47 protein-coding genes, 1 tRNA gene, 1 pseudogene and 1 riboswitch (1 of these 50 running past the window's edge) are annotated in these 57671 nt (G+C 66.1%); of the genes and pseudogenes, 20 read left to right on the plus strand and 29 right to left on the minus strand.

The annotated features are described in order from the left end of the window. Positions 1–90, plus strand: a pseudogene (locus IHE49_RS18540) (cell envelope biogenesis protein OmpA); the annotation flags it as partial. Between the two features lie 143 nt (positions 91–233). Further along, positions 234–983, plus strand: coding sequence for a pseudouridine synthase (locus tag IHE49_RS17040; protein WP_192160171.1), 750 nt, complete (start codon positions 234–236; stop codon positions 981–983). A 3-nt stretch (positions 984–986) separates the two neighbouring features. Here the strand turns inward: IHE49_RS17040 and kbl are convergent, their stop codons facing one another. Continuing rightward, on the minus strand, positions 987–2180 hold the full coding sequence (gene kbl / locus IHE49_RS17045) for a glycine C-acetyltransferase (RefSeq protein WP_192160172.1): 1194 nt from the start codon (positions 2178–2180) through the stop codon (positions 987–989). Between the two features lie 141 nt (positions 2181–2321). Continuing rightward, on the minus strand, positions 2322–5936 hold the full coding sequence (locus IHE49_RS17050; RefSeq protein WP_192160173.1) for a DUF748 domain-containing protein: 3615 nt from the start codon (positions 5934–5936) through the stop codon (positions 2322–2324). Between the two features lie 219 nt (positions 5937–6155). Between IHE49_RS17050 and IHE49_RS17055 the strand changes: the two genes are divergently transcribed. After that, positions 6156–6707 carry a hypothetical protein gene (locus IHE49_RS17055; protein ID WP_192160174.1) on the plus strand — a complete coding sequence of 184 codons (552 nt, stop codon included), beginning with the start codon at positions 6156–6158 and terminating at the stop codon, positions 6705–6707. 57 nt (positions 6708–6764) lie between these two features. Here IHE49_RS17055 and tdh read toward each other — a convergent pair whose 3' ends face one another. Together tdh and IHE49_RS17065 are read right to left on the minus strand one after the other, a co-directional pair. Beyond that, the gene (tdh, locus tag IHE49_RS17060; RefSeq protein WP_192160175.1) at positions 6765–7799 is read right to left on the minus strand and encodes an L-threonine 3-dehydrogenase; all 1035 of its coding nucleotides are present in this window, start codon (positions 7797–7799) and stop codon (positions 6765–6767) included. Between the two features lie 81 nt (positions 7800–7880). After that, positions 7881–8600, minus strand: a complete 720-nt coding sequence (locus IHE49_RS17065) for a hypothetical protein (RefSeq protein WP_192160177.1) — start codon at positions 8598–8600, stop codon at positions 7881–7883. Between the two features lie 197 nt (positions 8601–8797). Between IHE49_RS17065 and miaA the strand changes: the two genes are divergently transcribed. The 8 genes from miaA to msrA all read left to right on the plus strand — a co-directional run bounded on the left by miaA (position 8798) and on the right by msrA (position 16161). Further along, positions 8798–9748: a tRNA (adenosine(37)-N6)-dimethylallyltransferase MiaA gene (gene miaA / locus IHE49_RS17070; protein WP_192160179.1), complete on the plus strand. Its 951-nt coding sequence runs from the start codon at positions 8798–8800 to the stop codon at positions 9746–9748. Positions 9749–9889: 141 nt separating this feature from the next. Continuing rightward, positions 9890–10168, plus strand: coding sequence for an RNA chaperone Hfq (gene hfq / locus IHE49_RS17075; RefSeq protein WP_192160185.1), 279 nt, complete (start codon positions 9890–9892; stop codon positions 10166–10168). Positions 10169–10240: 72 nt separating this feature from the next. After that, complete coding sequence (hflX, locus tag IHE49_RS17080; RefSeq protein WP_192160189.1) at positions 10241–11617, plus strand: ribosome rescue GTPase HflX; 1377 nt, start codon at positions 10241–10243, stop codon at positions 11615–11617. 159 nt (positions 11618–11776) lie between these two features. Then, a complete protein-coding gene (gene hflK, locus IHE49_RS17085; RefSeq protein WP_192160191.1) occupies positions 11777–12859 on the plus strand; it encodes an FtsH protease activity modulator HflK in 1083 nt (360 codons plus the stop codon). Continuing rightward, positions 12856–13728, plus strand: coding sequence for a protease modulator HflC (gene hflC / locus IHE49_RS17090; protein ID WP_192160193.1), 873 nt, complete (start codon positions 12856–12858; stop codon positions 13726–13728). Before hflK ends, hflC begins: the two co-directional genes overlap by 4 nt. A gap of 55 nt (positions 13729–13783) precedes the next feature. Continuing rightward, positions 13784–15076, plus strand: a complete 1293-nt coding sequence (locus IHE49_RS17095; protein WP_192160195.1) for an adenylosuccinate synthase — start codon at positions 13784–13786, stop codon at positions 15074–15076. A 123-nt stretch (positions 15077–15199) separates the two neighbouring features. After that, positions 15200–15646 carry a peptide-methionine (R)-S-oxide reductase MsrB gene (gene msrB / locus IHE49_RS17100; RefSeq protein ID WP_192160197.1) on the plus strand — a complete coding sequence of 149 codons (447 nt, stop codon included), beginning with the start codon at positions 15200–15202 and terminating at the stop codon, positions 15644–15646. Continuing rightward, complete coding sequence (msrA, locus tag IHE49_RS17105; protein ID WP_225578530.1) at positions 15646–16161, plus strand: peptide-methionine (S)-S-oxide reductase MsrA; 516 nt, start codon at positions 15646–15648, stop codon at positions 16159–16161. The genes msrB and msrA overlap by 1 nt, the downstream gene beginning before the upstream one ends. Positions 16162–16284: 123 nt before the next feature. Here the strand turns inward: msrA and IHE49_RS17110 are convergent, their stop codons facing one another. Then, positions 16285–17130 (minus strand): hypothetical protein, encoded by an 846-nt coding sequence (locus tag IHE49_RS17110; protein WP_192160202.1) that lies wholly within the window; start codon positions 17128–17130, stop codon positions 16285–16287. Positions 17131–17236: 106 nt separating this feature from the next. Then, on the minus strand, positions 17237–18487 hold the full coding sequence (locus tag IHE49_RS17115) for a S8 family serine peptidase (protein WP_192160204.1): 1251 nt from the start codon (positions 18485–18487) through the stop codon (positions 17237–17239). 120 nt (positions 18488–18607) lie between these two features. Between IHE49_RS17115 and IHE49_RS17120 the strand changes: the two genes are divergently transcribed. Then, on the plus strand, positions 18608–19099 hold the full coding sequence (locus IHE49_RS17120; protein ID WP_192160206.1) for an RNA polymerase sigma factor: 492 nt from the start codon (positions 18608–18610) through the stop codon (positions 19097–19099). After that, positions 19096–19839 carry a hypothetical protein gene (locus IHE49_RS17125; RefSeq protein WP_192160208.1) on the plus strand — a complete coding sequence of 248 codons (744 nt, stop codon included), beginning with the start codon at positions 19096–19098 and terminating at the stop codon, positions 19837–19839. Before IHE49_RS17120 ends, IHE49_RS17125 begins: the two co-directional genes overlap by 4 nt. 26 nt (positions 19840–19865) lie before the next feature. On the opposite strand, the gene IHE49_RS17130 is transcribed toward IHE49_RS17125, so the two are convergent. The 3 genes from IHE49_RS17130 to IHE49_RS17140 all read right to left on the minus strand — a co-directional run bounded on the left by IHE49_RS17130 (position 19866) and on the right by IHE49_RS17140 (position 22181). Then, positions 19866–20084: a hypothetical protein gene (locus IHE49_RS17130; protein WP_192160210.1), complete on the minus strand. Its 219-nt coding sequence runs from the start codon at positions 20082–20084 to the stop codon at positions 19866–19868. A 67-nt stretch (positions 20085–20151) separates the two neighbouring features. Beyond that, on the minus strand, positions 20152–20922 hold the full coding sequence (locus tag IHE49_RS17135; protein WP_192160212.1) for a LytTR family DNA-binding domain-containing protein: 771 nt from the start codon (positions 20920–20922) through the stop codon (positions 20152–20154). Further along, positions 20919–22181 (minus strand): histidine kinase, encoded by a 1263-nt coding sequence (locus IHE49_RS17140; protein ID WP_343227599.1) that lies wholly within the window; start codon positions 22179–22181, stop codon positions 20919–20921. The genes IHE49_RS17135 and IHE49_RS17140 overlap by 4 nt, the downstream gene beginning before the upstream one ends. A gap of 215 nt (positions 22182–22396) precedes the next feature. On the opposite strand from IHE49_RS17140, the gene IHE49_RS17145 reads away from it, so the two are divergent. Beyond that, on the plus strand, positions 22397–25051 hold the full coding sequence (locus IHE49_RS17145) for a M1 family metallopeptidase (RefSeq protein WP_192160216.1): 2655 nt from the start codon (positions 22397–22399) through the stop codon (positions 25049–25051). A 944-nt stretch (positions 25052–25995) separates the two neighbouring features. Here IHE49_RS17145 and IHE49_RS17150 read toward each other — a convergent pair. The 3 genes from IHE49_RS17150 to gcvP form a co-directional block, all read right to left on the minus strand. Further along, a complete protein-coding gene (locus tag IHE49_RS17150; protein WP_192160218.1) occupies positions 25996–27159 on the minus strand; it encodes a PatB family C-S lyase in 1164 nt (387 codons plus the stop codon). Positions 27160–27354: 195 nt separating this feature from the next. Beyond that, positions 27355–29502, minus strand: coding sequence for a 5-histidylcysteine sulfoxide synthase (ovoA, locus tag IHE49_RS17155; protein ID WP_192160220.1), 2148 nt, complete (start codon positions 29500–29502; stop codon positions 27355–27357). 229 nt (positions 29503–29731) lie between these two features. After that, positions 29732–32653 carry an aminomethyl-transferring glycine dehydrogenase gene (gene gcvP / locus IHE49_RS17160; RefSeq protein ID WP_192160222.1) on the minus strand — a complete coding sequence of 974 codons (2922 nt, stop codon included), beginning with the start codon at positions 32651–32653 and terminating at the stop codon, positions 29732–29734. A gap of 35 nt (positions 32654–32688) precedes the next feature. After that, a riboswitch (glycine riboswitch) is annotated at positions 32689–32782 on the minus strand. 163 nt (positions 32783–32945) lie between these two features. Here gcvP and IHE49_RS17165 point away from each other — a divergent pair. Next, complete coding sequence (locus IHE49_RS17165) at positions 32946–33356, plus strand: VOC family protein (RefSeq protein WP_192160225.1); 411 nt, start codon at positions 32946–32948, stop codon at positions 33354–33356. On the opposite strand, the gene IHE49_RS17170 is transcribed toward IHE49_RS17165, so the two are convergent. Both IHE49_RS17170 and IHE49_RS17175 read right to left on the minus strand, forming a co-directional pair. Beyond that, entirely contained in the window at positions 33353–33970 is a 618-nt protein-coding gene (locus tag IHE49_RS17170) for an HAD-IA family hydrolase (RefSeq protein ID WP_225578531.1), read from the minus strand. The genes IHE49_RS17165 and IHE49_RS17170 overlap by 4 nt on opposite strands. A gap of 76 nt (positions 33971–34046) precedes the next feature. Next, positions 34047–34131 (minus strand) — tRNA-Leu (locus IHE49_RS17175). 160 nt (positions 34132–34291) lie between these two features. On the opposite strand from IHE49_RS17175, the gene rnr reads away from it, so the two are divergent. Genes rnr through IHE49_RS17190 form a run of 3 tightly spaced genes read left to right on the plus strand, consistent with a single transcriptional unit; the run spans position 34292 to position 37838 of the window. Beyond that, on the plus strand, positions 34292–36838 hold the full coding sequence (rnr, locus tag IHE49_RS17180) for a ribonuclease R (protein WP_192160286.1): 2547 nt from the start codon (positions 34292–34294) through the stop codon (positions 36836–36838). Next, a complete protein-coding gene (gene rlmB / locus IHE49_RS17185) occupies positions 36835–37581 on the plus strand; it encodes a 23S rRNA (guanosine(2251)-2'-O)-methyltransferase RlmB (protein WP_192160229.1) in 747 nt (248 codons plus the stop codon). The genes rnr and rlmB overlap by 4 nt, the downstream gene beginning before the upstream one ends. Then, the gene (locus IHE49_RS17190) at positions 37578–37838 is read left to right on the plus strand and encodes a hypothetical protein (protein ID WP_192160230.1); all 261 of its coding nucleotides are present in this window, start codon (positions 37578–37580) and stop codon (positions 37836–37838) included. The genes rlmB and IHE49_RS17190 overlap by 4 nt, the downstream gene beginning before the upstream one ends. 134 nt (positions 37839–37972) lie before the next feature. Here IHE49_RS17190 and phoU read toward each other — a convergent pair whose 3' ends face one another. From phoU to rnt, 6 genes are all read right to left on the minus strand, one after another. Then, complete coding sequence (gene phoU, locus IHE49_RS17195) at positions 37973–38704, minus strand: phosphate signaling complex protein PhoU (protein ID WP_192160231.1); 732 nt, start codon at positions 38702–38704, stop codon at positions 37973–37975. A 125-nt stretch (positions 38705–38829) separates the two neighbouring features. Further along, positions 38830–39645 (minus strand): phosphate ABC transporter ATP-binding protein PstB, encoded by an 816-nt coding sequence (gene pstB / locus IHE49_RS17200; protein ID WP_192160232.1) that lies wholly within the window; start codon positions 39643–39645, stop codon positions 38830–38832. Beyond that, positions 39638–40507 (minus strand): phosphate ABC transporter permease PstA, encoded by an 870-nt coding sequence (gene pstA / locus IHE49_RS17205; RefSeq protein WP_192160233.1) that lies wholly within the window; start codon positions 40505–40507, stop codon positions 39638–39640. Before pstA ends, pstB begins: the two co-directional genes overlap by 8 nt. Next, a complete protein-coding gene (gene pstC / locus IHE49_RS17210) occupies positions 40507–41466 on the minus strand; it encodes a phosphate ABC transporter permease subunit PstC (protein WP_192160235.1) in 960 nt (319 codons plus the stop codon). Before pstC ends, pstA begins: the two co-directional genes overlap by 1 nt. A 151-nt stretch (positions 41467–41617) precedes the next feature. After that, complete coding sequence (gene pstS, locus IHE49_RS17215) at positions 41618–42631, minus strand: phosphate ABC transporter substrate-binding protein PstS (protein WP_192160288.1); 1014 nt, start codon at positions 42629–42631, stop codon at positions 41618–41620. Between the two features lie 161 nt (positions 42632–42792). Then, positions 42793–43449 carry a ribonuclease T gene (gene rnt / locus IHE49_RS17220; RefSeq protein ID WP_192160236.1) on the minus strand — a complete coding sequence of 219 codons (657 nt, stop codon included), beginning with the start codon at positions 43447–43449 and terminating at the stop codon, positions 42793–42795. Positions 43450–43648: 199 nt separating this feature from the next. Here rnt and IHE49_RS17225 point away from each other — a divergent pair, with 199 nt between their 5' ends. Continuing rightward, a complete protein-coding gene (locus tag IHE49_RS17225) occupies positions 43649–45340 on the plus strand; it encodes a hypothetical protein (RefSeq protein ID WP_192160237.1) in 1692 nt (563 codons plus the stop codon). 408 nt (positions 45341–45748) lie between these two features. On the opposite strand, the gene IHE49_RS17230 is transcribed toward IHE49_RS17225, so the two are convergent. The 3 genes from IHE49_RS17230 to IHE49_RS17240 all read right to left on the minus strand — a co-directional run bounded on the left by IHE49_RS17230 (position 45749) and on the right by IHE49_RS17240 (position 51789). Further along, positions 45749–47191, minus strand: coding sequence for an efflux transporter outer membrane subunit (locus IHE49_RS17230; RefSeq protein WP_192160238.1), 1443 nt, complete (start codon positions 47189–47191; stop codon positions 45749–45751). A 190-nt stretch (positions 47192–47381) separates the two neighbouring features. Next, positions 47382–48560, minus strand: coding sequence for an efflux RND transporter periplasmic adaptor subunit (locus IHE49_RS17235; RefSeq protein WP_192160239.1), 1179 nt, complete (start codon positions 48558–48560; stop codon positions 47382–47384). Then, complete coding sequence (locus tag IHE49_RS17240; protein ID WP_192160240.1) at positions 48550–51789, minus strand: efflux RND transporter permease subunit; 3240 nt, start codon at positions 51787–51789, stop codon at positions 48550–48552. Before IHE49_RS17240 ends, IHE49_RS17235 begins: the two co-directional genes overlap by 11 nt. A gap of 565 nt (positions 51790–52354) precedes the next feature. Between IHE49_RS17240 and IHE49_RS17245 the strand changes: the two genes are divergently transcribed. Continuing rightward, entirely contained in the window at positions 52355–52495 is a 141-nt protein-coding gene (locus tag IHE49_RS17245; RefSeq protein WP_192160241.1) for a hypothetical protein, read from the plus strand. A 28-nt stretch (positions 52496–52523) separates the two neighbouring features. Here IHE49_RS17245 and IHE49_RS17250 read toward each other — a convergent pair whose 3' ends face one another. The 6 genes from IHE49_RS17250 to metG form a co-directional block, all read right to left on the minus strand. Next, the gene (locus tag IHE49_RS17250) at positions 52524–53912 is read right to left on the minus strand and encodes an ATP-binding protein (protein WP_192160242.1); all 1389 of its coding nucleotides are present in this window, start codon (positions 53910–53912) and stop codon (positions 52524–52526) included. Positions 53913–53922: 10 nt separating this feature from the next. After that, a complete protein-coding gene (locus IHE49_RS17255; protein ID WP_192160244.1) occupies positions 53923–54588 on the minus strand; it encodes a response regulator in 666 nt (221 codons plus the stop codon). 85 nt (positions 54589–54673) lie between these two features. Next, positions 54674–55312: an endonuclease III gene (gene nth, locus IHE49_RS17260; RefSeq protein WP_192160290.1), complete on the minus strand. Its 639-nt coding sequence runs from the start codon at positions 55310–55312 to the stop codon at positions 54674–54676. Between the two features lie 127 nt (positions 55313–55439). After that, a complete protein-coding gene (locus IHE49_RS17265) occupies positions 55440–56051 on the minus strand; it encodes an RnfABCDGE type electron transport complex subunit B (RefSeq protein ID WP_192160293.1) in 612 nt (203 codons plus the stop codon). Beyond that, positions 56044–56496, minus strand: coding sequence for a DUF2007 domain-containing protein (locus IHE49_RS17270; RefSeq protein ID WP_192160247.1), 453 nt, complete (start codon positions 56494–56496; stop codon positions 56044–56046). The genes IHE49_RS17265 and IHE49_RS17270 overlap by 8 nt, the downstream gene beginning before the upstream one ends. An 11-nt stretch (positions 56497–56507) precedes the next feature. Beyond that, positions 56508–57671, minus strand: partial view of a methionine--tRNA ligase gene (gene metG, locus IHE49_RS17275; RefSeq protein ID WP_192160255.1) — the 3' portion only. The gene runs 936 nt beyond the window's last position; the window shows 1164 of its 2100 coding nt (coding positions 937–2100); its start codon lies beyond the right edge, outside the window; the stop codon is at positions 56508–56510.

Here is a 57671-nt window from a genome sequence, read left to right on the forward strand (position 1 = left end):
GGTCACGGCGAAGACAACCCGATCGGCGACAACGCCACCGATGCGGGCCGTGCGCAGAACCGTCGTGTGGAATTGCAGGTCCAGCAGTAATCGGACTTGTTGCAGTGTCACGAAAAAGCCCGGCGCATGCCGGGCTTTTTTTGTGGGTACTGCGGCCACGGATGACCGCCCGTTTGGTTCTCGTGATCATGGATGATTGCAATGGGGTGTTCCGACGCCATTTGAGCTTGCCGATGACTCGTGTACGACAATCCGAACCGCCAGGCGGCAAACGACACGGTGTTGCCCGCGCACTGAGCAAGCTGGGTGTGTGTTCGCGCAGCCAGGCCGAGGTGGCGGTGCGGGCAGGGCGTGTTGGCGTGGATGGCCACCTGGTGCACGATCCCGAGCATCCGGTAGATGCTGGCCGGCAGAAGATCAGTCTGGATGGCGTAACCGTGGTGGCGACCCAGCGCGTCTATCTCGCCCTCAACAAGCCGCGCGGCATCGTGGTGAGCGCAGCGGACGAACGCGGTCGCGATACCGTATATGACCTGTTGCGTGACGCCGGTTTGCCATGGTGCGGGCCGGTCGGCCGGCTGGACAGGGCCAGCGAAGGCCTGCTGCTGCTCAGCAATGACAGCGTATGGGCGGCCGGCATCACCGAACCGAGTACGCATCTCGACAAGACCTACCACGTGCAAGTGGCGGGGCAGCCGGATGCCGATACCCTTGCGGCGATGCTTGCCGGTGTTCGCGATGGTGCGGATTTGCTCAAGGCGCGCAGGGTCGCGTTGCTGCGTGCGGGCGAGAAGAACGCCTGGCTGGAAGTGCTGTTGGACGAAGGCCGCAATCGGCACATCCGCCGCCTGCTGGCGGCGCTGGGCTTCGAGGTGCTGCGGTTGGTGCGCGTTGCCATCGGGCCCCTGCAGCTTGGCGAGCTTGCCAAGGGGCAATGGCGCCACTTGAGTGCCGCCGAAGTGGTGGCACTCAAGACGCGTTGAGCATCAGATCACGCCAAGCTGTTTACCCACCTTGGTGAATGCCGCGATGGCGCGATCCAGGTGTTCGCGCGTATGCGCCGCGCTCATCTGCGTGCGTATGCGGGCCTGCCCTTGGGGCACCACTGGGTAAAAGAAGCCAGTGACGTAGATGCCTTCGTCTAGCAGGGCTGTGGCCATCGCCTGTGCCTTGGGTGCGTCGTAGATCATCACGGGCACGATGGGATGCACGCCAGGCTTGATGTCGAAGCCGGTCTTGGTCATCTGCTCGCGGAAGTAGCGGGTGTTTTCCTGCACCTTGGCGCGCAGATCCCCCGCGGAGGCAAGCATGTCGAATACCTTGATCGCCGCGGCCACCACATGCGGCGGCAGCGAGTTGGAGAACAGGTACGGCCGCGAGCGTTGGCGCAGCATCTCGATCATTTCGGCGCGGCCGGTAGTGAAGCCGCCCAGTGCACCGCCCAGCGCCTTGCCCAGCGTGCCGGTGAAGAGGTCGATCTTGTCCATCACGCCGTTGACTTCGGCCGAGCCACGGCCGGTTTCGCCGAGAAAGCCGGTGCAGTGGCATTCGTCGATGTGTACCAAGGCGTTGTACTTCGCGGCCAGCGCGGTGATCTGGTCAAGCTTGGCGATGAAGCCGTCCATCGAGAATGCGCCGTCGGTGGAGATCAGCTTGGTGCGCGCACCGGCTGCGTCGGCGGCCTGCAACTGCTTCTCCAGGTCGGCCATGTCGCTGTTGGCATAGCGGAAGCGCTTGGCCTTGCACAGGCGGATGCCGTCGATGATCGAGGCGTGGTTGAGCGCGTCGGAGATCACCGCGTCTTCCTCGCCCAGCAGCGGCTCGTACAGGCCGCCGTTGGCGTCGAAGCAGGCGGCGTAGAGGATGGTGTCCTCGGTACCGAAGAAGCCGGCGATCTGCCTTTCCAATTGCTTGTGCAGGTCCTGCGTGCCGCAGATGAAGCGCACGCTGGCCATACCGAAGCCGTGCGTGTCCAATGCATCCTTCGCGGCCTGGATCACGTCGGGATGGTCGGCCAGGCCGAGGTAATTGTTGGCGCAGAAATTCAGCACCTTGCGGCCGCCTTCCAGCTCGATTTCCGCGGACTGCGGCGAGACGATCACGCGCTCGGCCTTGAACAGGCCCTGCTCGCGGATGGATTTCAGTTCGCTGGCGTAGCGCGCTTGGCCGGGGTAGCTCATGGTGGAGTTCCGCTCATGGGGAAAGCGCCTATTGTCGGCCTTTTTGCGAGCGCCATCCATGGCGGCCGTACGCGTGGCCGATGCGGATGTGATGCAGAGACCACATCCGGCGATTTTCCCCGTGACGGAGGCCTCTCGTTTTCAGTGCAGGCCGAAGTCGACGCGCGTGGTCTTGCCCGCGTCATCGATGCCCTTGGCATCGACCTTTGGCGCCAGCACGAACACGCGATTGTCGGCGAGCTTGCCGCGCAACGCGGCGCGCACCGCATCGGCCCTGCGTTCGGCAAGGTGGCGCAGCGCGTCTTCGTCCACCGGCATGTTGGTTTCCAGCAACTTGCGCATCACGTCCGAGGGCTGCGATTTGGTGAGGCCGATGGCGTCGCGCGGCTTGGGGAACTTGGCGTGCTTGTAGGCCTTCTTCAGGTATTTGTCGTACTGGTCCGGTGTGAGCTTGGCAAGGTCGGCGCCTTCGCCAGCCTCCTGTTGCACCAGGTCGTCCACCATCACCTTGCGCAGGCCGCTTTCGTCGAACTTCGGATCGACACGGCCAGTGACGTCCAGCTTCAGAGCGGTTTTCTGCTGGAGGATCTTCACAATCTGGTCCAGCTTTTCCTGCGCCTTGGCGTCCAGCACGGCCGAGCCGGGGGCGAATTCCACATAGCCCAGATCCTGCTGCTTGCCGCCGCCACCCATGGCCGAGGCGATCAGCCGGAACGGGGAGGTCACCGCACGGCCGATCAGGTTGACGAAGGCATGCCAGATCAGTCCGCCCACGCTGAACTGCGGGTCGTCCAGCGAGCCGGATACCGGCACGTCCACGTCGATGTTGCCGTCGGCATCCTTCAGCAGCGCCACCGCCAGCTTCACCGGCAGGTGGCTGATGCTGGGGCCCTGGATGGCGTCGCCGAAGGTGAGCTGGGTAATGAAGATATGGTTGTCGGCGTTGAGCTTGCCGTTGTCGAGCTGGTAGTGCACGTCCATCGTCAGCCGGCCCTTGGTGATCGGATAGCCGGTGTACTTGCCCGAGTACGGCGACAGGTGGGTGAGCTCCACGCCATCGGCCTTGCCCTTCACGTCGAGGGATGCCGTCGGTGCCAGCGGGTTGATCGTGCCGGTGATGTTTACCGGCGCGTTATCGTCGAGCTGGCCCTGCAGGTCCATGTCGGCGGGCGGGCCGCCCGCAGTGCCGAACGCGCCAACCTTGCCGGCTAGGTCGGTGATGTTGGCCGTGTAGTTCGGCTTGATGAAGTTGTCGGTGTAGTTGAGGTGGCCGCGTGCCAGCGTGATGCCGCCGATCTGGATGTCGGCGGCGGGTGCCGCGGCGGTGCCGGCGGGGGGAGGCGAGGCTGTGGTAGCGGCAACCTGTGGTTTCGCCGCGGGTGCCGCGGGGTTCTGCCGTGTCTGGGTCACCGAGACGGGAGCGGCGGCCGGGTTGGCTACCACGTCCTGCATATTGGTGCGGCCATTCGTATTGATGATGACGCGGGCATAGAAATCGTCCAATGCCAGACCGGCTACCGACACATGCGGCACGTCTTCGCCCATGTGCACCGTCAGGCCGCTGGCGTCCAAGGAGTTCCAGCGCAGGAAGTCGTCGCCGGTGAGCTTGTCCTGCACGCGCACGTTGCCCAGTGTGACGCCGCCGCGCCAGTCCATCAGCGCCTGTGGCTGGTGGTCGCGGTAACGCAAGCGACCATCCGCGCTGAGCGTGGCGCTGGTGAGTGTCACGTTGAGCGGCACCGTGGCCAGCGATTGCAGCGGGGCGATGTCTAGCCGCGTGGTGCGTACGCGCAGGTTGGCATCCAGCGGTTGCGGGCGCAGCGTGCCGTCCACGCGCAGGCTGCCGCGGCCGATGCCACCTTCCAGTGCCAGCTTCAACGGCTTGCGCATGTCGCTGGAAAGATCATCGAAGTTGGCGTGTGCCAGCTTGAGCGCGGTGCGGTTGTTCTTGCCGGCAATGCGCGGATCAGTGAGCGCCAGCGTGCCGTCGATGCCGACGTGGGCGATGCTCCAGTGCCAGCTGGGCGAGGGTGGCGATGGTTTGTGCGAGCCATGCGTCGGCTCGGACTTCATCAGGTCGGTCAGGTCGATGTTGCCGTTCTGCAGGCGCCGCGCCTCGACCTGCAGGCCGTGCAGGGTTACGTGATCGAGTTGCGCTGTGCTGCTGGCGAGATCGAGCTGCGTGATGCCGGCTTCCAGCGATTGCCATGCGAGCGGCGTGCGCTTGCCCTGCTGCAGGGCGAGGTCGTTGATCGTTGCAGTGGTGGTTCGCAGCGTGAGGTTGAAATTCTTGCCCCAGTCCGCGAGCAACCGGCCATCCGCAGCCAGCGTGCCCTTGGCCAGTTCGGCATTGAGCATCGGTGGCGCCAGCGGCAACAACGGCGGCAGGCCCACTCCTTTCAGGCCCAGCTTGCCGTCGTAGCGGCTGTTCGCCACGTCGAGCTTGCCGCTCAACGCGAGGTTGCCGCCGTTCAGCGTGGTGGCGATATCGAGCGCAGCCGGTGGTGCGGCGATCGTGGACAGGCCGCGCAGCGTGCCGTGGATGTTTTCCAGCGCCAGCGTGGCGGGCTTGTGACCGCTGGCGTCGGTGTATTCGAAACGGCCGCCTTGCAGGGTCAGCGCGGCGATGCCCACTTCGGTGGCAGGCGTGGCGGCCTTGGCCGGTGCAGCGGGCTTCGCGGAGTCGCCGCCGGTCAGCGCATCGAAATTGCTGTGGCCGCCGGCCGTGCGGGTGTAGTGCAGGCTGAGGCCATTGAGCAACATGGCGCCGAGACGGTAGCGCGACAACAGGGGCTCCACGTCGGCCAGCGCGGCGTCGGCGTGGGCCAGTTCAAGCAGCGGTGCGTTGTCGGGCGTGGCCAGTGCGAAGTCGTCGAGTTGCAATTGGCCGCCAAGACGAATCTGCGGGCCGGACTTTGCCTGCACGAACTGCAGATCGAGCTTGCCGGACAACTGGCCGCTGGGTATCGCCACCGGCAGCTTCGCCGGCACGTAGCCGAGGTAGCGCGGCAGGTCGAGGTGATCCAGCGAGAAATTGATGTCCGACTCGAGGCTGTCCGCGAACGGCTTGGTCTGGCCGGCGATGCGCAGCGGGCTGCCGTCCACGTTCATAGCCAGCAGCGGCTGCACGAACACGTCGGTGTCGCGCGGCAGGTTGGCGATGAAAGGGATGCCGACCTGCAGGTGGTCGATGCGGTGCGTGGCGTTGGACACCGCGTCGGCGAACGTGATGTCGCCGTCGGTCACGCTGATGTTGGACAGCGCGAAGCGCGCGGGTTGGTTGTCCGGCTTCGGCGGCCCGCCGGAGAACTTGGCGATCAGGTCGGAGAAGTTGAACTGCTGCGGCGCGGTACGCGCGATGTGCAGCTGCGGATGCTGCAGCGAGAGTTCGTCGAGGATCGGCGCCAGGCGGAACAGCGAAGTCCACGAGGCATTGACCACGGCGCGGTCGATGTCCACGAACGGCGAATGACCGTCGCGGTCGCCGATGTGCAGCTTGTCCAGTTCCAGCCGCAGGGTGAACGGATCCAGGTGCACCGCGTCCACACTGACCGGGCGGTCGAGCAGGGCGGTGAGCCGGGTCTGCAGCTGGCTCTTGATGATCGGCGGCGCGACCAGGAAACCGAGCAGGCCGAACACGACCAGCACGATGCCAATCACCAGTGCGGTCTTGCGCGTGCGCCGCGAGCGATACAGCCGCTCGGCGCGGTCGCGCGCCATCGCCAGAGGGGAAGCTGCTGGGCGAGGATCGTTCATGATCGCGGTATCCCGTTGCGCGTCGACCGTGAAAGTTTACGTGAAAGGAAAATCGGCGGCGTGGCCCACCTCCTTCGCGCTTCGCTGCGGCCTGCATGGTCTGTTGCAGGGAGTGGAAACCCACGCCAAACGCAAGGACATGCACCAATTGACCGCTTCAATCCCCGGGAGTAGAAGTCCGGATAGCCACGACAACGCGGCATTTGCAGGAGCGAAGCCATGAAACGTGCAAATGGTGTATTGCTTGGTCTTGCCGTGTCGATGTTGTTCGGAGCGAGTGTCGCCGCCCACGATGCTTCGCCGGCAAGCCTTCCCCAATCGGCAGCCAGTGGCGCCACCCAGGCGCAGTCCGGCGCGGTCACGAATATTCCCCTGCTGGTGATCGTGACCAACAAGGGGCAGGTTCGCGACATCCAGCATGCGCAGCGCCTGCCCACGCAGGTGAACCGGTTGCTCTGGAGCAGCGTGCAGGACTGGACCAGGTCACCCGCACGCGTCAACGGCAAGCGTGTCACGGCGCAGGTTTACATGGATGTGACCTTGCACGCGGAGCCGCGGGCCGACGGCAGCTCCAGCGTCTATTTCACCTTGGCCTCCGTCGGCCCGGTCATGCGCGGCTACTGGAAAATGCGCGGCGACCGCATCAACGGTCCGTGCGAGAAGGTGACGGGCAACATGACCGCTGGCGTCGGCGGTGCTGGCGCCTGGTGCACGTTCAAGCTCACGGCGGGAATTCCGTCGACGGCGACCGGGACACCTTCCGCCAAATGACAACCATGAAAAACGGGCCGGCTTCAGGAGCCGGCCCGTTTCGCTTGCGTCAATGCATCAGTTCCAGGAACAAACGACCTTGCCGCAGGTGCCGGCATCCATCAAGTCGAAGCCCTTCTGGAAATCGTCAATGTGGATCTGGTGGGTCAGCACCTTCTGCAGCGGGAAGCCGGTGAGCACCATCTGGGTCATCTTGTACCAGGTCTCATACATCCTGCGGCCGTAGATGCCCTGCAGGGTGAGGCCCTTGAAGATCACCCTGTCCCAATCGATGCCGGCGCCCTTGGGCAGGATGCCGAGCAGGGCGACTTTGCCGCCGTGGTACATGCAGTCGAGCATGTCGTTGAAGGCGCGCGGGTTGCCGCTCATTTCCAGGCCCACGTCGAAGCCTTCCATGTGCAGATCCTTCATCACGTCCTTCAGCGAGGTGTTGGCCACGTTCACCACGCGGGTGGCGCCCATGTCCGCTGCCAGCTTCAGGCGGTAGTCGTTGACGTCGGTGACCACCACGTTGCGCGCGCCCACGTGCTTGGCGATGCCGGCGGCGATGATGCCGATCGGGCCGGCGCCGGTGATCAGCACGTCCTCGCCGATCAGGTCGAATTCCAGCGCGCAGTGCGCGGCGTTGCCGTAGGGGTCGAAGAACGCGGCCAGCTCGGACGGGATCTGGTCCGGGATCGGCCACAGGTTTGAGGCCGGCATAGTCATGTATTCGGCGAACGCGCCGTTGCGGTTCACGCCGATGCCGATGGTGTTCGGGCACAAGTGCTGGCGGCCTGCGCGGCAGTTGCGGCAGTGGCCGCACACGATGTGTCCCTCGGCCGAGACACGGTCGCCCACCTTGTAGCCGGTGACGCCGGGACCGATTTCCACGATGCGGCCGACGAACTCGTGACCGATGGTGAGGCCGGGCTTGATGACGCGCTGGCTCCACTCATCCCATTTGTAGATGTGCAGGTCGGTGCCGCAGATCGCGGTTTTTTCCAGCTTGATCAGCACTTCGTTGGGGCCGACCTCGGGCACCGGCACCTCTTCCATCCAGATGCCTTTCTCGGCGTGGCGCTTGACCAGGGCTTTCATCGTCTGCGGCATGGGGAATCCAATGGCTGGCCCGAACGGGCGGGGAAGACCACGATTATAAATCCATGGCCGGCATCGCCGCCCACAGGCCGGTTACTGGTCGACGCGCACGTAGTTGCGATGGAACACCACCGGCCGCTGCAGGAAGCCGGGTTGCCATTGTTCGGTGACTTGCAGCGTGTGGCCGTCGGCGGAACGCGACCAGATTTCGTCGAGATGACTGCCGTCGTTGAATTGCAGGGTGAACTGCAGGTCTTGGCCGGCGTCCAGCCGGTGGGCGATCGCATTGCCGTCGAGCGTGTGCTGATCATGGCCGTTCAGCGGCATGGCCAATTGTTCGCCATTCTCCAGCCGTGCCTGCAGAGCATTGGCATCCTGCTGGACGATCAGCACGGAGTCGTTGGCCAGCGTGGGCGGCAGCTTGAGCAGGTCGGCATCGTCGGACGAATTGCTCGATGACGTGCTGTCCGTCTTGTTGCCGCCGCGACCGTGGCCACCACCCATGTGGCCGCCGCCCATGCCGCCGCCGCCCATGCCTCCACGGCCGCCACCATGGCCCCCGTGGCTGCTCGGCTGGGATGTGCTGGCGCTGGACGATGCGCTGGCCGGCGCCACGGTAGGCGATTGTTCGCGCCGCAATTCGCTGCGCAGCATGGCAGTGACCTGGTCCGGGCCGTCGCTGCCCTGGTCGCTGAGGCGCCACAGGCCATTGAAGTCGGGCAACGCGGTGGCCTGCTGCGAGATGGCCCAGGTGCTTGCGGCAAGCAGGGCAACGGCGAGGAGTGCGGATGTGAGGGCATTGGGCTTGGGCATGCAGAGGCAAACGCGCGAGTCGATATGCCGATTACCTGCGAGCTGCGGTTCTATCCACAGCGGATGTGGATACGCGCGGGACAAGTATGTGGACAACTCCGGTTCGCGCTGCTGCGACAGACACTTGCCTCGCATTGATGAAGTTTTGCGCAGGTGCGTTCGGCTACGCTTGCGCATCTTTTGCCGCATCGCCACGCATGAGCCTCGACGCACGTCCCCTCGCGGTCTTCCTGATGGGCCCTACGGCCTCTGGCAAGACCGCGCTTGCCTGTGAGCTGGCGGATCGCTTTCCGCTGGGGCTGGTCAGCGTGGATTCGGCGCTGGTGTATCGCGGCCTCGACATCGGTGCGGCCAAGCCGGATGCGGCCACGCTGGCGCGTTATCCGCATGCCCTGATCGACATCCGCGATCCGGCCCAGCCTTATTCGGCGGCGGAATTTCGCGACGACGCGCTGGCGGTCATGCGCGAAATCACGGCACGGGGCAGGGTGCCGCTGTTGGTGGGGGGCACCGGGCTGTATTTCCGGGCCTTGCAGCACGGACTTTCCGAATTGCCCGAAGCCGATCCGGTGATCCGTGCGCGCTTGACGGACGAAGCCGCGCGTATCGGTTGGCCGGCCATGCATGCGCGACTGGAGCGGCTCGATCCTGCCGCCGCAGCGCGCATCGGCCCCAACGATGCCCAGCGTCTGCAGCGCGCTCTTGAAGTGATCGAGTTGAGCGGACGGCCGTTGTCCGAATTGCAGCGTGGCGGTCACGGCGAGGTGTTTCCCTGGCGCGTACTCAAGCTGGCACTGTTGCCGACGGATCGTCGGCCGCTGCATGCGCGCATCGCGCGGCGCTTCGATGCCATGCTTGCCGACGGCTTTCTCGACGAGGTGCGCGTTCTGCGCGAACGCGGCGACCTGCATGCCGACCTGCCCGCGATCCGTGCGGTGGGCTACCGGCAGGGCTGGGAATATCTGGCCGGCCAAGGCAATGCCGTCGACTTCCGCGATCGCGCCATCTTCGCCACCCGCCAGTTGGCCAAGCGGCAGATCACCTGGCTGCGCTCCGAGCTGGATGCGCGCGTGTTCGATCCGGAGCTTGCGCCGCCACTCGTGCAGGCTACCGAAGCGGCGCGCCTGTTTCTCGGGACAGCGCACTGAAGCGGTGGCCATTCCGTGCGCCGCGACCCGGAAAACCCCCTTCCTTCAAGCCCTTGAACCCGGTTAACATCGATTCCGTTGAACCGGGGCGCCTTTGGCGTTTTTTCCCCGGTTCGGGTGCCGCTTAGGGGAGAACAAGAAATGTCCAAGGGACAATCGCTGCAGGATCCTTTTCTCAACGCCTTGCGTCGCGAGCGCGTGCCGGTGGCCATTTATCTGGTGAACGGCATCAAGCTGCAGGGCACCGTCGAGTCCTTCGACCAGTTCGTGGTGCTGCTGCGCAACCAGGTCAGCCAGATGGTGTACAAGCATGCCATCTCCACCGTGGTGCCCAGCCGCAATGTGCGCATCGGCACCGGCCATGAAGGCCACGAGGCGCATGTCGATGCCGCTCCCGCGGGCGACGCCACGGATGCTTGATTGACGGCCGGCTGGCCCATATGAAGGTGGGGTCGTCCCGACTCCGCCCAATCGCAAAGGCCACCATCCCACGTGTTTGATCGTCAGAAGAAAGGCGAACGCGCCGTACTCGTGCTGCCGCACGCGCGTGGCGGCGGCGATGCCGAACGCCGCGCGGACGAGTTCGCGGAACTGGCCAGGTCGGCCGGCGCCGAGGTACTGGGCAGTGTCTCCGCGCGTGTCGAAGCGCCCAATCCGCGTTTCTACGTCGGCAGCGGCAAGGCCGACGAAGTGGCCGAGATGGTGCGCGCGCTGGGTGCCGACCTCGTGCTGGTCGACCACCTGCTCAGCCCGGTGCAGGAGCGCAACCTCGAAAAACATCTCAGTGCGCGCGTGGTCGACCGTGCCGGCCTGATCCTCGACATCTTTGCCCAGCGTGCGCGCTCGCACGAGGGCAAGCTGGAGGTCGAGCTGGCCCAGCTCAAACACGTTGCCACCCGGCTGGTGCGCGGCTGGACGCATCTGGATGCCCAGCGCGGCGGTGCGATCGGCAACCGCGGTCCCGGCGAGACCCAGTTGGAAACCGACCGTCGCCTGCTCGCCGAACGGGTGAAGCAGCTCACCAAGCGCCTCGAAAAAGTGCAGACCCAGCGCGGCCAGCAGCGCCGCGCGCGTTTGCGCAACACGGTGCCGCGGGTGGCGCTGGTGGGCTACACCAACGCCGGCAAGTCCACCCTCTTCAACGCGCTCACCGCTGGCGGGGTGTATGCCGCCGACCAGTTGTTCGCCACACTCGATCCCACCGTGCGCCGGCTTGACGAGCTGACCTGTGGCCCGGCAGTGATCGCCGACACCGTAGGCTTTGTCCGCGAATTGCCGCATGACCTGGTCGCCGCGTTCCGCGGCACCTTGGCCGAGGCGCGCGATGCCGATCTGTTGCTGCACGTCAGTGACGCCGCCGACGAGGAGCGCGAAGCGCTGCGTCGCGTGGTCGACCAGGTGCTGGAGGAAATCGGCGCGGGCGAGGTGCCGCAGTTGCGCGTCTTCAACAAGATCGATTTGATGGGAGGGGACGACGGTGCCAGTACCGCCACTCCTCAGGAAGGGGCGGCTTCGGATGCGATGGCCCGCGAGAAGGCCATGGAGCCCCGCATCGATCGCGATGCTTCCGGCAAGCCGCAGGCTGTATGGCTGTCTGCCGCCACTGGCGCAGGCATCGAACTGTTGCGCCAGGCGCTGGGCGAGCTGCTCGGTGGCGAACGGGTGCAGTCCGAGTTGCGCCTGCCGCTGACGGCAGGGCGGCTGCACGCGCGGCTCAAGGCCATCGGCGCGATCGCCGGCGAACAGGTGGACGAGCATGGCTGGTGTCTGCGCATCGACGCCCCACGCAGCGTGATCGCGCCGCTCAACGGTGGCAGCACGGCGGAAAACGAGCTGCTGCGCGGCTTGCTGGGTAGCGCGACATCCTGATTTCGCGCGGCTCTGCTAGAATGCCAGCCGTTTGTGCGACCGAAAAAGTCTGGTCGCCACATCGACGGCAATCCCTTTACGCCTCATGCGATTTCCTTTACCCACGATGCGTTCCGGTGCAGCTTGCCGGCCTCCCAAGCGCCCCCCAGGAGACTGACAATGGCTTGGAATGAACCCGGCGGCGGGCAACGCGACCCTTGGAACCGGCAGCGTCCCAACGATGCCGGCCTTTCGCCGAACCGGTGGCTGAAGAACTTCGGCAAGCATTTCGGCAAGCTGGGTCGCGGCCCCGGCGGCATCCTCATCGCGATCGTCGTGATTGCCGCAGTGTTCCTGCTGATGAGCAGCTACACCATCATCGACGCGCGCCAGGTCGGCGTGGTGCTGCGTTTCGGCGAATACTCGCGAACGCTGCCGCCGGGCTTCCACCTCAAGCTGCCCAGTCCCGTCGAGACAGTGGACAAGGTCGAGGCCACGGGCATCCGTTCGGTCAACGACCGCGTTTCCATGCTCACCCGCGACGAGAACATCATCACCATCGATTTCACCGTGCAGTACCAGGTGGACGATGCGTACAAGTACCTGTTCTCGGTGAGCGACCCGGACGGCAGCGTGAGCGCGGCCGCCGAGGCTGCGGTGCGCTCGGTGGTCGGCGGCAGCGACATGGACCAGGTCCTCTCCGCCGATGGTTCGACCCTGGTGACCGAGGCGCAACAGGCGCTGCAGAAGACGCTGGACGGCTACAACAGCGGCCTGCGCGTCACCGAGGTGAGCTTCCAGAACGTGGCGCCGCCGGCCGAGGTGAAAGATGCCTTTGATGACGTGAACAACGCACGCGAAGACAAGCAGAGCATCGAGAACGCAGCGCTGGCCTACGCCAACAAGGTGGTGCCGGTGGCGCGCGGCGACGCGGCGCGCATCGCCCAGGAGGCCGAAGGCTACAAGGCCGAGCGCATCGCACGCGCGCAGGGCGATACCGCGCGTTTCGACCTGCTGCTCAAGGAATACAAGGCCGCACCTGCAGTGACGCGCAAGCGCCTGTGGCTGGAGACGATGGAAGAGGTGGCGGCCGACAACACCAAGGTGGTCGATGGCTCCGGCGGTCGCAACATCATCAACCTGCCGGCCACCCATCGTGCGCACGCCGCTTCGGACGACGGCGGCAAGGCCGCCGCGGTAGCGGCACCCGCAGCGGCGGCCTCCGCCAGCGATGCCGTCTCGGACAAGGGAGCCCAGCCATGAAGAGCGTCGTTGCGATCCTCGTCGTCGCCCTGCTGGCGTTGCTCGGTTTCAACAGCGTGTTCGTGGTCGACGAAGGGCAGAGCGCGTTGCTGCTGCAGTTCGGCCGCATCGTGCACGCCGACTACCAGCCCGGCCTGCACGTCAAGCTGCCGGTGATCCAGCAGGTGCTGCACTTCGACAAGCGCATCCTGTCGCTGGATGCGCAGCCGGAGCGCTATTTCACTTCCGAGAAGAAAAGCGTCAATGTCGATTTCTACGTGAAGTGGCGCATCGCCGACAATGCGCTCTACTACCGCGCCACCGGTGGCGACCAGTTGCAGGCTACGCAGCGACTCACCCCTGTCGTCAAGGATGCGCTGCGCTTCGAGTTCAACGCGCGCACCTTGCAGGAGCTGATCTCCGGCGGCCGCAAGGACATCACTGAGCGCGTGCGCCAGCAGACCGATGCCTCGGCGCGCAAGAACCTCGGCATTGCCGTGGTCGACGTGCGCATCAAGCGCATCGACCTGCCGGACGAAGTGAGTGAGTCGGTGTACAAGCGGATGAAGGCTGAACGCCTGCAGCTCGCCAACGAGTTGCGCTACACCGGCCAGGAAGCGGCGGAGAAGATCAATGCCGACGCCGATCGCCAGGGCAAGGTGCTGCGCGCCGACGCCGAGCGCGATGCCGCCAAGGTGCGTGGCGAAGGCGATGCCGAGGCCGCGGCGATTTATGCGCAGTCGTACAACCAGGATCCCGAATTCTTCGCGTTCTACCGCAGCCTCGCCGCCTATACGAAGGCGTTCAAGGACGGCAACAGCGTGCTGATCCTGAAGCCCGATTCCGAATTCCTGCATTACTTCGGCAACCCCGACGCGGCCAAGCATTGACGCCATCGCGGCCATCGGCGAGCTATTTCAACTTTGCAAATTGAGTGAGAACACCATGGGCAAGTCAGTCGTAATCCTCGGCGCGCAGTGGGGCGACGAAGGCAAGGGCAAGATCGTCGACCTGTTGACCGAACGGGTAGGCGCGGTGGCGCGCTTTCAGGGCGGCCACAACGCTGGCCATACCCTGGTCATCAAGGGCAAGAAGACCGTGCTGCACCTGATCCCGTCGGGCATCCTGCGCGATGACGCGCTGTGCCTGATCGGCAATGGCGTGGTGCTGTCGCCACAGGCGCTCAAGCAAGAGATCGAGGAGCTGGAAGCGCAGGGCGTGGAAGTGCGCTCGCGCCTCAAGATCAGCCCGGCGACCCCGCTGATCATGCCGTACCACATTGCCGTCGATAAGGCGCGCGAAGCCGCCGCAGGCAAGAGCGCCATCGGTACCACCGGCCGCGGCATCGGCCCGGCCTACGAAGACAAGGTGGCACGCCGCAGCGTGCGCGTGGCCGACCTGATGTATCCGCACGAACTGCCGGAGAAGATCAAGGCGGCGGTGGAGTACCACAACTTCATCCTCACCCAGTGGCTGAAGGCCGAGCCGGTCGATTACCAGACCGTGCTGGACGACGCGCTGGCCTATGGCGAATTCATCCGCCCGATGGTCGACGACGTCGCCACCATCCTGCACGACGTGCGCAAGGAAGGTGGCCATATCCTGTACGAAGGTGCGCAGGGCGCGCTGCTCGACATCGACCACGGCACCTATCCCTACGTCACCTCGTCCAACACCACCGTGGGCGGCGCACTCGCCGGCACCGGAGTGGGCGCGGGCGACATCGACTACGTGCTGGGCATCTGCAAGGCCTACGCCACGCGCGTGGGCGGTGGCCCGTTCCCGACCGAGCTGCATGACGAGATGGGCGAGCGCCTGCGCAAGGTCGGCAACGAATATGGCGCCAGCACCGGCCGTCCGCGTCGCTGTGGCTGGATCGACCTCGTCGCGCTCAAGCGAGCGGTGAAGATCAACGGCATCAACGGCCTTGCCATCACCAAGCTCGACGTGCTCGATGGCCTGGAAACCATCAAGGTCTGCATTGCTTACGAATACCGCGGCAAGCGTCGCGAACTGGCTCCGCTCGATGCGGATGGCTGGGATGAGTGCAAGCCGGTGTACCTGGAGTTCCCGGGTTGGGAAGAGTCCACCGCCGGTATCCGCGAGTGGGACAAGTTGCCGCCCGCCGCTCGTGCCTACCTGCGTTCGGTGGAGGAACTTTCCGGCTGCAAGCTCTCCATCGTCGCCACCGGCGCCGACCGTGACGACACCATCGTGCTGGACGATCCGTTCGCTTGATCGATGCGTGCAAGGTGTGAAGCAAAAGCCCCGCCTTGCGGGGCTTTTGCTTGGGTACACTCGCTTGGATCGGCTCCACGCGCCCCCATTTTGGTTTGCGTCGATCCCGAGTGGAGACTTGCCATGTCCGTGTATCGCAAGACACCTGATGCCCTGGCGCGCCTGACGCCCGAGCAATATCGCGTCACGCAGGAGAACGCCACCGAGTATCCCGGTACGGGCGAATACCTGCACCACACCGCAGCAGGCATCTATGTGGATGTGGTGTCGGGCGAGCCGTTGTTTGCTTCCACCGACAAGTTTGAATCGCATTGCGGCTGGCCCAGTTTCACCAAACCGCTGGAGCCGGCGAGCGTCCGCGAATTGCACGATACCTCGCACGGTATGGCTCGCACCGAGGTGCGCTCGTCGCGGGGCGACAGCCATCTGGGGCATGTCTTTCCGGATGGCCCTGTCGAGCGTGGCGGTTTGCGTTACTGCATCAATTCCGCCTCGTTGCGTTTCGTCGCGCGCGCCGACATGGAAGCCGAGGGCTACGGCGCTTGGCTGGACCAGGTGGAGGGCGAATGATGGCCACCGAACGCGCCGTACTCGCCGGAGGATGCTTCTGGGGCGTGCAGGAACTGCTGCGCAAACAGCCGGGCGTACTGTCCACCCGCACGGGTTATGCCGGCGGCGACGTGCCCAACGCCACCTACCGTCACCACGGCACGCATGCCGAGGCGGTGGAGATCGTGTTCGATCCCGCGCGTATCGGTTACCGCGAGCTGCTGGAATTTTTCTTCCAGATCCACGATCCGAGCACGCCGAACCGGCAGGGCAACGATCGCGGCAGCTCGTATCGGTCGATGATCCTGTATGCCGACGAGACGCAGAAGCGCGTCGCCGAGGACACGATTGCCGACGTGAATGTCTCCGGCCTGTGGCCGGATCGCGTGGTCACCGAGGTCCAGCCGCTTGGCGATTTCTGGATGGCCGAGCCGGAGCATCAGGACTATCTGCAGCATTACCCCACCGGCTACACCTGTCATTTCGTGCGCCCGGGCTGGCGCCTGCCGCGCCGGACGGAAGGTATCGGAAGCTGATCGCATCAAGACTGCTGACGCCGGCAGTCGCCCTGATCGACAGCACGATGTGGCGCTGGCTGTTCCGTCCAACGAAGAAGGCCCCGCAGGCGGGGCCTTCTTCGTTTTGTCAGCAGCGGAGGCTCAATGCCCCTGGGCGCCGGCCTGCGCGTTGCCGCTGGCCTGTGCCGAGGCGGAGATGCCGCCGCCGAGCGAACCGTTGGCGCTGGCCTGCCCACTGGCGCCAGTCGTGCCGTTCGCGCCGAAGCCGGAACGGGTGTTGGCGCGGGTATTGCCGCTGACGTTACCCGTGGCCGACGTACTGGCCGTCGTGTTGCCGACGGCGCCGGCAGCCTGCGTGCCCAGCGCATGGACCGAGGACATGCCGTTGGCAGCGGCCTGCCGGGCCGAGCCGATGCCCGACTGGGCGGCACCCTCGGCTTCCGTGCGCGCATTGCCGGCTGCAGTCCGCGCGCGATCCACGGTGCTCATGGCGTCCTGATTGGCCGTCGAAGCAGCCGAACGTGCCTGGTTCGCAGCCGCGCCTGCGTCCTTGCCCGCAGCGGAGCCATCGATGCTCCCGGAGGCGGATGCCCCCAACCCGGCCACGCCGTTCAATGTAGCCTGACCCGCACTCGCGCCAGTGGCGCCGGCGAGTTGGCCGGAGCCGTTGGCGGCCGCCTGGCCGCTCGACCGGCTGGCGGTCTGCGTCACGGCATGCGTGGCGGTCGACGCGGCGTGCTGACGCAGGTGCTCGGCACGCAGCTCAGCCGTGCTCGGATTGATGCCTGGCATGCCGAGGTTGCCTGCGCCTTGCGCGGAGCCGCCGAACTGGCCGCTTCCCATCGCTCCGTGGAGTTGACCGGTCGCACCGCCGACGAGGCCGCCGCCCAGATGCTGGGCATAGGCGTTGGTCATCGAGGCCAGGGCAAGTGCGCCGGTGCACAGGGCGACGCCGAGGGTCTTCTTGCTGAAGGTCGTGTTGCGCATGGTGGAGCCTCCTGCCGGCGGCGAATCCGCGGCTTCCAGAGACCACTACGAGTGCCGGCGGAGCATCCTTCCATGTCGCGCGGCTGTGGTTGTTTCGTGTTCAGTTTCAGGGCAGGAGCAGGCCGTGGCCGCAACGCGAGCCGCTGTCATGGGCATCGGGAGCGCGGGCTTCGCCGATCAGGTTCTGCAATACCTGGGCCGCCGCGCCGGGCCGAGGAGCATTCAGCGCGTGGGCAGCCTTGCGCGCCACGATGGGTGCCGCGAACGACGTACCGCGCAGCATGCCGCGGCCGCTGCCGACCACGCCCGGCGCGCAGAAGGCTACCTGCTTGCCGCTGGCGGACTCGGGCAGCACGCGACCGTCCGCATCGACGGCGCCGACGCCGATCACGGCGGGGTAGGCCGCCGGGAACAAGGGCGGTGCAGCGGGGCCGTCGTTGCCGGCCGCAGCGACCAGCACGTGGCCGCGCGCGATCATCGCCTGCACCGCGCGCGCGAGCACCGGGTTGTCGGGGCCGACCAGGCTGATATTGATCACCGCCACCTGTTCGCGATCCATCCATGCAAGAGCATCCACCAACCCGGCGGTGGCGCCGCCGACCTCGTCACCGCACCACAGGTCAGCGGCATGCAAGGTGTCCGTGTCGCCGGCGACGAGACGAACGGCGACGGCCGTGCCATGTCGCGAGGCGGTCGGCGTGCTGCAGCCATGCGTTTCGACGCGCGCGTGTGCCAGCGCGGGATCGGCGGGGTCGATCCCGCCGTCGATCATCCCGATGTCGCGTGCCGGCGTGGCAGGCACGGGCGAGGACGAGCTCGTGGCAGGGGCCGTGTCGCTGCCGCCCGCCGGGAAGTAGAGATGCTGGTACGCCAGCGTCGCATCCGGCGCAGCCCGTTGCAGGATGCGCATGGCTTTTCGCGTACTGCGGTCACGGCTGTCGTGCAGCACGACAAGATCCAGCCCGAGCGTCGCATCCGTGGTCGTCTGGCGATCCACGGTGAAGCCCTGCGCCTGCACGGCATCGAGCTGGGGGCCTGACATGCCCATGGCGAGAAACTCGCCGCGCAAGATAGGCGCGCCTTGGGGATCCACGGTGACGCGCTGCGGCTCCCGGCGCAGCAGCGCCTCGACCTGCGTCTTCAGGCCAAGGGTCTGCGACCGCCGCAGCAGGTCATCGGCATTTTGCAGGTCCACGCCGGGGACGGTGCCGGGCACGGGCGTGGCCGGAGGCGGCAGGTTAGGCAGTCTCTGCTGCACCGGGCCCAGCAGTTGCGCATGCACGGGGGTGCTGCCGCCCAGCGCGAGCACGAGGGCCAGCACCGGAATGGACAACGCGGAAGCACGACGCAAGTGCATCGCCGGACACCTCGGGAGCGACGGGGCCGGATGCTAGCATGCGTTTTCTTTACGCCCTCGAACCGCACGGTGCGCGCGAGGGAAGGAATCCGTCCCTCCAGGCGTAGTGGAAGGTGATGCGTGCATTCGAGCGATGCCGTGCGCGAAGGGCTGATTGAACTGCTGCCGCGTCTGCGACGCCTGGCGCGGGCGCTGGCAGGGCAGGCGGCGGATGCCGACGACCTGGTGCAGGTGGTGCTGGAGCGCGCGCTCGCGCGATCCGTGCAATGGCGGCCGGATGCTGCGCTGGACAAGTGGGTGTTCGCGATCGCGCGCAATGCCTGGCGGGACGAGTTGCGTGCGCGTGGCAGAGAGCAGCATCTGTTCGCGCCGGAGGAGGCCGGCGACACGGTAGCCGATGGCAGCGAGGCGCGGCACGCGCAGCAGATGGAACTGGCGCAGGCACTGGCGACGCTGCCGCCGGACCATCGCGAAGTGGTGGCGCTGGTGCTGGTCGAGGGCTTGTCCTACGACGAGGCTGCCGTGTTGCTGGAGGTGCCGGTGGGAACCGTCACCAGCCGCCTGGCTCGCGCCCGTGCCACCTTGCAGGCCCATCTCGGGAACGACGCATGACACCGATAGACGACGAGATCTTGCAGGCTTACGTGGACGGCGCGCTCGATGCGGCGGATACCGCGCGCGTCGATGCGGCGCTGGCGCAGGACGATGCGCTGGCCTGCCGCGTGCGACAGTTGCGTGCCCTGGATGCGCAACTGCGGGCTGCGTTCGATCCGGTGCTGGACGAGCCGATACCCGGGCGCCTGTCTGCCCTGCTGCAGCCAACGGCTGCACGGGCCACGCCGTTCACCGTGCTGGAGGGTGGGCGCGATGCGGGTGCCGTTCGTCGTCGTGCGACCCGCCGTTGGTTGGTGCCGGGCGCCGCGCTGGCGGCATCGGTGGCTCTGCTCGCCGCAGGCCTGTGGTGGCAGGCAGACAGCAGTTGGGTGCGCACGCAAGACGGACGGCAGTTTGCGGCAGGCGCGCTGACCCGCGCGCTCGACAACCAACTGGCGAGCGAGCCGGATGCATACGCCTCGGTCGCGATCGGCCTCAGCTTCCGCAGCAAGGACGGACAGGTCTGCCGCAGCTTCACCGTCCGCACGCCACCGGTGCGTGCCGGACTGGCCTGCCACACAACAGCGGGTTGGGAATTGCCCATGCTGGGTCCGGCGGTTCTGTCCGAAGGCGGTGAACTGCGGCAGGCCGCGAGCGATCTGCCGCCCGCCGTGCAGGCTGCGATCGATGCCCGCCTGAGCGGCGAGGTCTTCGACGCGCAGCAGGAACGGGCGGCGCGCGCAGAGGGGTGGCGCTGAAGCACCGGGCATCGCGGCGAGAGCGCCTAACGCTCCTTCGCCAAATTCGCTGTACGCATGCAGAGATCGAAGGCGACGTTGCGCAGGCCGATGCCGGTGCTGTCTACGGCGTAGGCCGGAGCCACGGCAGCACGTACCCTGCAGTCGCGCACGGCATGCCAGTGCAGCGCGTCGTGATTGATGGGGGGCGTGGCGCAGGCGGCAAGGCAAAGGCAGGCCAAGCCGGCAATCGTCAGCTTCTGCATGATGAATTTTCCGAAGTGGCTGGGGTTTCGACGCGCGGCACGTGCGTGACGAGCCGCGCGCGATGGATCACATGTTGCGGAACAGCACCATGAAGGGCTGGCTCACGGTGAGGGTCTCGGGGCGTTGCTTGAGGCGCACGGTGCCTTTGCCGCTGTCGTCGCGGACGATGGAGGCGATGGCTTTCAGGTTGACGATGGTGGAACGGTGGATCTGTTTGAACACGGCTGGGTCGAGTTGCTCCAGCAGTTCGCGGATCGGCTTGCGCAGCAACGCCTCACCGTCGGCGGTCATCGCCACGGTGTACTTGTGGTCGGCACGGAAGTAGGCGACATCGTCCACCATGATCAGCCGCGTCTCGCGACCGGTGCCGGCGGTGATCCAGGTGAGCGGCGGCGCAGCACCGGCTTGCGCGGCGCCTTGTGCCAGCTCACGCAGCAGCAGGACGAGGTCGCCGCGCGCGGCCTGGCCGGCGGTGGCGCGACGCTTCAGCCGTTCTATGGTGGCGGCCAGGCGTTCGACGGTGATGGGCTTGAGCAGGTAATCGATCGCGCCGCGCTCGAAGGCATCGATGGCGTACTGGTCGTATGCGGTGGTGAACACCACCTGCGTGGCGGGGCTGGCTTCGGCGGCTGCGGCAGCCACTTCGAGGCCGCTGAGACCGGGCATGCGGATGTCGAGGAAAGCCACGTCCGGCTGCTGCGCGGCGATGGCGTCCAGTGCGTCAGCGCCGTTTTCGCACTCGGCAATCACATCGAGCTCCGGCCACGCCTCGCCGAGCAGGCGGCTCAATGCTTCGCGCAGCAGTGGTTCGTCCTCGGCGATCACGGCCCGGGTCATGGCCGTGATTCCGTCGGGCTCGCTGCGGCTTGTTGCGCCGGCACGGTGAGCGTGGCGGCGACGCCCTCGGGCACGTTGGCCACCACCGCCAGCGAGGCGCGCGGGCCATACACGAGCTGCAGCCGCTCGCGCACGTTTTTCAGGCCGATGCCGGTGCCGCCGCTCGCTGCGCCGAAGCCCTGGCCGTCGTCGGCCACGGTGATCGCCACGCTGCCGTCGTCGCGGCGCGCGAGGATCCATACGCTGCCGCCACCGGGCTTGGGCTCCAGGCCATGCTTGATCGCGTTCTCCACCAGCGTCTGCAGCATCATCGGCGGCAGGGTGATGCCGCGCAGCGCGTCGGGCACTTCGATCTTCATTTCCAGCCGTGCCCCCATACGGATCTTCAGGATTTCGAGATAGGCGCGGGCGCGTTCCAGCTCTTCGCCCAGCGTGGAAAGCGTTTCCTCCGCGCTGGGCAGCGAGTGGCGCAGGTACTGGATGAGATGGCCGAGCATGCGGTCGGCCTGCGCCGGTTCGGTGCGCGTGAGGTATTGCGCGCTGGTCAGCGTGTTGTAGAGGAAATGCGGTTCCACCTGCGCGTGCAGCAGGCTGAGCCTGGCCTGCGCCAGTTCCTTGTCCGTGGCGGTCTGCGCGGCGGCCTGCTGTTCGCGGCGGCGGCGTTCGGCCACCCGGCGGGCGAGGGCGCGGGAGATCGCTTCGGCATTGACCAGGTTGGCGCCGTCGTCCACGCGGAACCAGTCGGTCCACGCGCCGCTTTCCGGTTCGCACACCAGGGTGACGCTGCCGATGCCGTTGCCCGGCGTCACCGTGGCGAAGATCTGGTTGCGTCGGCTGCCCAGCCAGCTGAAGGGATTGAGCCAGCCGACGATGGCGCGGCCATACGGATTGGGACGACGCACCTTGGCGCGCACCTGCAGGCTGTCGCGGGCGCTTTCGATTTCCTCGGTGTAGGGCAGTTCGCGGATCGTCGCATCCAGCATGTCGAATGCCTCGCCGGCCTCGAACGGCAATTCGATCTGGCGGCGCTGGCGGTTGCCCAGCGTGTCCAGGTTCGCGTGGCCGGCGATCAATCGCACGCGGCGCAGGTGGGAGAATGCGCCGGTCACCACCAGCACCAGCACCACGACGATGATGATCTGCGGCAACGGTTCCGTGCCGCGAAGCGGGCCGGTGTTGACCATCAGGATCACGACGAAGAACAGGGCCAGCAACCAGGCCACGACTAGGCGCGCTATGAAGAAAAGGCCCTTGATCACGATGGTGTCCCCAGTGATTGATCGGGAACGAGCATAGCGGCCGATTTCGCGGGTTTTCCCACGCATCCGACCAAGTCGGGTTCGGCGGGTGCGGAACGCGCGAAAGGCGGCGCGAAGCATGGACGGCAGGCATGACTTCCGGCCGTTCCTGGCTGTCGCCGCCAGCGCCACCATGGGCGGCAATTCATTCCCGATGCCCTCCAAGGAGAGGTTCCATGCGCAAGTCCCTGGTTTCCGCGATCGCTATGGCGCTCGCCGTGTCCGCCGGCAGCACGTTGGCGATGCCGGCGCAGCCGGCAGCTGCCGTGTCGTCACAGACTCCCACGCAGTTGCCGCGCAATGTGCGCCCCACGCACTACGCGGTGGCCATCACCCCGCATGCGGAGAAGATGAACTTCGACGGCCAGGTGACCGTGGATGTGCAGGTGCTCAAGCCCAGCATCAGCATCACCCTCAATGCCGAGGGCATGACGTTCTCGTCGGTGACACTGGAGCCGGCGTCGGGCAAGGGCACCGCCGTGACGGCCAAGGTCGCGGTGGACGAAAAGACGCAGACCGCCACCTTCAGCTTCGACAAGCCGGTTGCGCCGGGTAGCTACAAGCTGGCGATGAACTACGTCGGCACCATCGGCACCCAGGCCAACGGCCTGTTCGCCATCGACTACCCCACGGCGTCGGGCAACAAGCGCGCGCTGTTCACGCAGTTCGAGAACTCCGACGCGCGCCGCTTCATCCCGTCGTGGGACGAGCCGAACTACAAGGCCACGTTCGACCTCAGCGTCACCGTGCCGGGCAACGAGATGGCGGTGAGCAACATGCCGGTGGCCTCCAAGGCCGACGCCGGCAACGGCCTGCAGAAGGTGACCTTCCAGACCTCGCCGAAGATGTCCACCTACCTGCTGTTCTTCGGGCTGGGCGAATTCGACCGCGTCACCACCACCTCGGACGGCACCGAGATCGGCGTGGTGATGCAGAAGGGCAAGGGCGCGCAGGCGGCCTTCACGCTGGATTCGGCCAAGGCCGTGCTGCACGACTACAACGACTACTTCGGCATCAAGTACCCGCTGCCCAAGCTGGACAACATCGCAGCGCCAGGCAGCAGCCAGTTCTTCTCGGCGATGGAGAACTGGGGCGCGATCTTCACCTTCGAGTACGCCATGCTGCTCGACCCGTCGTTCTCCACGCAGGGCGACAAGATGGAGGTGTTCAACACCGCCGCGCACGAAATGGCGCACCAGTGGTTCGGCGACCTGGTGACCATGAACTGGTGGGACAACCTGTGGCTCAACGAAGGCTTCGCCTCGTGGATGGCCGAGCGCGAAACCGAGAAGGTGCATCCCGAGTGGAACACCGTGCTCGATACCGTGGGCACGCGCGAAGGCGCGATGTCGGTCGACGCGGTGGCCACCACGCATCCCATCGTGCAGAAGATCGACACCGTGGAGCAGGCCAGCCAGGCCTTCGACACCATCACCTATTCCAAGGGCGAGGCGGTGATCCGCATGCTCGAGGCCTATGTGGGCCCGGAGAACTGGCGCCAGGGCGTGCACAATTACCTCAAGGCCCACTCCTACGGCAACACGGTGTCCGACGACCTGTGGCATGCGGTGGACGGCGCGGCTCCCGGCAAGCACATCACCCAGGTGGCGCACGACTTCACCCTGCAGCCGGGCGTGCCGCTGATGAAAGTGGACTCGGCCATGTGCAGCAATGGCGAGACCACCATCAAGCTCACCCAGGGCGAATTCACCAAGGATCGCCCGAACAAGCAGCCGTTGCGCTGGCACGTGCCGGTCATCGCGCAGGTGGTGGGCAACCCCGCCGCCAGCACGCTGGTGGACGGTTCCGCCACGCTGAAGCTGAAGGGCTGCGGCCCGGTGCTGGTGAACGCGGGGCAGAGCGGTTACTACCGCACGCTCTACGCGCCGGCACAGCTCGCCGCGCTGAAGCAGGACTTCACCAAGCTCGCGCCAATCGACCAGCTCGGCCTGATGAGCGACACCTGGGCGGAAAGCATGGCCGGCCTCGAGCCGGTGTCGGATTTCCTCGACATGGCCAAGGCCACCCCGGCCAATGCCGATCCGGAAATCTGGGCGGAAGTGGCCGGCAGCCTCGAAGGACTGGACCAGTACTACCGCGGCGACCAAGCACGTCAGGATCGCTTCCGCGCCTATGCCGTGGCGCAGCTCAAGCCGGTGTTCGCGCGCGTGGGCTGGGACGCCAAGCCGGACGAGAGCACCTCGACCACGCTGCTGCGCACGCAGCTGATCGGCGCGCTGGCCGCGCTGGGCGACCAGGAAATGCTGAAGGAAGTGCGTCGCCGCTTCGACGCACAGGCCACGGATCCGAAGGCGGTGCCGGCAGCCCTGCGCAAGACCATCTTCGCCATCGTGGCGCAGCATGCCGACGAGGCCACCTGGGACAAGCTGCATGCCCAAGCCAAGGCCGAGAAGTCGCCGATGATCAAGGATCGCCTGTACGTCCTGCTCTCCGTCGCCGAGGACAAGGCGCTGGCGCAGCGTGCGCTCGACCTCGCACTCACCGATGAACCGGGTGCCACCAACAGTGCCGGCATGATCGGCGGTGTGGCCTGGCGGCACCCGGAAATGGCCTACGACTTCGCCATGGCGCATCGCGCGCAGGTGGACAAGCTGGTCGATTCCACCTCCAGCAGCCGCTACTACCCGATGCTGGGCGGCAGCTCGTTCGACCCGGCGATGATCGAGAAGATCAAGGCCTACGAGACCACCATCGATCCGTCCGCGCGTCGCCCGGCGGACAGCGTGATCGCCAACATCCAGTACCGCATGATGATCCGCAAGGATCGCCTGCCGGCGGTAGATGCGTGGCTGGCAAAGAACGGCGGCTGAGCGTTCTCACAAGTGACACGACAAGGCCCCGCATGCGGGGCCTTGTTTTTGGTTGCTGGGGCGATGCGATTCGGTGTTGCTCGAGCGAGCTTTTGGTAATTGCCGACTACCCAGCCTGGTTACCTTCATTTCGCTAGTATCGACCAGTCATCGAATACAGGAACCGCACGTCCGTTTTCGGCCAGAAGCGGACAGTCAACGCTGGAGTTAAGCGGCGGCGAAGCCGTCCGCCTTGAACGAAATGTTAGGCCTGGGCCGCAGGTTTGGATGACCGAGATGTTAGGCACCAACGCTCACATGCCATAGTTATGCCAATACAATTTGACGCCAGACATTGGGCAGCTTGCCCGAAGGAACAACTTGTCGAACTCGAGTTGCGTAGGCATGCCGTTTGTACCGCTGAGCTCGACAAATGTTTGAGTAGCAGACGCTGCCTCTGAAACGTTTGAAACAGAGATCGTACCTTGGTCTTTGGACACAAGCCTTGCTACGACGCACCCATGAGGGAAACGCTTTTCGGCGCTCTCCAAGCGATCAAGTGCATCGTGGCCTCCGGAGTCCGTGGGTGGGATGACCGAGGTAACATCGATTTGTAGAACCGCACCAGAGTTTAGGGCCTTAAACTGGCGCTTGAGCGGAACTTCCCGCCACGTGTTCGTAATGCTCACGGGCGCCGGTGTAATTTGAAACGTACCGCCAAACACAAGCGCTAGCAGAAGTTGCCACATCGTTTCCCTTGGTGCCTAACTATCGAGTATACGGACACGCCCGTCCGTTTATACATCCCCGGTGGCGCAACGGGATTCTTGCGCAACTCATTAGTTCTTGCAGCGGCTTATCTTTGCCACGCCCGGCAAACAACTGAACGCAAAGCCGGACAGAGGCGCCCGGCCCTAGAACGGCAGCTTTGGGTCGAAAGCCGCCAATGGCTTTGGTGAGCAGCATCATGTCGCTGCCGCCTCGATGGCGTCCAGCGCCGCCTCGACATTACACCGCGGCGTGCCGATGTTCATGCGCACGAAGCCGCCGCCGCCGGGGCCGAAGTCGGTGCCGGGATTCAGGCCGAGCTTGCAGCGTTGGATGAAGAAGTCGCGCAGCACATCGTCGTCCATGCCCAGCCCGCGGCAATCCAGCCACAGCAGGTAGCCGGCTTCGGGCGAATGCAAGCGGATTGAAGGGATGCGCGTGCGCAGGCGGTCGGCGACGAGGTCGCGTGTGTCGCCCAGGTAGGGCTTGAGCGCATCAAGCCACGCATCGCCTTCGCGCCACGCGGCTTCCGCCGCGGCGATGGCGAAGGGGCTGGCGTCGCCCAGATGCATGGCGGCAACCGTCTTGCGCAATGCGGTGCGCAGGTCATCGCGCCTGGCTACCAGCATAGATAGCGCCAGCCCCGAGAGGTTGAACGTCTTGCCGGGCGAGAGCAGGGCAATGACGCGGTCGTCCACCTGCGCCAGACTGCCCAGCGGGCAATAGCCGGCACCGGGCAACGCGAGATCGCCGTGCACCTCGTCGGCAATCACGGTGATGCCGTGGCGGCGTGCGATGCGCAGTACTTCGCCGAGCTCGTCCGGCGACCAGGCGCGGCCGCCAGGATTGTGCGGGTTGCACAGCAACAGCGCGCGGGCACCGTCGCGGGCCTGCTGTTCGAGTTGCGCGAAATCCATCGCGTAACGGCCGCCGGTTTCGCGCAGCGGGTTGTGCAGTAATCGTCGGCCGGCATTTTCCACGGCGCGGAAGAGGCCGGGGTAGACCGGTGGCTGCACGATCACCGCATCGCCCGCATCGGTACATGCCTGCATGGCGGCGGACAACGCGGCCAGCACGCCGGAAGCCGGCACCAGCCAGTCGCGCTCGACGTGCCAGCGATGGCGGCGCATGCACCAGCCGACCAGTGCCTGCTGCAGGCTTTCGGGGTATTGCGTGTAACCGTAGATCGGGTGTCGGGCGCGTTCCTGCAATGCCTCGACCACGCACGGCGGTGCGGCGAAATCCATGTCGGCCACCCACAACGGGCTGATCTCGTCGCTGCCGAATTTCTGCCGGCGTCCGTCGAACTTCAGCGCATGGCTGCCGCGGCGGTCGATGGGCTGGTCGAAGTCGAAAGTCATGGGCGGCCTGCTGGTGCGTGGCTCGTCACCCCGGCGAAAGCCGAGATCCAGTGCCTTTGCCTCATGCGGGAAAGGCACTGGATGACTCGCTGCGCTCGCCCCTTTGGGGCCGCCCTACGGGCCTTCTGCGCGCTGCGCGCTTGTCCTGCTTGCGCAGGAATGGCGGTGAGGTAGTCCCTGTGCCAGGGAGGCACGTCACGCGCGCCGCCGCCACAGGGTCACCTCGGACAAGGTGTGCTGGAACTTGCGCCGCGTCTCGCGTATCACGAAGGGTACTTCGCGTGGCTCGCCCAGCCGCTCGAAGTGCTGGCCGAGGATCGCGTCCAGCCCGTCCAGCGTGGTGAAGCTTTCGCCGTCCCTCTTGAAGCCGCCCACCCATTCCGCGCGCGGCGTGTGCTCGGCCAGCCACGTGTAGGGCGAGGCGATCATCAAGATGCCGCCAGGGTTCAGCCGTTCGTGGATGGCTTCGAGGAATTGCGCCGGGTTGTACAGGCGGTCGATCAGGTTGGCGGCGAGCACGAAGTCGTAGCCGCTGAATTGCGGCTTGAGGTTGCAGGCGTCGCCCTGAAAGAACTCCACCTTGGCCGCGGTGTCCGCCAGGCCCAGTTCGGCGAGGTTGCGCGACTTGTATTCGACCAGCTCGCCTTCGTCCTGCAGCAGGTAGCGCAGGCTGTCGCCGCCTGCCAGCGCTACGCCCTGGCCGATGAAGCGCGCGGAGAAATCCACGCCGGTCACGTGGCCGAAGTGGCGCGCTAGCTCGAAGCTGGCGCGGCCCGAGGCGCAGCCGAGATCGAGTGCTTTGCGCTTCGGCGAGCCGTCGAGCGTACCCAGCGCCAGGTCGACCAGTGCCTTGGAGAAATTCGGCACGCCGAAGTAGCTGTCGCCGTAATGGAACTCGGCGTATTCGCTGAGCAGTTTGTCGGTTTCGTAGTGCGAGGCGGGGGCGGGTTTCATGTTTTTGGACACCACGTAACGGAAGCCTGCGTGCTGGAAGAAATGGCGGCGGAAGGCGTAGCGCGAAGCGGCCTCGGCCTCGTTGCCGGTGGCGATCCACGAGCCGCCCTTCATCAGGTTGTGACGTCCGTCAAAGGTGGGGGTGGTGAAGTCGTCGTAGATCGGGTGCACCGCGAAACCTTCGAACGGATAGATCGGCGTTTCCGTCCATTGCCAGGCATTCCCGGCCACGTCGAAGAACGCGCCCTGCGCGAAGAGGTTCACCGCGCAGGACGAGGCCCAGTGTGCGAGGTTGAGGTTCGCGCCCGGCGTTTCCCCATGCGGTGCGCCGCGACGGCTTTCGGCGTACAGGCGGTACCACTCGTCTTCGGTGGGCAGGCGCACCGGCTGGCCGCTATGTGCGGATTTCCAGCGGCAGAACGCCCTGGCTTCGTGGTAGTTCGTTTCCACCGGCCAGTCCCACGGCATGGCCACTTCCTCGGTCATCAGGCGCAGCTTCCAGCCGTCCGCCGAGCTGCGCCAGAACGTGGGATGGTTGGCCTTGGCGAATTCGCGCCAGCCGTTGCCTTCCTCGTCCCACCAGCCGGCCTGGGCATAGCCGCCGTCTTCCACGAAGGCGCGGAATTCACCGTTGCTCACGAGGAAGCGGCTGGCCTCGAAGGCGGCCACCTCGGCTTCGTGCCGACCGTATTCGTTGTCCCAGCCGTAGGTCGCGCTATCGATGGAACGGCCCAGCACGACACTGCCTGCCGGCACTTTCACCAGCGTGTTTTCCGGCGCTGCGCCGCTCTCCGTGCATGGCCGCCATGCGGGATGCGGCTTCACGTAGGCGAGCTTGTGCTGGCGGACCAGCACCGACGAGGTTTCGAGGTGGATGCGTTCGTGCTCGATGCCCATCACGATGGTCCACCATGGATGGTCCCAGCCGATGGGCATGGTCAGCGGCGCTTCGTCGATTAGGCGCAGCACCAGCGCGCGCACCTTGTCGCGGTAGGCCTTCACCTCGGGTACGCCGGGCCAGTCGTAGTGGGTGTCGTCGAGGTCGTCCCAGCTCATCTCGTCCACGCCCACCGCGAACACGGATTCGAGGTGCGGGTCGATGCGCTGCTCGATCATGCGTGCAAGCAGCAGCTTGTTGACGAAGAAGGTGGCGGTGTGGCCGTAGTAGAAGATCAGCGGGTGGCGCAGGGTGATCGAAGGTTCGTACCAGGCTGCGTCGACGGCGAGCGTCTCGAACAGCGACTCGTAGCGGTCGAAGGTGCTGGTGAAGTAATCGCGCAGCACCTGGCGCATGCGGACGGGATCGGCTTCGTGCAGGTTCGGCGTGCGCGGCAGCGGCGCGGTCGCGGCGGAGCGCTGGCTGGGTTCGGCAAGCGTGGAAGCGTTCATGGCGATGACCTCTCGATCCCGGGGAATGGATGGGTGTCAGGCGCAACAGGATCTGCATTCTGGCACGCGGCAGGGCATGGGATCCCGTCGTGCATCCATCCGGCTCAACGGAAATACATGTGGTGGCTCGCCGGCGACTCAAGCCTTGACGATAAAAAAGCCCCGCACATGGCGGGGCTTGGAAAGTCGAAAGCCCCTCTCTCGCAAGCGGGAGAGGGGAGCAGGGCGCTTACGCCTCGATCTCTTCCTTGTACGCATCCACAGGGATGCAGGCGCACATGATGTTCTTGTCGCCGTAGACGTTGTCGACGCGGGCCACCGGCGACCAGTACTTCTGCAATTTCAGCGAAGGCAGCGGGAAGGCGGCCAGTTCGCGCGGGTAGGCGTGCGTCCACTCGCCGGCGCTCACCGCGAACGCGGTGTGCGGGGCGTTGCGCAGCGGGTTGTCGTCGCGGTCCAGCTTGCCTTCCTCCACGGCGCGGATCTCGTCGCGGATCTGGATCATCGCGTCGATGAAGCGGTCCAGCTCGTGCTGCGATTCGCTCTCGGTCGGCTCCACCATCAGCGTGCCGGCCACCGGGAAGCTCAGCGTGGGCGCGTGGAAGCCGAAGTCGATCAGGCGCTTCGCCACGTCCTCGGCGCTGATGCCGGTGGCGTCCTTGATCGGGCGCAGGTCGAGGATGCACTCGTGTGCCACCAGCCCGTTGCGGCCGGTGTACAGCGTGGGGTAGTGCGCGGCGAGGCGCTTGGCGATGTAGTTGGCGTTGAGCAGCGCCACCTGGGTGGCCTTGCGCAAGCCTGCCGTGCCCATCAGCGTGATGTACATCCACGAGATCGGCAGGATCGAGGCGCTGCCGAAGGTGGCGGCGCTGACCGCCGGGCCGTTGCCGGTGCCCTGCGTGCGTGCGCCGTCGTTGCCCAGCGCGCCCGGCAGGAACGGTGCGAGGTGCGAGCGCACCGCACACGGGCCCACGCCCGGGCCGCCGCCGCCGTGCGGGATGCAGAAGGTCTTGTGCAGGTTGAGATGGCTGACGTCCGAGCCCCACTTGCCGGGCTTGGCCACGCCCACCAGCGCGTTCATGTTGGCGCCGTCGGTGTACACCTGCCCGCCGTGCTGGTGGACGATGTCGCAGATCGCCACTACGTCCTCCTCGAACACGCCGTGGGTGGACGGGTAGGTGAGCATGATCGCGGCGAGGTTGGCCGAATGCTTCTCGGCCTGCGCGCGGATGTCTTCCAGGTCGACGTTGCCGTTGGCGTCGCACTTGGTCACCACCACGCGCATGCCGCACATCTGCGCGGAAGCCGGGTTGGTGCCGTGGGCGGACTCGGGGATCAGGCAGATGTCGCGGTGGCCTTCGCCGCGCGACTGGTGATAGGCGCGGATCGCCAGCAGGCCGGCGTATTCGCCTTGCGCGCCGGAGTTCGGCTGCAGGCTTACCGCGTCGTAGCCGGTGATTTCCACCAGCTGCGCTTCCAGCCCGGCGATCAGCTCCTCGTAGCCCTGCGTCTGCGCGGCCGGCGCGAACGGATGGATGTTGCCGAACTCCGGCCAGGTCACCGGGATCATCTCGGCGGTGGCATTGAGCTTCATGGTGCACGAACCCAGCGGGATCATCGTGCGGTCCATCGCCAGGTCCTTGTCGGCCAGCGCGCGCAGGTAGCGCAGCAGCTCGTGCTCGCTGTGGTGGGTGTTGAACACCGGGTGGGTAAGGAAGTCCGAGGTGCGCCGCAGTTCCTGCGGGATCAGCGACGGCGCGCTGGTGTCCAGCGCGTCGATGCTCGGCAGCTTGGCGTCGTCGCCGCCGAAGATGCGCCACAGCAGTTCGATGTCGGCACGCGTGGTGGTCTCGTCCAGCGAAATGCACAGGTACTCGCCCCAGGCCTTGCGCAGGTTGGCGCCCAGTGCCACCGCGCGCGCTGCGATGGCGTCGGTGCGTTCGCCGGTCTTCAGGCTCAGCGTATCGAACGCGGTCTCGTGGTGGCTGGCGGTGAAGCCGAGCTGCTGCAGGCCGGCCCTGAGGATGGCGGCGAGGCGCGCCACGCGCGTGGCGATGCGGGTGAGGCCTTCCGGGCCGTGGTAAACGGCGTACATCGAGGCCATCACGGCGAGCAGCACCTGTGCGGTGCAGATGTTGCTGGTGGCCTTCTCGCGGCGGATGTGCTGCTCGCGCGTCTGCAGGGTGAGGCGGTAGGCCTTGTTGCCTTCGGCGTCGATGGAGACGCCGATCAGGCGGCCCGGCATCGAACGCTTGTACGCATCGCGGCAGGCCATGAAGGCGGCGTGCGGGCCGCCGAAGCCGAACGGCACGCCGAAGCGCTGCGAGTTGCCGATCACGATGTCCGCGCCCATCTCGCCCGGCGGCTTGAGCAGGGTCAGTGCCAGCAGGTCGCTGGCGAAGATGGCCAGTGCGCCCTTGGCATGGACCTTCGCTACATCTTCGCTCCAGTCCATCAACCAGCCGCTGCTGGCCGGGTACTGGATCAGCGCGGCGAAATAGTCGTCCGCGGCGATCGCGGCGTCCCATTCCTCGGCGGAGTTGACCAGTTTGACCGTCAAGCCCAGCGGCTCCGCGCGCGTCTGCATCACCGAGATGGTCTGCGGATGTGCATCGCCGGACACCACGATCACGTTGCCCTTGGCCTTGGCCGAGCGCTTGGCCAGCGTCATCGCCTCGGCCGCCGCGGTGGCTTCGTCCAGCAGCGAGGCGTTGGCGATCTCCATGCCGGTGAGGTCGGCGCACATGGTCTGGAAGTTGATCAGCGCTTCCATGCGGCCCTGCGAGATCTCCGCCTGGTACGGCGTATAGGCCGTGTACCACGCCGGGTTCTCCAGGATGTTGCGCAGGATGACGTTGGGCGTGTGCGTGCCGTAATAGCCCTGGCCGATGAAGCTCCTGAACACCTTGTTCTTGTCCGCGATGGCACGGATCTTCGCCAGCGCCTCCACCTCGCTCATCGCGACGGGCAACGCCAGAGGCGCGGCGGACTTGATCTTCGCGGGCACGATCGCGTCGGTCATAGCCTCCAGCGAGTCGTGGCCGACGGTGCGCAGCATGTGCGCGATCTCGGCGTCGTTGGGGCCGATGTGGCGCGCGATGAAGGCGTCGTGGTTTTCCAGCTCGCGCAGGGAGGGAGTGTTCTGGCTCATGAAGGGCGTCCGAAGTCTGCGTGCATGCCGCACGCGGGCGCCCCTCTGTCCTTTTGCCTGAGAGTTTGGAGGCGTGAGCCTCGTGCCCCTTCGGCGGCGGATCGAACCGCTCTCTCCAGAGTGCTGTTGCGCAGGATGGTATGGGGCCTGAGCGATTACGGGCGTTGCGCCTTCGGCAGCGGTGCGCTCTCGTGGAGCGGCCGCTTCTCCCACCATGCGTTTCGCCGGCAATTATACAGGGGAGGGCCAAGCGTAGCGCTATGCTCCGGGTTCTCCATTTCCCGGAGCCGCCATGATCCGCATTGGCGAAATCGACCATGTCGTGCTGCGCGCCATCGACGTCGAGGCGATGCGGCATTTCTATTGCGATGTCCTGGGTTGCCGCGAAGAGCGCCGGCAGGACGAGATCGGCCTGCTGCAGCTGCGTGCCGGTGCGTCGTTGATCGACCTGGTCGGGGTGGAGGGCAAGCTGGGTCGCCATGGCGGCGCGGCGCCGGGCAGGGAGGGCCACAACATGGATCACCTTTGCCTGCGCGTTGAGAAGTACGACGAAGCGGCGATCCTCGCGCATCTCGAGGCGCATGGCGTACGTATCGGCGAGCTGGGTATGCGCTACGGCGCGCGTGGCGAAGGGCCTTCGATCTATTGCTACGACCCGCAGGGGAACATGATCGAGCTCAAGGGGCCGGCATCGGATATCTAGCCGGCCGTGGCACCCAGTGCCGCAGCCAGGTCGCCGCAATCGACGAAATGCCAGTCGGCCAGATCAGGCCATTGGTTCAGCGGCAGGTTCACCAGCACGGCCTGTGCGCCGGCAGCGCGGGCACAAGCCAGGTCGTAGGCATAGTCGCCAACCATGGTCAGCAGGGCAGGATCGATTGCCCAATGTTCGGCCAGGCGGTGCAGCCCGGCGGGGTCGGGCTTCGGTGGCGCGTCTTCGCGGCCCAGCACGTCGGCCGGGTCGAAGCAGTCGGCCAGGCCGATCGCTTCCAGCGAAAGCAGGGCCAGTTCGCGCAGGTTGCGGGTGAGGATGCCGAGCCGGCAGCCGCGCGCCGCGAGCGAGCGGACCAGTGCGATCGCGCCCATGGCAGGGCGCGAAGCCAGCGCAAGCCCGCGCTCGTGCTCAAGCAGCCACACGCGCTTCGCATCGGCTTCGTACGCAGGCAGCGCGGCGATGTGAGCAAGGATGTCTTCGTGGTCGCGAACGCCCAGAGCCTGGCGGATCGCGGCGAAGTCGTGCACGGCGACGGTCAGCGTGCCATCGAGATCGAAAACCCAATGGCGCCGGGAGGCAAGGACATGCGGCGAGGACGTCATCGGCAGCTCACCCATTGCGGCGCGTGCGAATCGCAAAAACGACGAAGCCCGCATCGCTGCGGGCTTCGTCTACAATTGGTGCCCAGGAGAGGACTCGAACCTCCACGGTTTTACCCGCTAGTACCTGAAACTAGTGCGTCTACCAATTCCGCCACCTGGGCAGGTGTCGCGCGTGCCTTTCGGGCTGCGTGAGCCGCGTAGATTAGGCATCTGCCCAGCTCCTGTCAACACTTTGTTGACGCTTTCCATTTTTCGGTTGTGCCGCTCGTGGCGCAGCCATCCATACAAGGTAATTTCGTGACCAAGAAGAACAACAAGAACATGCAAGACAAGCGCGCGAGCGCGAAACCGCCGGCCGGCAAGCGCAAGGGCGCCACGCGCGACCCGCAGGCCGAGCGCGAGGCGCAGCGCTACGAGCGCCCCATTCCCAGCCGCGAGGCCATCCTCGCCCTGCTGGAGGAGCGCGGCGAACTGCTCACCGAGGCGCGCATCGCCGAGGTGCTGGCGCTGCACGAATCCGACGACCTGTTCGCACTGCACAAGCGCCTCGGCGCGATGGTGCGCGATGGCCAGTTGCTGCTGGGGCGCCGCGGCGGCTATGCGCCGGCGAAGAAGCTCGACCTGATTCCCGGCGTGGTGCTGGCCAATGCCGAGGGTTACGGCTTTCTGCGCCCCGACGAGGGCGGCGATGACCTTTACCTCTCGCCGCAGCAGATGCGCGGCGTACTGCACGGCGACCGCGTGCTGGCCAGCGTGGTCGGCGTGGATCGGCGCGGACGTCGCCAGGGCGCGATTGCCGAAGTGCTGCAGCGGCGTTCGCCGCGGCTGGTGGGCCGCGTGGTGGTGGAGAACGGCGTGACCCTGGTGGCGCCGGACGACCGCCGCCTGCACCAGGACGTGATGATCCCGCCCGGCGAGACGCAGGGCGCGCGCGCCGGCCAGATCGTGGTGGCCGAAATCACCGATCCGCCCACGCCGCATCGCGGCCCGTTGGGCGTGATTCGCACCGTGCTGGGCGAACGCCTGCAACCTTCGCTGCTGATCGAGATGGCCATCGCCAGCCACGACCTGCCGCATGAGTGGCCGGCCGAGGTATTGCGCGATGCAGCCGAGGTGGAGCCCGAAGTCACCGCCGCCGAGCGCGAAGGCCGTGTCGACCTGCGCAAGCTGCCGCTGGTGACCATCGACGGTGCCGATGCGCGCGACTTCGACGATGCCGTATACGCCGAACCCAAGCGTGGCGGCGGCTGGCGTCTGGTCGTCGCCATCGCCGACGTGTCGCATTACGTACCGGTGGGTGCTGCGCTGGATCGCGAGGCGTACGAGCGCAGCACCTCCACCTATTTCCCCGGCTTCGTGGTGCCCATGCTGCCGGAGACGCTGTCCAACGGCATCTGCTCGCTCAATCCCAAGGTGGAGCGGCTGTGCATGGTCTGCGACATGGTCGTCGAAGCCGACGGCGAAGTAGCGAAGTCGAAGTTCTATCCGGCGGTGATGCGTTCGCACGCGCGGCTCACCTACGACCAGGTGTGGCAGGCCGTGGGTCTGCGCGAGCCCGGCGCCCTCGACGCGGTGTCCGACGTGCTGCCGCAGCTGGAAAACCTGCATGTGCTGTACAAGGCGATGGCCGCCCAACGCAAGCAGCGCGGCGCCATCGACTTCGAGACTCCGGAAGTGAAGTTCCGCCTCGACCAGCGCGGCGAGGTGGAGTCGGCCGGCGCCACCGAGCGCAACGACGCGCACAAGCTGATCGAGGAATGCATGATCGCCGCCAACGTGCAGGCGGCGCTGTTCCTGGAAAAGAAGAAGATCCCCGCACTGTTCCGTGCCCACGAGCCGCCGCCGGCGGAGAAGTACGAAGACCTGCAGCAGTTCCTGCGCGAGTTCAAGCTGCGCATGCCGCCCGTGGAAGAGGTGACGCCGGCCGATTTCGCCGATGTGCTGCGCCTGGTGGCCGAGCGCCCCGAGCGCGAGCTGATCCAGAGCGTCCTGCTGCGCGCGCAAAGCATGGCGGCCTACCAGCCCGACAACCGCGGCCACTTCGGCCTGGCGCTTTCGGCCTACGCGCATTTCACCTCGCCGATCCGCCGTTACCCGGACCTGCTGGTGCATCGTGCGATCCGCTACGCCCTCACCGGCGGCAAACCGGCCGGCTACGAATACACGCCCGCGCAGATGGCCACGATGGCGGTGCATTGCTCGCAGCGCGAGCGCCGTGCCGAGGAAGCCGAGCGCGACGTGGACGAACGCTACAAGTGCGCATGGATGGCCAAGCACGTGGGCGAGGAGTTCGCGGGCGTGGTCACTGGCGTTACCTCGTTCGGCCTGTTCGTGGAACTGGACGAATCCAAGGTGTCCGGCCTCGTCCACATCAGTCAGCTCAGCAACGATTACTACCACTTCGACCCGCAGCGCCACATGCTGAAGGGCGAACGCAGCGGCGCGCAGTACCGGCTGGGTGATCACGTGCGGGTGCAGGTGCTGCGCGCCAGCCTGGAAGACCGCAAGATCGACTTCCGGCTGGCCGCACCGCGCGCTTCCGTCACGCCGCCCACGCGCGTGGCGCGGGCCTACGATTATGCTGCGTCGGGCGAGCGCTATTCGCTGCCCGGCAGCAAGGCGCCGGGCATGGTCGGCAAAGCGGCGCAGGCGATTGGCCGCATGTTCGGCCGGCGCGAGCAACCGGTGTCCCCCACCGTGCCGCCGCCGCGCGATAATCCGCCGCCCGCTGCCGCGCGTTCGCGCAAGCCGGCAGGGCAGGTTGCCGCGGCGAAGGCCGACGGCAAGCCGCACAAGAGCACACAGAAAGCGCCGCGTGCCACGAAGAAATCGGCCGCGCGGCCACCGAAACCGAAAGGCAGGAAATGAACGAACACTGGATCGTCGGCATCAACCCGGTCGATGGCGCACTGAACAACGATGCCGCGCGCGTGTGCGAGCTGCTGGTCGAAAACGGCCAGCGCAACCCGCGCGTGCACGAACTGGCCGAACGCGCCAAGGCACTGAAGATCCCGGTGCATCATCGCCCGCGCGAGCAGCTCGACAAGCTTGCCGGCGAAGCGCGCCACCAGGGCGTGGCGGCGTTGTACGAAGCGCCCGCGATGGCGACGGAAGGCGACCTGCCGGAATTGCTGGAGCAGGCGGGTGGCTCGGCGCTGGTGCTGGTGCTGGACGGCGTCACCGATCCGCATAATCTCGGCGCCTGTCTGCGCAGTGCGGCGGCGGCCAATGTCACCGCCGTGATCGTGCCGAAGGATCGCGCCGTGGGCCTCACGCCGGTGGTGCGTCGCGCCTCGGCGGGCGGCGCGGATCGCGTGCCGTTGATCGCGGTGACCAACCTCGCGCGCACGCTGCGCGTGCTCAAGGATGCCGGCGTGTGGATCACTGGACTGGCTGGCGATACTGACCAGTCGATCTACAGCATCGACCTCAAGGGGCCGGTGGCGCTGGTGATGGGCAGCGAAGGCGAAGGCCTGCGCCGGCTCACGCGCGAAACCTGCGATTTCACGGCGAAGATCCCGATGCCGGGCGCGATGGAAAGCCTCAACGTTTCCGTGGCGACCGGCGTCGTATTGTTCGAAGCCCTGCGGCAGCGGAGCGCACAGCGATGACCTTCCACTGGTACGACTGGGCCGGCTACCTCGGCGTGCTGCTGGTGCTGCTGGCGTACTTCCTGCTGCAGGCCCGCAAGCTGCACGGCAACAAGCTGGGCTACCAGCTCATGAATATCTTCGGTGCGTTCGGCGTGCTGCTGTCGCTGACGTTCGGCAGCTTCAACTGGTCGGCGTTCCTGCTCGAGGTGGCATGGATCGCCATTGGCATCTACGGCATTGCGCGTGGGGTGAAGCTGAGGCGCCTCGAGCGCTGAAATGCGTCGCACGCATTGCCTGTCATGCCGGCGCAGGCCGGTATCCAGCAGCGATCAGTTTGTACGAGCTGCACAATCGCTGGATGCCGGCCCGCGCCCGCATGACGATTCCGGTATCGGCTGTGGAACCTGCCTCAGTCCCCGCGATCGCCCAGCTTCGGCATTTCCGGGTTCGCCGTGAGGTCGCGCTTGTTGCGCTGGGCGGTGAGCGGCTCGCCGGTGACCTGGTACCACACGTTCTCGGCGATATTGGTGGCGTGGTCGCCGATGCGCTCGATGTTCTTGGCCATGAACAGCAGATGCGTGCACGGCGTGATGTTGCGCGGATCTTCCATCATGTACGTGAGCAACTGGCGGAAGTAGCCGGTATAGGCGTCATCCAGCTCCACGTCGTCCTTCCACACCTGGTAGGCACGCTCGGCGTCGCGGTCGCGGTGGGCGCGCAGCACTTCGCGCACTTCGGCGGCGGCCAGTTCGGCGAGGTGGGCCAGGCCGCTGGTGGGGTTGATCGGGGCGGCCATCGACAGCGGGATGGAGCGCTTGGCCACGTTCGCGGCGTAGTCGCCGATGCGCTCGATGTCGGCGGCGATGCGCAGCGCGGCGAACACGTTGCGCAGGTCGCCTGCCATCGGTGCGCGCAGCGCCAGCAGGCGTACCACGTCGTGGCTGATTTCCTGTTCGAGCTGGTCGATGGCGTCGTCGTTGCCCACCACGTGCTGGGCGGCGCGTTCGTCGCGGCGTTCCACCACGTCGATCGCCGCTTCCAGCTGGCTCACCGCCAGCTCGCCCATGCGCACCAGCTCGCCGGTGAGGCGCGCCAGCTCGTCGTCGTAGCTCTTGATGATGTGTTCTTTGCCAGTGCTCATGGTGTGCCTCGTGGTTGTTCCCTTCTCCCTCCGGGAGAAGGTGCCCGAAGGGCGGATGAGGTTCGGGCGGAGTGCTGTGCCAAGGGTTCCCGAACCCTCTCCCGGAGGGAGAGGGCTTCGATGGATCAGCCGAACCGCCCGGTGATGTAATCCTCGGTCTGCTTCTTCGAGGGCTTGGTAAAGATCTTTTCGGTGACATCGAACTCGATCAGGTCGCCCATGTACATGAAGGCGGTGCGGTCGGAGACGCGTGCAGCCTGCTGCATGTTGTGGGTGACGATGACGATGGTGTAGTCGCGCTTGAGTTCCTCCACCAGCTGCTCGATGCGGCCGGTGGCGATGGGGTCGAGTGCCGAAGTGGGTTCGTCCAGCAGCAGCACCTCGGGCTTCAGCGCGATGCCGCGCGCGATGCACAGGCGTTGCTGCTGGCCGCCGGAGAGGCCGAGCGCGCTCTTGCCGAGCTTGTCCTTCACCTCGTCCCACAGCGCGGCGCGGCGCAACGCCTGTTCCACGCGTTCGGCCATCTCGGCCTTGCCGAGTTTTTCGTGGTGGCGAATGCCGTAGGCCACGTTCTCGAAGATGGTCATCGGGAACGGCACCGGCTTCTGGAACACCATGCCGACCTTGCTGCGCAGGCGATTCATCGAATACTTCGGGTCGAGGATGTTCTCGCCATCCAGCATCACTTCACCCTTGGCTTCCAGCTTCGGGTAGATCGCGTAGATGCGGTTGAAGATGCGCAGCAGGGTGGACTTGCCGCAGCCGGAAGGACCGATGATCGCGGTGACCTGCTTTTCCGGGATATCCATGGCGACGCCCTTCAGCGCATGGGCACCGTTGTAGTAGAAGTGCAGGTCGCGCACCGCGATCTTGGTACGCGTGGCGGAAGCCGCGGCGGTGTTCGCCGTGGCGTTCGCGGCACTCGCGGCGAGGTCAGTCATAACGCACCTTGTGGCGGGAGAACAGCATTCGGGTCAGCAGGCTGAGCGCAAGCACGAACAGCGTGATCAGCAGGGCGCCGGCCCAGGCGATGGCATGCAGGTCGGGGCTGGGGTCGTTGGTGTACTGGTAGATCGCCACCGGCAGGCTTTCCATCTTGTCCAGCGGATGCACGGTCATGAAGTTGTTGCCGAAGGCGGTGAACAGCAGCGGTGCGGTTTCGCCCGCCAGGCGCGCCAGCGCCAGCAGCACGCCGGTGACGATGCCGGAAGTGGCTGCGCGCATCAGCACCTGTATGGTCATCTTCCACTGCGGGATGCCCAGCGACAGCGTGGCCTCGCGCAGTGTGCCCGGCACCAGCTGCAGCATTTCGTCGGTGGTGCGCACGATCACCGGCAGGCCGATCAGCGCCAACGCCACCGAACCGGCGAGGCCGGAGAACGACACCGAACCATGCGTGAGGCTGGACATCGGCAGCACCACGATCACGTACACGAACAGGCCCAGCACGATGGACGGTGCCGACAGTAGGATGTCGTTGAGGAAGCGGATGGTGGCGCCGAGCCGGGTGCGGTTGGCGTATTCGGCGAGGAAGGTGCCGGCGAGCACGCCGATCGGCGCGCAGATCAGCAGCGCCATGACATCCATGATCAGGCTGCCCACGATGGCGTTGGACAGGCCGCCCTGGTCGGCGTAGGCGGTGATTCGGGTGAACAGGTGCGGAGTGATCGCGCCGAGACCGCTCTTCAGGGTGGTCCACAGGATCCACGCCAGGAACAGCAGGCCCAGCAGGGTGGCGCAAGCGCTCAACACCAGCGCCACCACGTTGACGATGCGACGGCGCAGGTAGACGGAGGCGGCCATCAGTTGCCCTCCTTGCGCGACAGCCGGCGCAGCATCAGGCGCGCGATCAGCAGCACGATGAAGGTCACCACGAACAGCAGGAAGCCCAGCGCGACCAGCGCCGAGCGGTGCGTGCCCACCGCCTCGTTGAACTCGTTGGCGATGGAGGAGGAGATCGAGGTGCCGGGCATCAGCAGCGAGCCGCTGAGGTCGTAGGCGTTGCCGAGCACGAAGGTCACCGCCATCGTTTCGCCCAGCGCGCGGCCGAGGCCGAGGAAGATGCCGCCGATCACCGCCGAGCGCGTGTAGGGCAGCACGATGTCCCACACCACCTCCCAGGTGGTCGAGCCCAGTGCGTAGGAGGATTCCTTGAGGCGCACCGGTACCGTCTGGAACACCTCGCGCATCACCGAGCAGATGAAGGGCAGGATCATCACCGCCAGCACGATGCCCGCGGTGAGCAGGCCCAAGCCCAGCGGCGGGCCTTGGAACAGCTTGCCGACCAGCGGCAGCTTGCCCAGCGTGTCGGAAAGCGCCGGCTCGATGTTCGCCATGAACGGCACGAACACGAACAGGCCCCACATGCCGTAGATGATCGACGGGATGCTGGCCAGCAGTTCGATGGCAGTGGCTACCGGGCCGCGCAACCAGTTGGGAGCGATCTCGGTAAGGAACAGGGCGATGCCGAAGCTCACCGGCACCGCCAGCACCAGCGCGATCAACGAGGTGACCAGGGTGCCGTAGATCGGCGCCAGTGCGCCGTAGTCGTCGGTGACCGGATTCCAGGTGTCGCTGGTGAGGAAATGGAAGCCACCCTTGAACAACACCTCGCGCCCGCCCCACAGCGTGGACAGCGCGGCGCCGAGCAGGGTCGCCAGTACCAGCAGCGCGCAGCACTTCAGCAGCGTGCGGAACCATGCATCGTGGCGCGCGTCGCGGCGGCTGCGTTGGTCGACGTCGGTGGCTGGGATCGATGACATGCGATGTTCGCGATGAGGTTTCTCCTTCTCCCTTGGGGAGAAGGTGGCCCGAAGGGCCGGATGAGGGTTCGGGCATGGCGATACGTATCGCCATGCCCGAACCTTCTTCCCAACCCCTCCTCCGGAGGAGGAGGGGTTTCGAGGCTTGCGCTTACTGCTTGATCTCGGTCTTCCAGTAGTTCTCGATCTGGCCGACCAGGTTGGTGGGCAGCGGCACGTAGTCCAGCGAGCGGGCGGCGTCCTGGCCGTTCTCGTAGGACCACTTGAAGAAGTCGAGGATGACCTTGCCGTTGGCGGCGTTCTTCGGCTGCTTGTACACGATCACCCACGAGGTGGCGGTGATCGGCCACGCACCGGCGCCCGGGGCGTTGGTCATCAGCAGGTTGAAGTTCTTCGCGCTCGCCCAGTCGGCGGTGGCGGCGGCGGCCTGGAAGCTGGCCGTGTTCGGCTGCACCACCTTGCCGGCGGCATTCTTCATCACCGCGTAACCGATGTTGTTCTTCAGCGCGTAGGCATATTCCACGTAGCCAATGGAATTCGGGATCTGGCGGATGTACGCCGACACGCCCTCGTTGCCCTTGCCGCCGATGCCGGTCGGCCAGTTCACCGCCGTGCCTTCGCCCACCTTGGCCTTCCAGGTGGCGTCGACCTTGGAGAGGTAGTCGCTGAAGTTGAAGGTGGTGCCCGAGCCGTCCGAGCGATGCACCACGGTGATCTTCGCGTCGGGCAGCTTCACGCCCGGGTTCAGCGCGGCGATGGCCGGGTCGTTCCACTTGGCGACGGTGCCGAGGAAGATGCCCGCGAGCGTCTTGCCGTCCAGCACCAGCTTGCCCGGGGCGACGCCGGTGACGTTGAACGCCGGCACGATGCCGCCGATCACGTCGGGGAACTGGGCCAGGCCGAACTGGCCGAGCGTGGCTTCGTCCAGCGGCATGTCGCTGGCGCCGAAATCCACCGTGCCGGCCTTGATCTGGGCGATGCCGCCGCCCGAGCCGATGGACTGGTAGTTGACGCGGTTGCCGGTCTTCTCCGCGTAGGCGGCCGACCACTTCGAGATCACCGGATAGACGAAGCTGGAGCCCGCGCCGGTGATGTCGGTGGCTTGCGCGGACAGGCTGCCCAGCGCACAGGCGGCGGCAAAGGCGATGGCGCCGAGGCGGAACATGGAACGGGAAGAGGTGAACACGTGGTGGCTCCTTGGTGTGCACGGGGCGTGCGCCCGGTTGCCCGCCATTGCAGCGTCGGCGTGTTGCAATGAAATGAGATGAATGTTTCAGGCAGATGACAATCCGGCAGGCGAGGGCCTCCGGAGGGCGGGGCAGGCTCTCAGCCCGCGTCCAAGTCGACCCGGTTGCGCTCCAGCGTTTCCAGTTGCCGCCAGCGATTGACGATGTCACAGAACAGCATGGCGGTGATCTCGGCATCGTAGATCGCCGAATGCGCCTCACGGGTGTCGAAGTTGCGGCCCGAGGCCTGCACCGCCTTGCCCAGTACGGTCTGCCCGTAGGCCAGGCCGCCCAGCGTAGCCGTGTCGAAGCAGCTGAAAGGGTGGAAGGGGTTGCGCTTGTTGCCGGTGCGGCGCACCGCGGCGTTGACGAAACCCAGATCGAACGCGGCATTGTGGCCGACCAGGATCGCGCGCTGGCAGCCGTTGTCGCGCACGGCGACGCGGACCGCCTTGAAGATGTGTTCCAGCGCCAGTTGTTCGTCCAGCGCGCCGCGCAGCGGGTTGCCTGGGTCGATGCCGGTGATTTCCAGCGCGCGCGGGTCGAGATTGGCACCGGGGAAGGGGTGCACATGAGCTTGCACGGTGGGCAGCGGATGTACGAAACCCTGCTCATCCATGCCCACGGCGACCGCGGCGATTTCCAGCAGGGCATCGCGCTCGGCGTCGAAACCGCCGGTCTCCACGTCCACGATCACCGGAAGAAAGCCGCGAAAACGTTCGGCCATGCGGCTGGCCATGTTGTTGAGTAACCCCATTGATGAAGCATATCAGTCGTTGCGCACCGGCCGCGAATGCGGTGGGGCGCTCAGGGGAGGTGCGTTGTCTTCGATCTGTAACAAAACATCCACATGGCAGTAAAACGGCCAACGCATTCTTTACGTCGACCCCGCTTGGTTGCCAGGGGCTTGAGTGGCGCAACCGTGGCGGTTCAATTCGACCAAGTGGAGAAATTACATGCGTTCCAAGATCCTCGCAGTGGCGATTGCCGCTGGTCTGGGCGTAACCAGCGTCTCGGCGATGGCCCAGACATCCGGCAACCAGAAAGTGACGCTGACCGCCAGCGAACTTGCGCAGATGAAGGCCGAGATCGCGGCGCTGCAGCAGAAGGTCGACGACCTGCAGTCGCAGTCGTCTGCCCAGCAACAGCAGCAGCAGCAGACAGCGCAGACCGTACAGGCCACCCAGCAGCAGGTGCAGGCGACGCAGGCCCAGGTGCAGCAGGCCGAGCAGACCGTGGCGACCAAGCTCGGTGACACGCTGGGCGGCTCCGGCGGCGTGAAGTGGACCTTCGGCGGCTTCCTGGCGGCTGAAACGGCGTATCGCTCGCGCGACACCGCCGATGACGTCGCCACCAAGTTCACCGCCATCCCGTTCATGGGCGGCACGAGCACCGCGCCGATCAACACCAGCACCGGTGCGACCACCACCTATCCGGTGACCAACGCCAAGAACAGCCAGTTCCTTTACAGCGCGCGCCAGAGCCGCATTTCGATCATGGCGCAGGGCGACATCAACGATTCCACCCATGTGACCGGCTACTACGAGACGGACTTCCTCGGCGGCGCGCAGACGGCAAACATGAACGAGAGCAACTCGTTCAACCTGCGCATGCGCCAGCTGTGGACCAACGTGGATTGGGACGACTACGGCCTGCACCTGCTGGGCGGCCAGGCCTGGTCGCTGCTGACCCTCGACAGCAAGGGCATCACCCCGCTCAAGGAAGTGCTGCCGCCGACCATCGACGCCCAGTACCAGGCGGGCTTTACCTGGGCTCGCCAGGCACAGCTGCGCCTCGTGAAGGATTGGGACAAGACCTGGTGGCTGGGTATCTCGGTGGAAAATCCGCAGACGGCGGGCATCGGCTCCGTGGCCGGTCCGGGCTCCAAGGGATATGCGACGTCGACTGCGACGGTTGGCGCCGGCAGCCTGTATGACAGCCTCAACTCGGTTTCGCTCAACAAGTTCCCGGACGTCATCGTGAAGTTCGCGGCTGATCCGGGCTGGGGCCACTACGAAGTGTTCGGCATCACGCGTGAATTCACCACCCGCGTCACGCCGACGACCGCCAACGGCGGCCCGGCGGCGACCAGCAACCAGACGGCGCATGGCGGCGGCTTTGGTGTGGGCATGGTGCTGCCGCTGGTTCCGAAGGTACTGGACTTCCAGTTCTCGGGCATGACCGGCAAGGGCATTGGCCGCTACGGCACCACCGGCTTGAACGACATCACCTACGATCCGAGCGGCGCTCCGCATCCGCTGAAGGAAAACATGCTGCTCGCGACGCTGACCTGGCACGCCACCGATGCGCTCGATGTGTATGCCGCCGGCGGCCGCGAACAGCAGGACAGCTATCTGACCGCCGGTGCGAACGGCAAGGCCTTCGGCTACGGCAGCGAGCTCCTGGGCTACAACAACAGCGAATGCATGACCTACGGCGCGCCCAGCGATTGCACGGGCCAGACCCGTCAGGTCGCCGAGCAGACGCTCGGCTTCTGGTGGAAGTTCTACCAGGGCAAGTTCGGCAAGGTGCAGTTCGGCACCCAGGTCTCGCATGTCACGCGCAAGCTGTTCAGCGACATCAATGGCAACGCGCCGTCCGCTCCGGACAACATGGTGTTCACCAGCCTGCGTTACTACCCGTTCTGATCAGCGGGCGACGGAGAAGCGTCAAGGTTATCGTAAGGAGTTCTACCCAGGGACGGAAAACGGCGGGCATGATGCCCGCCGTTTGCTTTTGTGCTTTCTATTGATGCTTTTGCTTTTTGTGCTATCGCAATTGACAAGGCGGTTTCGTCCACCTGCCGGTGGCCGAGTTACTTTTCTCTTGCATGGCCAAGAGAAAAGCAACCCAAAGAGAAGGCCGCCCCGAGGCGGCGCTCTCCGGGCATCCTGCCCTCCGCCTTAGGGCCGGCTTCGCCGTTCGCCATCGTTCCTGCGACGGCGTGGCCAGCAAAGAGAAGTAACTCGGGCGCCGGCAGGCGACCGAAACCGCTCTGTTCCTTGCAGCAGGCGTTCAATACCGCCCACCGAAACCGAAAGAAAGCTCGACGCTTCCTACGGCTTCGCCGGTGGCTTCTCCAGCATCGCCACCTTCCATCCACCACCCAGTGCACGCACCAGCGCCACGCTGGCCTGCAACCTGCGCGTGCGCACCTGTTCCGCGGCGCGTTTGGCATTGAGGTAGGCGGTCTGCGCGGTGACCACGTCCAGATAGTTGATGATGCCCTCGGTATAGCGGTTGGTGGCGATCTGCTGGGCGGCCTGCGCCGAGCTGGCGGCGGCATCCTGGTCGTGTGCTTCGTGGGTGAGTCGGGTGAACAGCGAGAGGCTGTCCTCCACCTGTTCGAAGGCGTCGAGTACGGTGAGCCTGTATTGCGCGGAGGCTTCATCGAACTCGGCGTGTGCCTGACGCGCGCGCGCGCGACGCAGGCCGCCGTCGAACAGGGGCAGGGAGACGAAGGGGCCCAATGCCCAGGTGCGGTTGCCGAAGGAGAACAGGTTGCCTTCGCCGGTGTCCTGCCAGCCGTACATGCCCGAGATGCCGATGTCGGGGAAGAACGCCGCGCGCGCCACGCCGATGCCGGCATTGGCGGCGAAGGTGCGCCGTTCCGCCGCGGCGATGTCGGGCCGCCGCTGCAGCAAGGTGGATGGCACCGAGGCGGGGATGGTCGGCGGCTGTATTTCTTCCTGCGAGGCGGGCAGCGTGAAGTCGGGAGCGGGCACGCCGATCAGGGTGGCGATGGCGTGTTCGGTCAGCGCGCGCTGCGCCGCCACCTCGTCGATCTGGGCGTGGGCATCGGACAGCTGGTTCTGCGCGCGCGCCACCGACAGGCCGGAGGCGATGCCGCCCTGCATGCGGTTGCGGGTGAGGGTCAGGCCTTGCTGATAGGCCTGCAGCGAGCTGTCCAGGATTTTCGCCTGGAGGTCGTAACCGCGCAGTTGGATGTATTCGTTCGCCAGCCGGGCTTGCAGGCTGAGCTTGGCCGACGCCAGGTCCGCTTGCGCAGCTTGTGCCTGCGCGTGGCCGGCGGCGACTTCGTTGCGGATACGGCCCCACAGGTCGAATTCGTAGCCGGCGCCGAATTGCGCGGTATCGTCGTCGTATTCGTTGGGCTGGTTGGAACCGCGCAACGGGCGGTTGTTCGATTGACGGTCGTCGCTGGTGCTGCCGCCGACACCGAGGTGCGGGAACAGTCCCGCACGCGCTTCGCTCTCGAATGCGCTGGCGCGTTCGTAGCGAGCCAGCGCGATCGCGAGCGACGGACTGTTCGCATCGAGCAACTGCTCGAGCCGGTCGAGCTCCGGGTCGTTGAACACCGTCCACCAGTCGCCGCGCGGGCTCATATCCGCGGGTGCTGCACGTGTCCACAGGCCGGTGCCTTCCTTGTACGCGGCGGGCACCGGTACCGCCGGTGTCTTGTAGACGGGGGCCAGCGAGCAGCCGGCCAGCAGGCCGGCGAACACCAGTGCCAGCGCCGCCGGTCGAACGCGGCGCATGGCCTTGGAACTTGTCCGTACACTCCCGTCCGCACTGAGCGTGGCGCCAATGCGCAACGCGGGGAGTGGCCATGGATGGCCAGGTTCCGAGGAGCGAGGAAGTCGAATTGCTGTCGACCGCGGCATCTCCGGTGCTTCGACCGCACGAAGCTTCGCTTCGCTGCGCTCGACACGAACGGTTTTGGAGTCCTCATTCGTCGCCATGCGACGACTCCTTGCCGGAAGCCACGCGCACGGTGTCGCCGGCGGCCAGCGAATCGGGCGGATTGTCGATGATGCGGTCGCCCGGCTGCAGGCCGCGGTCGATTTCCAGCGCGCCGCCCAGGTCCATCGCGATGTGCACGTCGCGCATCACCACCTTGTTGCCGGGACCGAGCACGGCGATCTGTGGGCCCTGGGCGCGGAAGATCAGCACGGTGGAAGGCACGCTGGTGACGGCCTGGCTGGTGGCCAGCGGCAGCTGCACGTCGGCGTAGTCGCCGGGCAACAGCTTGCCGTTGTCGTTGGCCACTTCGAATTGCGCGAGCAGCGAGCCCGAAGCCTGGCTTACCGCGTCGGAAGAGCCGATCAGGGTGCCCTGGTAACTCTTGCCCGGATGATCCGGTACGGTCAGCGAGACGGTCATGCCCGGACGGATCGACGATGCGTAACGCTGCGGCACCGCCACGTACAGGCGCATCTTGTCCGTGTCCGCCACGGTGAACAGCGGCAGCGCGGACTGGCTGTCGGCAGTCACCAGGTCGCCGATGTCGGTGTTGCGCGCGGTCACCGTGCCGGCGAACGGTGCGGTGACGTTGCGGAATGCTTCGAGTGCGGCGAGACGATCCAGGTCGGCCTTGGCGGAGAGCACGTTGGCGCCGGCCACGGCCGCTTCGCTGGCCTTCTCGTCGGCTTCCTGCTTGGACACCGAATTGGAGGAAAGCAGGTGCTGCCAGCGCTGGCTGGTCACCTGGGCGAGTTGCGCATTGGCTTGCGCACGCACCAGCACGGCCTTGGCCTGTTCGTATTGCTGGTCGAGCTCGGGTGTGTCGATCACGGCCAGCGTTTCGCCGGCTTCGACGTGGCTGCCGATGTCCTTGTTCCAGCTCTTCACGTAGCCGGAGACCTGCGCATGGATCGGCGCGCTGATCCATGCGTCGATGTGGCCGGGCAAGGTCATCGTGTGCGCACCCATCGAGCCGAGCGGTGCGGCCAGCGCCACGGTGGGGATGGCCTCGGCATCCACCTGCTTCACCAACTGGTGGTAATCGTGCGCGCGCAGCGCCAGGCCGATTGCCGCGGTGACCGCGGCGACAACCAGCAGGCCGATCACAGCCGGGCGCAGGCGCAGCGTGCGCGGATGCGCCGGTGGGGCGTGTTCATGCGACATGGGAGGCTTCTCCGAGCTGCGGAATGGCGGAGGGCGCGTGCTGTTCGCGCCCATGGACGATGCTGAAGACCACCGGGACGAACACCAGCGTGGCGCAGGTGGCGAACATCAGGCCGCCGACCACGGCGATGCCCAGCGGCGAGTTCTGCTCATGGCTCAACGACATCGGCAGCATGCCGATGATCATCGCCAGCGCGGTCATCAGCACCGGACGGAAGCGCGTGAAACCGGCTTCCAGCGCGGCCTTTGTCGCGTCGCCGTGCTCGGCCAGCCGCTCGCGGCAGAAGCTCACCACGAGAATGGAGTTGGCGGTGGCGACACCCATGCACATGATGGCGCCGGTAAGCGCGGGCACCGACAGCGTGGTGTGGGTGGTGAACAGGATCCACACGATGCCGGCCAGCGCGGCGGGCAGGGCGGTGATGATGACGAATGGATCGAGCCAGGACTGGAAGTTGACCACGATCAGCAGGTAAATCATCACTACCGCGCCGAGCAGGCCGAACAGCAGGCCGTTGAAGGCCGCGTTCATCGTGTGCACCTGGCCGCGCAGCGTGACCAGCGTGCCCTTCGGGCGGCTGCTGGCGAACTGGTCCAGCACCTTCTGCACGTCGCCGGAGACGCCGCCGAGGTCGCGGCCCTGCACCGAGGCATAGATGTCGAAGGTGGGCAGGATGTTGTAGTGCGAGACCACCGCCGCGCTGGGGCCGCGGGTGAAAGTGGCGACATTGCTCAGCACCTGGCTGTCCTTGCCGGCCGACGCGGTCACCGGCAGGCGCAGCAGGTCGGCCATCGAATCCATCTTGTACTGCGGCGTGGAGGCGACCACCGCGTAGGACACGCCGTTGTGCGGATCGAGCCAGAACACCGGCGCCACCTGGCTGGAGCCGGCCAGCGAGGCGACCATGCTGTTGGTGACGTCACGCTCGGTGATGCCCAGCGTGTCGGCGCGGGTACGGTTTACCTTCACGTTGATCTGCGGATAGCTGGTGCTCTGCTGCAGGCGCACGTCGGCGATGCCGGGGATGTCGCGCAGCCTGCGCATGATCTTCGTCGCATAGGCCTCGTTCTCGGCGCTGTTGCGGCCGGTCACCGTGACGTCCAGCGGGGCCGGCGCGCCGAAGTTGAGGATCTGGCTGGTCATGTCCGCGGGCAGGAAGGAAAACGTCGTGCCAGGGAACTCCCGCGGCAGCAGCTTGCGCAGCTCCGCCACGTAGCCGTCGGTGGGCGCATGGCCTTCGCCGAGCACGATCTGGATGTCGCCGTCCTGCGGGCCGATCGAGCCGGTGTTGCTGTAGATCAGGTTGGTGTTGGACAGCGGCAGGCCGATGTTGTCGATCATCGTCTTCAGCTGGTCTGGCGGGATGACTCTGCGGATCGCGGCCTCGATGTGGTCGAACTCCGCCGCGGTCTCCTCGATGCGCGTGCCCATCGGTGCACGCACATGCAAGGCGATGGCGCCGGAGTCCACCGAAGGGAAGAAGTCGCGGCCGAGGAAGGGCACCAGCGCGAACGAGGCAAGCACGAAGGCCAGGAAGCCGCCCACGAACACCCAGCGCAGCTTCAACGCCGTGGCCAGCAGTGCGTAGTAGCTATCGCGTACGCGGGTAAAGCCGTGCTCGAACTTCTGCTGGAACGCCACCAGGCCGCGCACCAGCGCGCCGTGGCCACGCCGGTGGTGCTGGTCGCCCTCGTGATGGTTGATGTACGGATCTTCCGGGTGGTCGCCGACCCCGTGCTCGGTGTGGTACGTCTTCAGCAGGTACATCGCCAGCGTCGGCACCAGGGTGCGCGACAGCACGAACGACGACGCCATCGCGTAGATCACCGCCAGCGCCATCGGCCGGAACAGAAAGCCGGCAATCCCGTTCAGCATGAACATCGGCACGAACACGATGCAGATGCACAGCAGCGAGACGAAGGCGGGTGTGACGATCTGCTTCGCACCGTCCATGATCGCGGTGCGCACATCCTTGCCCTGTTCAAGGTGCCAATTGATGTTCTCGATGGTCACCGTGGCATCGTCCACCAGGATGCCCACCGCCAGTGCGAGGCCGCCCAGCGTCATCACGTTGAGGGTCTGTCCGGTGGCCGACAGCAGGGCGATGGCCGACAGCACCGCCAGCGGGATCGACACCGCGATGATGACGGTGGAGCGCCAGCTGCCGAGGAACACCAGGATCATCACTGAAGTCAGCAGCGCGGCGATGATGCCCTCGCGGGCCACCGAAGCGACCGCGTCCTTCACGAACACCGACTGGTCGGCGAGCTGGGAGATCTTCAGCGACTTCGGCATCGTCTCCTTGATCAGCGGCATCAGCTTCTTGACGCCCGCCACCACCGCCAGCGTCGAGGCGCTGCCGGTCTTCAGGATCGGCATCAGTACTGCGCGACCGCCATCCACGCGCACGATGTTGTTCTGCGGCGGCGAGCCGTCGCGTACGTGCGCCACGTCGCCGATGGTGATGGTGGCGCCGTTGACAGTGCGGATCGGCAAGCTGTTGAGCATGTCGATCGCGGTGGGGCTGTTGTTGAGCTGCACGTGGTATTCGTAGGTACCGATCTTCGCGGTGCCGACCGGGATGATCTGGTTCTGCGCCGCCAATGCGTTCGCCACGTCCTGTGCCGACAGGCCCTTGGCCGCCAATGCCTGCGGGTCGAGGTCGATCGTCACCTGGCGCTGCTTGCCGCCGTAGGGCGTGGGGATCGCTACGCCGTTCACCGACACCAGGGTCGGGCGCACTTCGTTCTGCGCGATGTCGCGGATCTTCGCCTCGGACAGCCCCTTGCCCGAGAACGCCATCTGCAGCACCGGCACGGTGGAGGCGTTGTAGTTGATGATGGTGGGCGGCGTGATGCCCGGGGGCATCTGCTTCACCACCGTCTGCGAGATCGAGGTGACCTGCGCGGTGGCGGTGCGGATGTCGGTGCCCGGTTGGAAGAAGATCTTCACGATCCCGGCGCCGGGCAGCGATTGCGACTCGATGTGCTGGATGTTGTTGACCGCGGTGGTGAGCTGGCGTTCGTAGTAGTAGATGACGCGGCCGGACATCTGGTCGGGCGGCAGGCCGTTGTACGACCACACCACGCCGATCACGGGGATGCCGATGTTCGGGAAGATGTCCGTCGGCGTGCGAAGCGCCGCCAACGGGCCGATGATCAGTATCACGATAGCGAGCACGATGAACGTGAGCGGGCGCGCGAGTGCGGTGCGGACGAGGCCTAGCATGTCGTGTTCCGGAGGAGGCGGACGGCAGCCCGGACGTTCCGGGCTGCATGACATGCTGGCAGCGCATCCTTATGCGAACCTTTTGGCTTACGTGACGGGACAGGTTCGTTCATCGCCGGGATGGTTGAGCGCCGCTTTTTCGGGTGGCAGATGCGTGCGGGCTAACACAGGATTGTCATGAATGAGTGCGGCCACGGATTTCGATCCGGAGCGGACGCCATGTTCTCGGATTCCGTGCATGCCGCATGAGGGAGAACCATGTCATTCGACTGGAAATCCGTGGGACGGATGTCAGCCGGGCTCATGGCAGTCGTTCTGGCCACTTGCGGGACAGGTCTGGCCATGTGGCATTCCCACCAGGATCGAGTGAAGCAAAAACTAGGACAGAGCACGCTGCTGCCAATGACGGCAGGATTGGGGCCGGGGCTAGTGATCGGTCCCGTGGACCCGGACCTTCATTGCGTCACCTTGCCGGCAGGCATAAGGCTTCTTCCCGGGCACGTAAGCATGGAGACGATGGACAGGTCGCTACCATGGGCCCGATTGGGCCGTCGTCAGCGAACACATGAAGCCGGGTGACGACATCTATGCGTACGACAACATCGTGCATGCGCCTCCCGGCATGGCGTTTCCCGGCAACGGCGGTGGCTTTGTGGTTCTGCGCGGGTGGTGCCTGGTCGGGCGGATCATCACCTGGGTGGAATAGCTGATGCCTGCTTCGACGCGCCAGGTCTTTACGGGTGCGTGCTGTCCAACAGGAATTCCACCCGCACCCGCAGCCCCTTTCCGAAGGGCGAATCGAGCAGGTCGATGCGGGCATCGTGCAGTTGGGCGGCGCGGCGCACGATGTTGAGGCCGACGCCGTAGCCGCCTGCGGTGTCGTGGGTTTCGCGCCGGAAGCGTTCGAATACCGTTTCGCGGTGTTCGGCGGGGATGCCGGGGCCATCGTCGCTGATGTCGATGGTGGCGACGCCAATGGCATGGCTTAGCGCGACTTCGACCTGGCCGCCCTGCGATACGTAGCGCATGGCGTTTTCAATCAGGTTGCGCAGCATCGCGGTCAGCGCCACCTCGTGCCCGGGCACGCGCAGCGGCGTGCCGTCGTGCAGCAGGCTGAGGGTGATGTCCTTGTCGGCGATCAGTGGCGCGAGTTCCTCGATCACCGAGGTGACGATGGCGGTCAGGTCCTGGGGCGAGCGTTCCGTGGCTGCCGCGCCGGCTTCGAGCTGGGCCATCGACAGGATCTGCTCGATGCGCCGCGCAAGGCGGGAGGCGCCTTGCCGCGCGTGTTGCAGGGCGGCGCGGGCGTCGTCCGGACTGCTGGCGATGGCCGCGCTGTCCAGTTGCAGCATGGTGGCGGCCAAGGGCGTGCGCAGCTCGTGCGCCATGTCGGCGGTCATGCGGCGTTCGCGTTCGATGGCATCCTCCAGCCGTTCGAGCTGCTGGTTCAGCGTGGCGATCAGCGGGCGGATTTCTTCGGGCGCCAGCTCGATCGCCACCGGCTGGCGGCTGCCGGGCGTGCGTTGCGCCAGTTGTCCGGTGAGTTCGTCCAGCGGCCGCAGACCGCGTCGTACCGCCCACAGCGCCAGCAAGGCGAGCAGGGGCAGGCCGATCAGCAGCGGCAGGCCGTGTTCCAGCATCAGTCCGCGGTCGATGTTCAGGCGGTTGTCGTAGCGTTCGCCGATGCGGATCAACAGGCCTGCGCGGTTCTGCAGGATGAAGGTACGCCAGAGATAGCCGTCCAGCGTGATCTTGCCGAAGCCGGCTTGCTCGGCGCGGGGCGGTGGCAGGCTGGCGAAGTTGGCGGTGCTCACCATTGGCCGGCCGCGGCCGTCGTAGACCTGGAAGCCCACGTCGGGTTCATAGTTGCGGCGGTGCACGGCGACAATGAGGGCGCGGCCGATGTCGGCGTCCTTGGCGATGGCGGCGTGGTTCGCGCCGGCGTCGCTGTTCTCGATCAGCACGCCCAGCGTGCGTCCGGCTTCCGCGAGCCGGCCGTCGAGCAGCTCGTTCATCTCGCGCCGCTCGCGCTGGTAGCTGATGATGCCCAGCGGGATGAGCACCGCCACCATCACCGCGATGATCAACCAGGTGAGACGGTGGCGCAGGCTGAGCGGTTTCATGCGAAGGCGTTCACTTCGGCTCCCGCGGCAGCATGTAGCCGATGCCGCGCACGGTGCGGATGGTGTCCGCACTGAGTTTGCGCCGCAGCCAGTGCACCTGCACCTCCAACGCGTTGCCCTCCACCGGATTGTCGATGCCGTACACCGAGTTTTCCAGCGTCTCGCGGTGCACGATGCGGCCGGCGCGTTCCATCAGTGCGCGCAGCAGGGCGAACTCGCGACGCGTCAGCGTGACCGCGGCCCCGCGGAACGCCACGTCGCCGGTGGCGAGGTTCATCCGCAGGTCGCCGGCTTCGATGATGTTGTCGGCGAGCCCGCGGGTGCGGCGGATCAGCGAGCGTATGCGTGCCGACAGTTCCTCCAGGTGGAACGGCTTGACCAGGTAGTCGTCGGCGCCAAGGTCGAGGCCGCGCACGCGGGCTTCGAGGCCGTCGCGCGCGGTCATCACCAGGATCGGCGTGCGGATGCCCTTGCGGCGCGCTTCGGCCAGCACGTCGAAGCCGTCGCGATCCGGCAGGCCGAGGTCGAGCAGCACCAGGTCGGCGCTCTGGTCGTCCAGCCCCAGCATCGCCTCGCGGCCATTGCGCAGCCAGGTCACCGCGCAGGATTGCTGCACGAGGGCATGGCGGATGGCCTCGCCGAGTTCGGCGTCGTCCTCGACCAGCATGATGTGCATGGGCTTGTCCGTGATGGTTGCGGTGGCATTGTTGCCGCATCTTGGACGCCTTGGCTTACACCAACCTTAAGAGCTTTCAGAGTCTTCAGCCTGCCGGCGTCTTGTCCTTGTAGCGGCACAGGTCGCGGATCACGCAATTGGGACAATCCGGCCTGCGCGCCTTGCACACGTAGCGGCCATGCAGGATCAGCCAGTGGTGGGCGTCCAGCTTGAACTCGTCGGGCACTACCTTTTCCAGCTTGTCCTCCACCGCGCGCACGTCCTTGCCGGGCGCGAGGCCGGTGCGGTTGGCGACGCGGAAGATGTGCGTGTCCACCGCGATGGTGGGTTCGCCGAAGGCGGTGTTGAGCACCACGTTGGCGGTCTTGCGGCCCACACCGGGCAGCGCTTCCAGCGCCTCGCGCGTGCGCGGTACTTCGCTGCCGTGCTGCTCGACAAGGATGCCGCACAGCGCGATCACGTTTTTCGCCTTGGCGTTGAACAGGCCGATGGTGCTGATGTACTTCTTCAGCTTTTCCTCGCCGAGCTCGAGGATGGCCTGCGGCGTGTTCGCCACGGGATAGAGCTTTTTCGTAGCCTTGTTCACCCCGACATCGGTTGCCTGCGCAGACAGCACCACGGCCACCAGCAGCTCGAACGGCGTGCTGTAGTCCAGCTCGGTGGTGGGATGCGGGTCCAACTCGCGCAGGCGGGCGAACAGCTCGACCACGTCGGCGCGTTTCATGGGCATGGCGAGCCGCCCCGCGCCGACGTCGTCATGCCAGCGGAAGCTGGCATCCAGTGCCTTGGGTACTCGCGAGAGGCGCTGGACTCCGGCATGCGCCGGGGTGACGGCGTGGAGGATGGTCGTTTCATGGCGTCTTGCCCTGTTTGGCGCGTGCCCGCGCCAACGCGGCCAGCACTGGGTTGGTGGATGCGGCGGTGTCCACGGCGGCCTTGCGTGCGGCCAGTTCCGCCTCGCGCTCGGCGGTTTCGCGCGCCAGCCGCGCTTCGCGTTGCCGGAAATGTCCGCGCGCCGCGTCGGCATGCGCCTGGTCGATCTGCGCCAGCGGCATGGGTTCCAGCACGATGCAGTCCACCGGGCAGGCCGGCACGCACAATTCGCAGCCAGTGCAGTCGTCGGTGAGCACGGTGTGCATCAGCTTGGCCGCGCCCACGATGGCGTCCACCGGGCAGGCCTGGATGCACTTGGTGCAGCCGATGCACTCGTCCTCGATCACCCGCGCCAGCATGCGCGGCTTCTCGATGCCGTTGGCGGGGTTCAACGGCAGGGCGGGGCGGTGCAGCAAAGTGGCCAGCTTCGCGATGCCGGCTGCGCCGCCGGGCGGGCACTGATTGATCTGCGCCTCTCCGCGTGCGATGGCCTCGGCGTAGGGGCGGCAGCCGCGATAGCCGCATTGTTCGCATTGCGTCTGCGGCAGGAGCGCGTCGATGCGGTCGGCGAGGGACGGCAGTTCAGTCATGGCGTCCATGCGCTGCAGCCTTGTCCGACGACACGCTCAATTCGGCATAAGTGTCCGGGATCGCTTTCCAGTGGTAGCCGCACGACTTGCAACGTTCCCGCCACTTGAGCGCCGGCCATATCGGCAGGCCGAGGAAGCACCCGAAAAAGAAGGCCCAGCCACGGTAGTTGGGGTTTCCTTCGATGTCGGTGCTCTGGCAGCGGGGGCAGCAATCGTCGCAGTCGAGGCGATAGTCGCCGCGCCGCCAGTGATCGAGAACATCGCGGGCCTGCACCAGGCACGCGTCGGGCACCATGACCAGGAAGCCGCCGAATGCGATCACCTGGTACCACTTGAGCCGGGACAGGCCATTCTCGAAAACGAAGGCGATGCATCCTTCCTCGCGCAGCAGGCCGGCGACGATCTCCGCCTCGGCATGGTCGTAGGATCGATGGACGCACCGCATGCGTGCTGAGGTCAGCGTACCGTGGCGCCGGGCTTCGCGCCCTGATCGGCGTCGAGCAGGAACAGGTCGCTGCCGCCGTCGCCGGCGGAGAGGATCATGCCTTCGGAGAGGCCGAAGCGCATCTTGCGTGGCGCGAGGTTGGCGATGAACACCACGTTGCGGCCGATCAGTTTTTCTGGCTCGCCGTAGGCGGCGCGGATGCCGGAGAAGATCTGCCGCTTGCCCAGTTCGCCGGCATCCAGTTCGAAGCGCAGCAGCTTGTCCGAGCCTTCCACGAATTCGCAGGCCAGCACGGTGCCGACGCGCAGGTCGAGCTTGGCGAAGTCGTCGATGGCGACCGTGACCGGTGCATTCGTGGCGGGTGTTTCGGTTGGTGCGGCGGGCTTGGCGGTGTCGTTCATGGGCTTTTTCTTGGGTGGTTCGGCGGCAGGCGCCGGTGCGCCCAGCGATTCCCTGGAGGCTTCGACCATCGCCTCGACCAACTTAGGGTCGAGGCGCGCGAGCAGCGGTTCGAAGGCATGGATGGCATGGCCGTGCAGCGCGCTGCGCGCATCGGCGAAGGTGGCGATGGGCGCAGCGAGGAATTGCTCGGCGGCGGCCACGGTGGCGGGCACGATGGGCTTGAGCACGCCGGCGAGCAGGCGAAAGGCGGCCAGCGCGAACGAGCACACCTGGTGCAATTCGGCACGGCGCGCGTCGTCCTTGGCCATCGCCCATGGCGCCTTCGCGGCGATGTGGCCGTTGACCAGGTCGGCCATCAGCACGAAGCGGCGGGTGAGTTCGGCGAATTCGCAGCCCTCGTACAGGGCGTCGATGCCCTCGTAGTGCGCAAGCAGGTCCTGCCACAGCGCGGAGTGCGCCGCATCGAACGCATCGGCGAGCCTGCCGTCGAAGAACTTGTGCACGAAGCCCGCGGTGCGGCTGGCGATGTTCACCCACTTGCCGACCAGGTGCGAGTTGACGCGTTCCTCGAAGGCCTTGAGGTCGAGGTCCACGTCCACCGGCGTGTCGTTGAGCAGGCTGGCGAAGTAGTAGCGCAGGTACTCGGGGTTGAGCCCGGCATCGAGGTAGGTGCGTGCCTGGATGAAGGTGCCGCGCGACTTCGACATCTTCGCGCCGTTCACCGTGAGGTAGCCGTTCACGTGCAGCGCAGTGGGCACCCGCATCTGCGCGCC

Source organism: Rhodanobacter sp. 7MK24 (assembly GCF_014842995.1).
In the GTDB taxonomy this organism is placed as follows: domain Bacteria; phylum Pseudomonadota; class Gammaproteobacteria; order Xanthomonadales; family Rhodanobacteraceae; genus Rhodanobacter_A.

Excerpts from the sequence above, each read along its gene's own strand:
- IHE49_RS17050 (WP_192160173.1), bottom strand. The coding sequence starts at position 5,936 with ATGAACGATCCTCGCCCAGCAGCTTCCCCTCTGGCGATGGCGCGCGAC.
- IHE49_RS17235 (WP_192160239.1), bottom strand. The coding sequence starts at position 48,560 with ATGTCGCATGAACACGCCCCACCGGCGCATCCGCGCACGCTGCGCCTG.
- IHE49_RS17240 (WP_192160240.1), bottom strand. The coding sequence starts at position 51,789 with ATGCTAGGCCTCGTCCGCACCGCACTCGCGCGCCCGCTCACGTTCATC.
- msrB (WP_192160197.1), top strand. The coding sequence starts at position 15,200 with ATGTCCGTGTATCGCAAGACACCTGATGCCCTGGCGCGCCTGACGCCC.
- IHE49_RS17055 (WP_192160174.1), top strand. The coding sequence starts at position 6,156 with ATGAAACGTGCAAATGGTGTATTGCTTGGTCTTGCCGTGTCGATGTTG.
- gcvP (WP_192160222.1), bottom strand. The coding sequence starts at position 32,653 with ATGAGCCAGAACACTCCCTCCCTGCGCGAGCTGGAAAACCACGACGCC.
- IHE49_RS17250 (WP_192160242.1), bottom strand. The coding sequence starts at position 53,912 with ATGAAACCGCTCAGCCTGCGCCACCGTCTCACCTGGTTGATCATCGCG.
- IHE49_RS17150 (WP_192160218.1), bottom strand. The coding sequence starts at position 27,159 with ATGACTTTCGACTTCGACCAGCCCATCGACCGCCGCGGCAGCCATGCG.
- IHE49_RS17095 (WP_192160195.1), top strand. The coding sequence starts at position 13,784 with ATGGGCAAGTCAGTCGTAATCCTCGGCGCGCAGTGGGGCGACGAAGGC.
- pstA (WP_192160233.1), bottom strand. The coding sequence starts at position 40,507 with ATGGCCGCCTCCGTCTACCTGCGCCGTCGCATCGTCAACGTGGTGGCG.
- msrA (WP_225578530.1), top strand. The coding sequence starts at position 15,646 with ATGGCCACCGAACGCGCCGTACTCGCCGGAGGATGCTTCTGGGGCGTG.
- hflK (WP_192160191.1), top strand. The coding sequence starts at position 11,777 with ATGGCTTGGAATGAACCCGGCGGCGGGCAACGCGACCCTTGGAACCGG.
- IHE49_RS17135 (WP_192160212.1), bottom strand. The coding sequence starts at position 20,922 with ATGACCCGGGCCGTGATCGCCGAGGACGAACCACTGCTGCGCGAAGCA.
- rnt (WP_192160236.1), bottom strand. The coding sequence starts at position 43,449 with ATGGGGTTACTCAACAACATGGCCAGCCGCATGGCCGAACGTTTTCGC.
- pstC (WP_192160235.1), bottom strand. The coding sequence starts at position 41,466 with ATGTCATCGATCCCAGCCACCGACGTCGACCAACGCAGCCGCCGCGAC.
- IHE49_RS17130 (WP_192160210.1), bottom strand. The coding sequence starts at position 20,084 with ATGCAGAAGCTGACGATTGCCGGCTTGGCCTGCCTTTGCCTTGCCGCC.
- IHE49_RS17230 (WP_192160238.1), bottom strand. The coding sequence starts at position 47,191 with ATGCGCCGCGTTCGACCGGCGGCGCTGGCACTGGTGTTCGCCGGCCTG.
- IHE49_RS17115 (WP_192160204.1), bottom strand. The coding sequence starts at position 18,487 with ATGCACTTGCGTCGTGCTTCCGCGTTGTCCATTCCGGTGCTGGCCCTC.
- IHE49_RS17170 (WP_225578531.1), bottom strand. The coding sequence starts at position 33,970 with ATGACGTCCTCGCCGCATGTCCTTGCCTCCCGGCGCCATTGGGTTTTC.
- IHE49_RS17125 (WP_192160208.1), top strand. The coding sequence starts at position 19,096 with ATGACACCGATAGACGACGAGATCTTGCAGGCTTACGTGGACGGCGCG.
- ovoA (WP_192160220.1), bottom strand. The coding sequence starts at position 29,502 with ATGAACGCTTCCACGCTTGCCGAACCCAGCCAGCGCTCCGCCGCGACC.
- IHE49_RS17270 (WP_192160247.1), bottom strand. The coding sequence starts at position 56,496 with ATGCGGTGCGTCCATCGATCCTACGACCATGCCGAGGCGGAGATCGTC.
- pstS (WP_192160288.1), bottom strand. The coding sequence starts at position 42,631 with ATGTTCCGCCTCGGCGCCATCGCCTTTGCCGCCGCCTGTGCGCTGGGC.
- IHE49_RS17245 (WP_192160241.1), top strand. The coding sequence starts at position 52,355 with ATGAAGCCGGGTGACGACATCTATGCGTACGACAACATCGTGCATGCG.
- kbl (WP_192160172.1), bottom strand. The coding sequence starts at position 2,180 with ATGAGCTACCCCGGCCAAGCGCGCTACGCCAGCGAACTGAAATCCATC.
- rnr (WP_192160286.1), top strand. The coding sequence starts at position 34,292 with ATGCAAGACAAGCGCGCGAGCGCGAAACCGCCGGCCGGCAAGCGCAAG.
- hfq (WP_192160185.1), top strand. The coding sequence starts at position 9,890 with ATGTCCAAGGGACAATCGCTGCAGGATCCTTTTCTCAACGCCTTGCGT.
- phoU (WP_192160231.1), bottom strand. The coding sequence starts at position 38,704 with ATGAGCACTGGCAAAGAACACATCATCAAGAGCTACGACGACGAGCTG.
- rlmB (WP_192160229.1), top strand. The coding sequence starts at position 36,835 with ATGAACGAACACTGGATCGTCGGCATCAACCCGGTCGATGGCGCACTG.
- IHE49_RS17190 (WP_192160230.1), top strand. The coding sequence starts at position 37,578 with ATGACCTTCCACTGGTACGACTGGGCCGGCTACCTCGGCGTGCTGCTG.
- IHE49_RS17110 (WP_192160202.1), bottom strand. The coding sequence starts at position 17,130 with ATGCGCAACACGACCTTCAGCAAGAAGACCCTCGGCGTCGCCCTGTGC.
- IHE49_RS17065 (WP_192160177.1), bottom strand. The coding sequence starts at position 8,600 with ATGCCCAAGCCCAATGCCCTCACATCCGCACTCCTCGCCGTTGCCCTG.
- hflC (WP_192160193.1), top strand. The coding sequence starts at position 12,856 with ATGAAGAGCGTCGTTGCGATCCTCGTCGTCGCCCTGCTGGCGTTGCTC.
- pstB (WP_192160232.1), bottom strand. The coding sequence starts at position 39,645 with ATGACTGACCTCGCCGCGAGTGCCGCGAACGCCACGGCGAACACCGCC.
- nth (WP_192160290.1), bottom strand. The coding sequence starts at position 55,312 with ATGAAACGCGCCGACGTGGTCGAGCTGTTCGCCCGCCTGCGCGAGTTG.
- IHE49_RS17040 (WP_192160171.1), top strand. The coding sequence starts at position 234 with ATGACTCGTGTACGACAATCCGAACCGCCAGGCGGCAAACGACACGGT.
- IHE49_RS17225 (WP_192160237.1), top strand. The coding sequence starts at position 43,649 with ATGCGTTCCAAGATCCTCGCAGTGGCGATTGCCGCTGGTCTGGGCGTA.
- tdh (WP_192160175.1), bottom strand. The coding sequence starts at position 7,799 with ATGCCGCAGACGATGAAAGCCCTGGTCAAGCGCCACGCCGAGAAAGGC.
- IHE49_RS17265 (WP_192160293.1), bottom strand. The coding sequence starts at position 56,051 with ATGACTGAACTGCCGTCCCTCGCCGACCGCATCGACGCGCTCCTGCCG.
- miaA (WP_192160179.1), top strand. The coding sequence starts at position 8,798 with ATGAGCCTCGACGCACGTCCCCTCGCGGTCTTCCTGATGGGCCCTACG.
- IHE49_RS17165 (WP_192160225.1), top strand. The coding sequence starts at position 32,946 with ATGATCCGCATTGGCGAAATCGACCATGTCGTGCTGCGCGCCATCGAC.
- IHE49_RS17255 (WP_192160244.1), bottom strand. The coding sequence starts at position 54,588 with ATGCACATCATGCTGGTCGAGGACGACGCCGAACTCGGCGAGGCCATC.
- IHE49_RS17145 (WP_192160216.1), top strand. The coding sequence starts at position 22,397 with ATGCGCAAGTCCCTGGTTTCCGCGATCGCTATGGCGCTCGCCGTGTCC.